This is a genomic window from Amphritea balenae (assembly GCF_003858655.1).
Taxonomy (GTDB): Bacteria; Pseudomonadota; Gammaproteobacteria; order Pseudomonadales; family Balneatricaceae; genus Amphritea; species Amphritea balenae.
This window is the reverse complement of the sequence record NZ_RQXV01000014.1, coordinates 1-57671: the sequence shown is the minus strand read 5'-3', so window position 1 is coordinate 57671 and position 57671 is coordinate 1. Positions and strand designations below refer to the sequence as shown.

At 47.0% G+C, this 57671-nt stretch carries 47 protein-coding genes and 4 tRNA genes (1 of these 51 running past the window's edge); 35 read left to right on the top strand and 16 right to left on the bottom strand.

Features of this window, described 5'->3' with window-relative positions; translation table 11 throughout:
* Both EHS89_RS19170 and thpD read left to right on the top strand, forming a co-directional pair.
* A protein-coding gene (locus EHS89_RS19170) for an ectoine synthase (RefSeq protein ID WP_124927785.1) crosses the window boundary here: on the top strand, nt 1-255 show its 3' portion. 150 nt of this gene lie to the left of the window's left edge; the window shows 255 of its 405 coding nt (coding positions 151-405); the start codon falls outside the window, past its left edge; it ends in the stop codon at nt 253-255.
* Between the two features lie 24 nt (nt 256-279).
* Nucleotides 280-1191, top strand: a complete 912-nt coding sequence (thpD, locus tag EHS89_RS19165; RefSeq protein ID WP_124927784.1) for an ectoine hydroxylase — start codon at nt 280-282, stop codon at nt 1189-1191.
* 304 nt (nt 1192-1495) lie between these two features.
* Here the strand turns inward: thpD and EHS89_RS19160 are convergent, their stop codons facing one another.
* The 3 genes from EHS89_RS19160 to EHS89_RS19150 form a co-directional block, all read right to left on the bottom strand.
* On the bottom strand, nt 1496-2404 hold the full coding sequence (locus tag EHS89_RS19160) for a hypothetical protein (protein WP_124927783.1): 909 nt from the start codon (nt 2402-2404) through the stop codon (nt 1496-1498).
* Between the two features lie 294 nt (nt 2405-2698).
* Nucleotides 2699-3532, bottom strand: a complete 834-nt coding sequence (locus tag EHS89_RS19155) for a universal stress protein (protein ID WP_124927782.1) — start codon at nt 3530-3532, stop codon at nt 2699-2701.
* 293 nt (nt 3533-3825) lie between these two features.
* Nucleotides 3826-5325 (bottom strand): aldehyde dehydrogenase family protein, encoded by a 1500-nt coding sequence (locus tag EHS89_RS19150; RefSeq protein WP_124927781.1) that lies wholly within the window; start codon nt 5323-5325, stop codon nt 3826-3828.
* 503 nt (nt 5326-5828) lie between these two features.
* Here EHS89_RS19150 and peaA point away from each other — a divergent pair.
* The 7 genes from peaA (at nt 5829) to EHS89_RS19115 (ending at nt 16122) form a co-directional block, all read left to right on the top strand.
* Nucleotides 5829-7430 carry a quinohemoprotein amine dehydrogenase subunit alpha gene (gene peaA / locus EHS89_RS19145; RefSeq protein ID WP_124927780.1) on the top strand — a complete coding sequence of 534 codons (1602 nt, stop codon included), beginning with the start codon at nt 5829-5831 and terminating at the stop codon, nt 7428-7430.
* Between the two features lie 80 nt (nt 7431-7510).
* Nucleotides 7511-8944, top strand: a complete 1434-nt coding sequence (peaB, locus tag EHS89_RS19140; RefSeq protein WP_124927779.1) for a quinohemoprotein amine dehydrogenase maturation protein — start codon at nt 7511-7513, stop codon at nt 8942-8944.
* A 1-nt stretch (nt 8945) separates the two neighbouring features.
* Nucleotides 8946-9272 carry a quinohemoprotein amine dehydrogenase subunit gamma gene (gene qhpC / locus EHS89_RS19135; protein WP_124927778.1) on the top strand — a complete coding sequence of 109 codons (327 nt, stop codon included), beginning with the start codon at nt 8946-8948 and terminating at the stop codon, nt 9270-9272.
* Nucleotides 9273-9409: 137 nt separating this feature from the next.
* The gene (peaD, locus tag EHS89_RS19130) at nt 9410-10552 is read left to right on the top strand and encodes a quinohemoprotein amine dehydrogenase subunit beta (protein WP_124927777.1); all 1143 of its coding nucleotides are present in this window, start codon (nt 9410-9412) and stop codon (nt 10550-10552) included.
* 176 nt (nt 10553-10728) lie between these two features.
* On the top strand, nt 10729-12051 hold the full coding sequence (locus EHS89_RS19125) for an alginate export family protein (RefSeq protein ID WP_124927776.1): 1323 nt from the start codon (nt 10729-10731) through the stop codon (nt 12049-12051).
* Between the two features lie 531 nt (nt 12052-12582).
* Complete coding sequence (locus tag EHS89_RS19120) at nt 12583-14547, top strand: sigma-54-dependent Fis family transcriptional regulator (RefSeq protein WP_124927775.1); 1965 nt, start codon at nt 12583-12585, stop codon at nt 14545-14547.
* A 138-nt stretch (nt 14548-14685) separates the two neighbouring features.
* Complete coding sequence (locus EHS89_RS19115) at nt 14686-16122, top strand: aldehyde dehydrogenase family protein (protein WP_124927774.1); 1437 nt, start codon at nt 14686-14688, stop codon at nt 16120-16122.
* 88 nt (nt 16123-16210) lie between these two features.
* Here the strand turns inward: EHS89_RS19115 and EHS89_RS19110 are convergent, their stop codons facing one another.
* From EHS89_RS19110 to EHS89_RS19095, 4 genes are all read right to left on the bottom strand, one after another.
* On the bottom strand, nt 16211-17590 hold the full coding sequence (locus EHS89_RS19110; RefSeq protein ID WP_124927773.1) for a class II fumarate hydratase: 1380 nt from the start codon (nt 17588-17590) through the stop codon (nt 16211-16213).
* Between the two features lie 91 nt (nt 17591-17681).
* Nucleotides 17682-18755: an FUSC family protein gene (locus EHS89_RS19105; protein ID WP_229753617.1), complete on the bottom strand. Its 1074-nt coding sequence runs from the start codon at nt 18753-18755 to the stop codon at nt 17682-17684.
* A gap of 261 nt (nt 18756-19016) precedes the next feature.
* On the bottom strand, nt 19017-21152 hold the full coding sequence (locus EHS89_RS19100) for an FAD-dependent oxidoreductase (protein WP_124927772.1): 2136 nt from the start codon (nt 21150-21152) through the stop codon (nt 19017-19019).
* 121 nt (nt 21153-21273) lie between these two features.
* Complete coding sequence (locus tag EHS89_RS19095) at nt 21274-22704, bottom strand: aminotransferase-like domain-containing protein (protein WP_124927771.1); 1431 nt, start codon at nt 22702-22704, stop codon at nt 21274-21276.
* Nucleotides 22705-22859: 155 nt separating this feature from the next.
* Between EHS89_RS19095 and EHS89_RS19090 the strand changes: the two genes are divergently transcribed.
* Nucleotides 22860-23786, top strand: coding sequence for a DMT family transporter (locus EHS89_RS19090; protein ID WP_124927770.1), 927 nt, complete (start codon nt 22860-22862; stop codon nt 23784-23786).
* 117 nt (nt 23787-23903) lie between these two features.
* Here EHS89_RS19090 and folD read toward each other — a convergent pair whose 3' ends face one another.
* Nucleotides 23904-24755, bottom strand: a complete 852-nt coding sequence (gene folD / locus EHS89_RS19085) for a bifunctional methylenetetrahydrofolate dehydrogenase/methenyltetrahydrofolate cyclohydrolase FolD (RefSeq protein WP_124927769.1) — start codon at nt 24753-24755, stop codon at nt 23904-23906.
* Between the two features lie 954 nt (nt 24756-25709).
* On the opposite strand from folD, the gene EHS89_RS19080 reads away from it, so the two are divergent.
* The 9 genes from EHS89_RS19080 to EHS89_RS19040 all read left to right on the top strand — a co-directional run bounded on the left by EHS89_RS19080 (nt 25710) and on the right by EHS89_RS19040 (nt 33774).
* Nucleotides 25710-25785: transfer RNA gene (locus EHS89_RS19080), tRNA-Arg, on the top strand.
* Between the two features lie 33 nt (nt 25786-25818).
* Nucleotides 25819-25894 (top strand) — tRNA-His (locus tag EHS89_RS19075).
* 113 nt (nt 25895-26007) lie between these two features.
* Nucleotides 26008-26092: transfer RNA gene (locus EHS89_RS19070), tRNA-Leu, on the top strand.
* 33 nt (nt 26093-26125) lie between these two features.
* A tRNA-His gene (locus tag EHS89_RS19065) sits at nt 26126-26201 on the top strand.
* A 245-nt stretch (nt 26202-26446) separates the two neighbouring features.
* A complete protein-coding gene (gene tig / locus EHS89_RS19060) occupies nt 26447-27781 on the top strand; it encodes a trigger factor (protein WP_124927768.1) in 1335 nt (444 codons plus the stop codon).
* A 116-nt stretch (nt 27782-27897) separates the two neighbouring features.
* Entirely contained in the window at nt 27898-28518 is a 621-nt protein-coding gene (clpP, locus tag EHS89_RS19055; RefSeq protein WP_124927767.1) for an ATP-dependent Clp endopeptidase proteolytic subunit ClpP, read from the top strand.
* Between the two features lie 127 nt (nt 28519-28645).
* Nucleotides 28646-29941, top strand: coding sequence for an ATP-dependent Clp protease ATP-binding subunit ClpX (gene clpX, locus EHS89_RS19050; RefSeq protein WP_124927766.1), 1296 nt, complete (start codon nt 28646-28648; stop codon nt 29939-29941).
* Nucleotides 29942-30107: 166 nt separating this feature from the next.
* Nucleotides 30108-30830, top strand: a complete 723-nt coding sequence (locus EHS89_RS19045; RefSeq protein WP_124927765.1) for a YebC/PmpR family DNA-binding transcriptional regulator — start codon at nt 30108-30110, stop codon at nt 30828-30830.
* A gap of 229 nt (nt 30831-31059) precedes the next feature.
* Complete coding sequence (locus tag EHS89_RS19040; protein WP_124927764.1) at nt 31060-33774, top strand: S8 family peptidase; 2715 nt, start codon at nt 31060-31062, stop codon at nt 33772-33774.
* Between the two features lie 255 nt (nt 33775-34029).
* On the opposite strand, the gene EHS89_RS19035 is transcribed toward EHS89_RS19040, so the two are convergent.
* Complete coding sequence (locus EHS89_RS19035) at nt 34030-34641, bottom strand: LysE family translocator (RefSeq protein WP_124927763.1); 612 nt, start codon at nt 34639-34641, stop codon at nt 34030-34032.
* A gap of 255 nt (nt 34642-34896) precedes the next feature.
* On the opposite strand from EHS89_RS19035, the gene EHS89_RS19030 reads away from it, so the two are divergent.
* From EHS89_RS19030 to EHS89_RS19010, 5 genes are all read left to right on the top strand, one after another.
* Nucleotides 34897-35646, top strand: coding sequence for a phosphate/phosphite/phosphonate ABC transporter substrate-binding protein (locus EHS89_RS19030; protein ID WP_124927762.1), 750 nt, complete (start codon nt 34897-34899; stop codon nt 35644-35646).
* A gap of 175 nt (nt 35647-35821) precedes the next feature.
* The gene (locus EHS89_RS19025) at nt 35822-36430 is read left to right on the top strand and encodes a cytochrome c oxidase subunit 3 family protein (protein WP_211340373.1); all 609 of its coding nucleotides are present in this window, start codon (nt 35822-35824) and stop codon (nt 36428-36430) included.
* Nucleotides 36431-36456: 26 nt separating this feature from the next.
* Nucleotides 36457-36741, top strand: coding sequence for a cytochrome C oxidase subunit IV family protein (locus EHS89_RS19020; RefSeq protein WP_124927761.1), 285 nt, complete (start codon nt 36457-36459; stop codon nt 36739-36741).
* Between the two features lie 80 nt (nt 36742-36821).
* Nucleotides 36822-37262 carry an SRPBCC family protein gene (locus tag EHS89_RS19015; RefSeq protein WP_124927760.1) on the top strand — a complete coding sequence of 147 codons (441 nt, stop codon included), beginning with the start codon at nt 36822-36824 and terminating at the stop codon, nt 37260-37262.
* Nucleotides 37263-37288: 26 nt separating this feature from the next.
* Nucleotides 37289-37480: a CPXCG motif-containing cysteine-rich protein gene (locus EHS89_RS19010; RefSeq protein WP_124927759.1), complete on the top strand. Its 192-nt coding sequence runs from the start codon at nt 37289-37291 to the stop codon at nt 37478-37480.
* 51 nt (nt 37481-37531) lie between these two features.
* On the opposite strand, the gene EHS89_RS19005 is transcribed toward EHS89_RS19010, so the two are convergent.
* Entirely contained in the window at nt 37532-38635 is a 1104-nt protein-coding gene (locus EHS89_RS19005) for a phosphoribosylaminoimidazolesuccinocarboxamide synthase (protein WP_124927758.1), read from the bottom strand.
* A 287-nt stretch (nt 38636-38922) separates the two neighbouring features.
* Between EHS89_RS19005 and EHS89_RS19000 the strand changes: the two genes are divergently transcribed.
* Nucleotides 38923-39675 (top strand): SDR family oxidoreductase, encoded by a 753-nt coding sequence (locus EHS89_RS19000; RefSeq protein WP_124927757.1) that lies wholly within the window; start codon nt 38923-38925, stop codon nt 39673-39675.
* Nucleotides 39676-39830: 155 nt separating this feature from the next.
* Nucleotides 39831-41246: an MFS transporter gene (locus EHS89_RS18995; RefSeq protein WP_124927756.1), complete on the top strand. Its 1416-nt coding sequence runs from the start codon at nt 39831-39833 to the stop codon at nt 41244-41246.
* A gap of 17 nt (nt 41247-41263) precedes the next feature.
* On the opposite strand, the gene ppsR is transcribed toward EHS89_RS18995, so the two are convergent.
* Nucleotides 41264-42085, bottom strand: a complete 822-nt coding sequence (ppsR, locus tag EHS89_RS18990; RefSeq protein WP_124927755.1) for a posphoenolpyruvate synthetase regulatory kinase/phosphorylase PpsR — start codon at nt 42083-42085, stop codon at nt 41264-41266.
* A gap of 189 nt (nt 42086-42274) precedes the next feature.
* On the opposite strand from ppsR, the gene ppsA reads away from it, so the two are divergent.
* Both ppsA and EHS89_RS18980 read left to right on the top strand, forming a co-directional pair.
* Complete coding sequence (gene ppsA / locus EHS89_RS18985) at nt 42275-44656, top strand: phosphoenolpyruvate synthase (RefSeq protein WP_124927754.1); 2382 nt, start codon at nt 42275-42277, stop codon at nt 44654-44656.
* Between the two features lie 68 nt (nt 44657-44724).
* Nucleotides 44725-45414: a pseudouridine synthase gene (locus EHS89_RS18980; protein ID WP_124927753.1), complete on the top strand. Its 690-nt coding sequence runs from the start codon at nt 44725-44727 to the stop codon at nt 45412-45414.
* Nucleotides 45415-45512: 98 nt separating this feature from the next.
* On the opposite strand, the gene rrtA is transcribed toward EHS89_RS18980, so the two are convergent.
* The 3 genes from rrtA to EHS89_RS18965 all read right to left on the bottom strand — a co-directional run bounded on the left by rrtA (nt 45513) and on the right by EHS89_RS18965 (nt 49186).
* Complete coding sequence (gene rrtA, locus EHS89_RS18975; protein WP_124927752.1) at nt 45513-46175, bottom strand: rhombosortase; 663 nt, start codon at nt 46173-46175, stop codon at nt 45513-45515.
* A 7-nt stretch (nt 46176-46182) separates the two neighbouring features.
* Nucleotides 46183-48306 carry a VIT and vWA domain-containing protein gene (locus tag EHS89_RS18970; RefSeq protein ID WP_124927751.1) on the bottom strand — a complete coding sequence of 708 codons (2124 nt, stop codon included), beginning with the start codon at nt 48304-48306 and terminating at the stop codon, nt 46183-46185.
* A gap of 145 nt (nt 48307-48451) precedes the next feature.
* Nucleotides 48452-49186, bottom strand: a complete 735-nt coding sequence (locus tag EHS89_RS18965) for a helix-turn-helix domain-containing protein (protein ID WP_124927750.1) — start codon at nt 49184-49186, stop codon at nt 48452-48454.
* Nucleotides 49187-49371: 185 nt separating this feature from the next.
* Here EHS89_RS18965 and EHS89_RS18960 point away from each other — a divergent pair, with 185 nt between their 5' ends.
* Nucleotides 49372-49689, top strand: a complete 318-nt coding sequence (locus EHS89_RS18960) for a potassium channel family protein (RefSeq protein WP_124927749.1) — start codon at nt 49372-49374, stop codon at nt 49687-49689.
* A 21-nt stretch (nt 49690-49710) separates the two neighbouring features.
* On the top strand, nt 49711-50229 hold the full coding sequence (locus tag EHS89_RS18955) for a GNAT family N-acetyltransferase (RefSeq protein ID WP_124927748.1): 519 nt from the start codon (nt 49711-49713) through the stop codon (nt 50227-50229).
* A 104-nt stretch (nt 50230-50333) separates the two neighbouring features.
* On the opposite strand, the gene EHS89_RS18950 is transcribed toward EHS89_RS18955, so the two are convergent.
* Nucleotides 50334-51218 (bottom strand): DMT family transporter, encoded by an 885-nt coding sequence (locus tag EHS89_RS18950; protein ID WP_229753615.1) that lies wholly within the window; start codon nt 51216-51218, stop codon nt 50334-50336.
* A 105-nt stretch (nt 51219-51323) separates the two neighbouring features.
* Between EHS89_RS18950 and EHS89_RS18945 the strand changes: the two genes are divergently transcribed.
* From EHS89_RS18945 to EHS89_RS18930, 4 genes are all read left to right on the top strand, one after another.
* Nucleotides 51324-51803: a DUF1499 domain-containing protein gene (locus tag EHS89_RS18945; protein ID WP_124927747.1), complete on the top strand. Its 480-nt coding sequence runs from the start codon at nt 51324-51326 to the stop codon at nt 51801-51803.
* Nucleotides 51800-52312 (top strand): M48 metallopeptidase family protein, encoded by a 513-nt coding sequence (locus EHS89_RS18940; protein WP_124927746.1) that lies wholly within the window; start codon nt 51800-51802, stop codon nt 52310-52312. Before EHS89_RS18945 ends, EHS89_RS18940 begins: the two co-directional genes overlap by 4 nt.
* 7 nt (nt 52313-52319) lie before the next feature.
* Entirely contained in the window at nt 52320-52706 is a 387-nt protein-coding gene (locus EHS89_RS18935; RefSeq protein WP_124927745.1) for a DCC1-like thiol-disulfide oxidoreductase family protein, read from the top strand.
* A gap of 170 nt (nt 52707-52876) precedes the next feature.
* A complete protein-coding gene (locus EHS89_RS18930) occupies nt 52877-53296 on the top strand; it encodes a hotdog fold thioesterase (RefSeq protein WP_124927744.1) in 420 nt (139 codons plus the stop codon).
* 31 nt (nt 53297-53327) lie between these two features.
* Here the strand turns inward: EHS89_RS18930 and EHS89_RS18925 are convergent, their stop codons facing one another.
* On the bottom strand, nt 53328-54566 hold the full coding sequence (locus EHS89_RS18925; protein WP_124927743.1) for a cation:proton antiporter: 1239 nt from the start codon (nt 54564-54566) through the stop codon (nt 53328-53330).
* 485 nt (nt 54567-55051) lie between these two features.
* Here EHS89_RS18925 and EHS89_RS18920 point away from each other — a divergent pair.
* Nucleotides 55052-57671, top strand: a 2620-nt coding sequence (locus tag EHS89_RS18920; RefSeq protein WP_244937400.1) for an MFS transporter, incomplete at its 3' end; no start/stop codon positions are given.

Sequence of the window (57671 nt, the reverse complement as noted above, 5' to 3'; positions counted from 1 at the left end):
CAGATGCATTATCAGAACCATCTGGAATCCGTTTACTGCGTATCGGGTGAAGGCGAGGTTGAAACCTTGTCTGATGGTAAGAAATACCCGATTAAGCCGGGTACGCTTTATATTCTTGATAAGCACGATAAACATATTTTACGCGCGTTCGAAGAGATGCAGATGGCTTGTGTGTTCAACCCGCCGCTAAACGGAAAAGAGGTCCATAACACCGAAGGTGCTTATGAACTGGAAGCTGAAGCAGTATCGGCCTGATAATAAATTTAAGAGGATACTTTTATGCCAAGCCAAGAGCAGCCGACAGATCTCTATCCCTCCCGTCAAGGTCAGGAACGATGGGTTGAGCGTCAGGATCCGACTGTCTATGCACCCAAGGATAAGGTAGCGCCTGTTTCTGAGCAGCAGATCCGGGAATATGCAGAAAACGGTTTTATGGTGTTGGAGGGGCTATTTTCAGACACTGAAGTACAAGCGTTTCAACAGGAGCTTAAACGACTGCTCAGTGATGATGCTGTAAAAGAGTCTGGAGAAACAATCACTGAGCCTGAAAGTGGCGATGTACGGTCTATTTTTCGGGTGCATAAAAACAGTCCGGCATTCAGTACGCTGGCTGCTGATAAGCGGCTAGCGGATTTGGCTCGTTATATTCTTAATGATGACGTATATATTCATCAGTCTCGCCTGAACTATAAGCCTGGTTTTCGAGGTAAGGAATTTTACTGGCATTCAGACTTTGAAACCTGGCATGTAGAAGATGGTATGCCTCGAATGCGGGCGCTAAGTATGTCGATTACACTGACCGAAAACTTTGAACATAACGGCCCGTTGATGCTTATTCCGGGATCTCATCGTCAATATGCCGCTTGTGCAGGAGAGACGCCAGACAATCACTTTCAGGCTTCGCTCAAGAAGCAGGAATATGGTGTGCCCTCAGATACTCAGTTAGAAGATATGGTGAAGAGCGGGGGGATTGTGACGGCAAAGTGTAAACCTGGCAGCGTAATCATATTTGATTGTAATATCATGCATGGCTCTAACGGCAATATTACTCCTGAGCCTCGTTCAAATGTGTTTTTTGTCTATAACGCGGTCAGCAATCAAGTGGTTGCTCCGTTTTGTGAACAGCCCCCGAGACCGGAATATATCTGTAGTCGTGAGCAGATCAAACCTCTGGCGCCCATTATCGGATAAAACCGGCAGAACAATCCCGGAAAATCATGAGCTGCTACATAGCAGCTCTTTTTATCTGAACAAATAAAACCTGAGTAATTGAGCCGCTTAGCAATTCAACAAGTTACCTCAGGTTTCATAAACAATTAATTTAAGAGCCTTCAGGAGGGCGATAGCCGGTTCAATTTAGGTGTGCTTTGTGTGCTCTGAGGAATAACATTGAGGAGTCGTAGATTTGATATTCTACGGCTCTTTTTTAGTGTCTGCTTGGTAGCCATGAGGAGACATTATTCCCCGTTAGAAGGTACACTGGAGTTGCGTAGGGTCAGGTTAATGGCAGCCAGCTATAAAGAAAATCGAGTAGATCATGAAGCCAACCACTATGCTCTGTCACTCTATCAATATTTAGGAAACCAAATAATACCAATAGAGGAATAGGTAGAGTTGCAATCGCAGTCATCATCAGAAAATAAGGCCAGGTAATTAATCGTTTACTCATTCCCGAAAGTAAAGATAGCCCCCCACCACCGCCAATAACGCTATTGCCAGGAAAGTTCAAACACACTGCAAGAGTTACATAACGGTTTCGAAGGAGAACTTCTCCTAAGCGACATAACCATGTTTGCCCTCTTACCAGCTGTTCTAAGAGATCATCGACGTCTTCGGCCTTATGCTGCAACCCAAATTTTTGTAGCCACTTTTGTAGCAGCGAAGGAGGTAACAACCTTCCTGCACCATAGGCGAGATTAAGTCCGATCAGAGTGCCTCCATAGGCTACTAATACCCCTGTTACACCAAATATGGCCATGATTAATAATCCAATTTCTACTCCAGCAACAAAGGGCATGGCCAAAAACAGTGCATACATGCAGGCTAAAAGGATAAATCCAACCATCCCCATCATATCCTGTAGTTGATTAAGAACAGCTTCTGCATTACTTTCGCCTAGATGGGACACACCGTGCCCTATAACTATCAATGCCGACCAAACCACAATAGTTAAACCACCCTTCCAACCTGGTCGTTCAGCCTTCGGCAGGCTCCAAATTATGAAGTAAATCAAGACGCTTAATCCTCCAACTGCGGCCAAAATTGTAAGGATAGGATGAGCAAGGAGCTTCAATACGAATTGAGAATTAGCGTGTAATACGTGATGGGCCACAGCCATAATTAGAAGCCAGGCAAAAAGAATCAGACATAAACGCACACACACCATAAATCTCGTTTGGATCACTGCGTTATCTCCTGCACTTGTTTTCAAAGCGACTGTACATCGGCTTCTGAATAGCGTCAGCCAATTGTGTATAGACTAGGATAAATTTGGCGAAAACATCTCATTTTATTTAACTATCTGTTTAGCCCGTAGGCTGAAGGAAGGGGCGCAACTCAACGTATTCACATGAAAATACTGGCATCAGGTGTTGTGTTACTCATTGCCCCCACAGTTGTTAGCTGACCAGAAAAAAGCAAGATCAAGCCTTGGGCCAGATGTGTAATCTGGCTTCAATAAACGCCTATCACTCTTTTGTTAATGATAAATTGGCATCTGTTCAGCCAGGCCAGGTTTAAGAACCAGTACATCGGTCTCGAGACGATCAAGAAGTTGCTCTGCGGTATTGCCTAACAAAGCTCCTTTTAGGCCACTGCGGCCCCTTGAACTGATAATGACCAGTGCTGCATCCTGCTCTCCTGCAATCTGCGCTATCCAGCACTCAGCAGGCCCTTGTCCTATGTGTAGTTGATGCGTTGTTATTTGCAGCTGATTCATTAATTCAACGGTTGCTCTACGGGCCCGTTGATCGATCAGTTTCTGCACTTGCAGCTCAGGTACCATTTGCATTCTGGCCGGGGTCGCAACCACCGTTTGCAATTTAGCGCTTTCTTGATGCGCGATAAATGATGCTAGTCTGAGTACACTCTGGTCATGATGTATTTGATGCTCTTTGCTACTCAGCGGATTAATGGCAGCAACAATACTTTCACCGTGCCAGGCATGCCTGCGTTTAATTAATAGTACCGGGCAAGGGGTATGCCTGAGTAATTTCCAGTCGGTAGGGGTGAGCATTGACTCGCCGTTGTGCCGGTCATCGCAACCTTTGATCAATAGAGTGAAATGGTCATCATCCCAGAGTTGTTGGACAGTCTTGAGTAACTCCGTTGATTGTACCTGTCGATATATCTGATCGGCATTGTCATAAGCTTTTATCTTTTCTTTTAGTTCAGGCTGTGATGATGGTTTTCCAAACCAGAGCAGCTCAAGTTCACAGTCAGTTTTATTCGCGAGTAGTCTGGCCCGGTTATAGGCTTCTGTGCAGTAATTTCCACCATCCAATACCAGCAGAATTCGTTTGTTGAATATCATTTTAGCCTCCTTGCTTTACGTAAACAGCCGCTAAATATAAGCGAAATTACGATACTTAAAAGTTGAAACGGGGCGGTTAAGTAAGACTAGTTCAGATTGTTGATATGAATAGTTTAGATTTAGATTGATATTCAATGAGTGGTTACAAGTATAGTTACCTTGCAATGTTGAGCATTATGATTACTAGTGTGTAAATTTGTCAGATTGTCCGTCAAATCAGGCAGCAAGGGCTTGATAACACAATAAAAAAAGGAGGCCGAAGCCTCCTTTTTATTGGCGTACAGACAAGTTTTTTAGATGCTCATCAGTACCGATTTAACTTCGGTGTAGTGCTCGATCACATCGCTACCCATTTCGCGGCCGAGCCCCGATTGCTTATAACCGCCAAATGGCAGAGCAGGATCAAGTGCGGTATGGCAGTTTACCCAGACTGAGCCGGATTTAATGCGTGGAATCATACGATGCACCTGCGACAGGTTGTTGGACCAGATGCTAGCGCCCAGACCATACTGACTGTCATTGGCGATACGAACGGCTTCTTCAATATCATCAAACGGCATCGCCACTAATACCGGGCCGAAGATCTCTTCCTGCACTACACTTGAATTCTGATTAACATCTACCATCACAGTTGGTTTAACAAAGAAGCCTGGGCCGTCAACTGCACCACCGCCCGTTGTGATAGTAGCGCCACTGTTGCGCCCCTGTTCGATGTAGTTACACACCCGTTGTTGTTGTTTCGCACTTACCAGCGGCCCCATCTGAGCTAATGGATCCAAACCTGCGCCCAGCGTCATGCCTGAAGCGATATCGGAGATATCAGCAACTACGTTATCGAAGTGCTTCTTATGTACATAGAGGCGGGAACCGGCACAGCAAACCTGTCCCTGATTGAAGAAGATAGCATTGGCGGCACCGGCTGCTGCGTTCTGCAGATCGGCATCTTCAAGTACAATAGTGGGTGACTTACCGCCCAGTTCGAGGGTAACCCGGGTCATCGTATCCATGGCCGCTTTACCGATCAGTTTACCTACTTCCGTTGATCCGGTGAATGTCAGTTTGTCGACATCCGGGTGGTGCGACAACGCCGCACCCGCTTCAATACCGGTACCGGTCACGACGTTCAGCACGCCCGGTGGATAGCCTGCTTCCAGTGCCAGTTCACCCAGCATCAGAGCGGTCAGTGGGGTTTCATCGGCGGGTTTCAGTACTACGGTGCAACCGGTAGCCAGCGCTGGACCCAGCTTCCAGCAGGCCAGTAGCAGTGGGAAATTCCATGCGACAATGGCGCCGACTACACCCACTGCTTCACGACGGGTATAGCCGTGGAACTGGGCATCTGGCATGAAGGGTACTGATACATCAACACTACGGCCTTCAATCTTAGTTGCGAAGCCTGCCATGTAGCGTAGAAAATCCACCGCCAGGCGAATATCGACATGTTCTGCGATAACAACGCTTTTACCGTTATCAAGGGATTCAATCTCAGCCAGAAGTCCGGCATTTTTTTCAATCAGATCAGCAAAATTCCATAACAGCTTTTGACGATCAACCGGCTTAATACGGCTCCAGTCTGAATCGTCAAAGGTTTGCCGCGCCATTGCTACTGCTTTATCTATATCGGCTTTAGTACCGCTGGGAACCGTTGCCAGTTGTTCTCCATCAGCAGGGTTTATAACAGGTAAAGTGCGGCCATCTTCAGCAGCAAGCCACTGATCGCCAATCAGAAACTTATGTTGACGTTGAATAAAGTCCAGTGCCGCTGTAGAGGGTGACTGTTGTGATTCGCTCATATTTAAACCTTCTTATTGTTGTTAGCAGATATTTGTTTCGAGATAACTGTTTAAAAACAAGTCAGCCAGGCACTCTGTCGATTGCGATGGTCTGACACTTTGTTGCTTAAATGTGGCAAGCGTCATGCCAGAGTGAATAAACTGATTTAAAGTACTGATTTATAAAGGCTATTGAGGGTTTTGTTAGAATAAACAGGATTCTGCGGACTGTTTTACAATGAGACAGAGTGTAAAAAAATAAGTCAGTGCAAGGCTGTGTTGATCATGAGCCTGCAATGCGGCGGCTCCCGGTTGGTCAGTGTTACATTTCTGAACAACCTGTCGCGGAATGGAACAGTTCTATCGAGCCGTTCATCTGTAAGTAAATCCCCTTATTTTATCTATCTAATTGAAAAATATAGTTTTTATGTTTTTGGCATATGCTGTGCAATATATCTGGGCAGGACAGAACTATGGGTAGCTTTTCGTTACCCCACAATAAACATAAAAGGAGTCTGGCCTTGATGAAGAAATTAAAACTCCCCCAAATAGCGGGTGGATTATTGCTCACAGGTTTGATGTTGCCCCAGGGGACTGTGCAAGCCGCAGCCGATGCTGAATCAATAATCCGCGAAAAATGTCTTGCCTGTCATACCGAAGAGAATGCTGATACATCGACGTTCAGTCGTATGAGCCACCAGCGTAAAACCCCTGAAGGATGGTTAATGACCATCGCTCGAATGCAGGTAATGCACGGTCTTCAGGTAAGTGATGAAGAACGCCGTACTTTGGTCAAGTACTTTGCTGATAAGCAGGGGCTGGCGCCGGAAGAAACAGCGGGTTCCCGTTACGCGATGGAACGTCGCTTGAATACCATGGAAAATTTTGAGTCATCAGATTTCACTGAAATGTGCTCCCGTTGCCATTCCGGTGCCAGGGTGGCGCTACAACGTCGTCCGGCATCAGAGTGGGAAAATCTGGTTCATTTCCATATGGGGCAGTGGCCAACGTTGGAATATCAGGCGCTTGCCCGTGATCGGGACTGGATGGATCTGGCATTTAAAAAGATGGTGCCGGAACTGGCGAATAACCTGCCTTTGCAATCGGCCAGCTGGGATAAGTGGCAGAACATGGATAAGCAACTGATGAGCGGCAGCTGGAGTTTTAGTGCGCAGATGCCGGGTAAAGGTGATATCCGTGGTGTGATGACTGTGGCCGGCGGTAAAGGTGATCAGTATAAGGTCAAAGTTGATGGTGAATATGCCGATGGCTCCGCATTGAAAGGTGGTGGCTCAGCCATTGTATATACCGGTTATGAATGGCGTGCCAATCTGAATATCGACGGTGTAAAGATGCGTCAGGTATTCGCAGCGTCGGCAGATGGTACTGAGTTGAATGGTCGAATGTTTGAAACGATTCATGATGAATCGGGCATGGATTTTAAGGCCGTTCGTGCGGGCAGTACCGAAAAATTGTTGTCTGTTCAGCCTGAATATATTCGTACCGGCAGCACAGAGGTGCTGACTCTAGTGGGTACGGGCCTGGGTAAGAATATCTCCTTAGGTGAAGGCGTTAAGGTCGTTAGTGAGCTTTACCGCGATGAAAACAAAGTGGTTGTTCAGGCAACTGCGGTTAATTCAGCAACACCCGGTGAACGTAAGGTTAAAGCGGGTAAGGCCAATGGTGCCACGATCAATGTGTTTGATCAGATCGGTAGCATTAAAGTTATCCCTGAATTCTCGGTAGCACGGGTGGGTGGTAACGGTGGCTCAACACCAAAATTTAATGGTCACTTCCAGGCTGAAGCCTGGGCCAATGGCTCAGACGGTCAGGCGGGTACTGAAGATGACATGCGCATCGGTTTTGTGCCGGCCAAATGGCATGTAGAGCCTTTTGATGCACAAGCTGAAGCAGATCGTGATACACACTTTGCCGGAACAATGAATGCGAAAACCGGTGTCTTTACTGCTGGAGCTGCCGGACCAAACCCAGAGCGTCGTATGTCGACCAATAATGCCGGTAATCTGAAAGTGGTGGCCGATGTTATAGAACAGGGTGAATCACTGACTGCTGAAGCTCAGATGATTGTGACCGTTCAGCGCTGGAATAATCCACCTCTGCCATAAGGTTTACCTGACTTATAAATCACAGATGCTGTGAGTAATGACAGCATGATGAAAATAATAAAAGTGAGGAGGGCCGTTCTATGGGCGCCCAATTAAATCTGGTAGAGAATAACCTGCACCTGGTCGACGTAAGCTCCCGGCAGATGTTGTTCCATATTCCGTCTAGTAGTCTGTTTGAACTTGATGGCCTGACAGCTGAACTGATAGGGCTGCTGCGTAGCAGCCCGATGCAGACCGCTGAACAGATTATCAGTGAGTTACAGCAGCAGTTCTCGGTAGAGCAGATCAGTGAAACACTGGCTGAGCTGATCGCCCTGGAGCTGATTACCGATGGATCGCCATTAACACCAGAGATCGCGCTTAAAAAGATCACTGAATTTCCACTCAATACACTGGTTTTAAATGTAAATACCGGGTGTAACCTGAGTTGCAGTTATTGCTATAAGGAAGATCTGGATAAGCCGTCTGCGGGCAAAAAGATGGCATTTGAAACGGCTAAACAGTCGATTGAAATGCTACTGATAGAGTCGCCGGATGAGTCACGCTATAACATTGTGTTCTTCGGTGGCGAGCCGTTGTCCAATCTGGCACTGATTAAAGAGGTAGTTGCTTATTCGGAGCAGCGTTTTGCTGAACTGAATAAGCCGGTTGATTTCACTATGACCACCAACGCTACGTTGTTGACCGAAGAAATTGCTGACTGGCTTAGCGAGCATCGTTTCGGACTTTCAATCAGCATGGATGGACCAAAAACAATTCATGACAAAAACCGGATTACTGTCGGTGGGCAGGGGACTTACGATGTTGTTAGCCGTAAGGCTAAGATGTTGTTATCCCGGTATCCGTCTCGTCCTGTAGGTGCCCGGGTAACCTTGACCAAAGGGGTTACCGATATCCGACAGATCTGGGATCACCTGTTCAATGAGCTGGGGTTTGCTGAAGTAGGTTTTGCCCCGGTGACATCCGGTGATATCAGCTATTACAACCTGAGTAATGAGGAACTGGTTGACGTTTTTGCCAATATGAAGGCATTAGGTCGCGAGTACCTTGAGGCGGCGTTGGAACACCGCAATATCGGTTTTTCCAATATGCATCAGCTGATTACTGATTTGCATGAAGGCAACAAGAAGGCACTACCCTGTGGTGCTGGTGTTGCCATGCTGGCGGTAGACCACGAAGGTGGTCTGAACTTGTGTCACCGATTTACCGGTTCCGATCTGGATACTTTTGGCGATGTGCAATCTGGTCTGGATAAGCCTCGTTTGGGAGAGTTCCTGGAACAACGGCTTGATCGTACCGACACCGGTTGCTCAGATTGCCGTATTCGTAATCTCTGCTCAGGCGGCTGTTACCACGAAAGTTACGCCCGTTATGAAGACCCGACTCATCCCGTTTATCACTACTGCGATCTGATGCGCGACTGGGTGGACTTCGGTATCGAAGTTTACAGCCGCATCATGGCCGAAAATCCGGCCTATATCGACAGTTACATATCTCCCCGGAGGGCTCACTGATATGAAACATCTCAAGCCTGTTAATAACAAAGCACAAACCCTGAGCAAGGCTGTTGCCGATGATCAGGTAGAAGAAGTCGTCGCAATGCAATCACTGGCCGGCTGTACCGCAACCACCGATCCCGGTTGGGAGATCGATGCCTTTGGTTCTGTGACCTCGTTGTGTCAGCCAATGGAATCTGATCTGTACGGTTGTGCCGATCCATGCTGGTGGCCTGCCCAGGTGCCGGACATGATGAATACCTATCCGGACTGGAATAAGAATGCGGCCCAGTCGGGTGATGACTGGAGGAATCTTGGCACAGTCTTCCCGACTGATAAAGATTAATCAGGAGGGGTGTTGATGATGATTAATCACATTTCAATCGGAAAAGCCTGGAGTAACAACCAGTTGATGACTGGCGACTCTCAAGCTACGGCACAGTCTTCCCGACTGATAAAGACTAACCCAACAGGATGCATACGATGAATAACAAAAAAAAATTGCGTCGCTCTATGTCCGCAGTGCTTGCTACAACTGCACTGGGGCTGGCTACTTTAACTGGCTCAACAGCGGTTGCAGCGCAGGGACCGGCGCTCAAAGCCGGTAGTGAATATATGGTGGTAGCTAACTACCCGAATCAGATGCATGTGTTAGATCTGGCAACGGATTCCGTTTATAAAACCTGTGATATGCCCGACCGCTTTGGTCCGGGAGCATTGCAGGTGGCACCGGATAAGAAAACTGCTTATATCCTCAATAATGGTTATGAAGATATCTACGGCGTCGACATGGATACCTGTGATGTAACCTTCCATGCAAAAATGGCGTTAAATCCTAAAGAACGGACTAAAACCATCTACGCCTTTGCGCTGAGCTATGACGGCAAAGAGCTGTATACGATACAGAATCCTACACTGATGGAGCGGGATCACTACCGGGTGCAACCGACTCGTTTGGCGGTGTACAGCACCGATGGTGGTCTGGATGCCAAGCCGATCCGGGTATTGCCATCGCCGCGTCTCGTTACTGCGATGCAGGTCGGTAAAGATGGTGGCCTGTATATGGCGGGTGCAGATATCTACAAGATGGATGTCCAGACCGGTGAATATGAAGTGGTGGTTCCAAGCCGTAACTGGGAGCGTGAGCGCTATGTTCAGCCTGATGTGTTGAATGTGTGGGCGGTACAAACACCTACCAAGGATTTCACCATTCTTTACACCACTGCACGTTTTCAGGAGGGCTCAGAAGATCTGAATACTGCTGACTGGCTGTACGGTTATTTCAATATAAACCTGGATACCGGCGCGACTGAAACTAAGGATTTCGGGCCTATTACCGAAATTTACTTCACCGGTACCCGTTCGCCAAAGGATCCTAATATTATGTATGGGGTGCTGAACCGCCTGGCGAAGTACGATATTGAAAAACAAGAGTTGATACAGGCGGCTGAACTGGATCACTCCTATTACTGTGTCACGGTCAACCAGACCGGCAGTAAGGTCTATCTGGCCGGTACCCATAACCATGTAGCGGTATTCGATGCCGATAGCCTTGAACGTCTGAATACTATTGAGTTACCCGGTGGTGATATGTCCACTACAACCGCTCAGGTATTCGTCCGTTAAGGTCTGCTGAACAGTCTGAACCGGCGACTCTCACAAGCAGATTAGCCGGCACATTTTTTACCAAATCACTCTGCACATTACCCCCGTCAGGGCGGCTTTTAATTTAAGCCGTCTGGGGGATCTTTTTGTCAGAAAAAAGTGAAATTCAAACAAAAGAACAGCAATGGAATCTGAGAATGAACAAAAATAACAGTACATTCCTGAAAGTTAACACCCTGGCTGCATCGGTGATGCTGGCTGGTGCGATCCAGGCGGCACCTATCTACGAGCAGGAGGGTAAAACCCTTGAGTTCAACGTTGAGGCGATGGCCGGCGTATTTTCCACCGATGAAAACTACACCGGTGTAGCGGGCGGAAATGATTGGCAGGAGGCCTATATTAAAGGCGATTTGGTGGGCCGGAATGCTCTGGATAGTGGTGCTGTCTATGGTGGGCTGGGCTTAATCGCTCTGGGTACCCGTGGTGATGGTGATGCTGCAGGCCTGACCGCTGGCGATGAAAGTGAGTTGAAAATAGAGAATGCTTTTGTTGGTTGGCAGAGTGCTGATGGTCTGTTTGATCTCTCTCTGGGTCGACAGCAATTTATGCTGGGTGATGGTTTTCTTATAGCCGGTGATGCGATCAGTCTGGGTGATATTCCGGGCGCCGATGTTGATCGTGGTGGTGCTTATTATCTGGCAGGCCAGAAAAGTTTTGATAAGACTGCTGTTTTAAAAGTTGACCCGCAAGGTGCGCTGCGCGGTGATCTGTTCTGGTTGCAGTCAGATAATCCCTATCACCAGAACACCGAACTGGCAGGTATCAATATAGAGCTGGTGGATGATCTGAAAGGCACCTTAGGTTTAAGTTATATGACAGTGCTGGATGTTGATGCGGGAACCGGTCTGGGCGCTTGGGATCAGCGTGACGGTATGGATATTGTCAGCCTGCGTGGGCAAGGGAGTATGGGGGTAGAAAACCTGTTCCTGTCGTTTGAATATGTTGATGAAAGTGGCGGCGATACGGCGATAACAAACGATGCCAGTGCCTGGTATGTGGAAGCGGGCTGGACCTTCGCGGACATGCCCTGGTCGCCTAATGTGAATTATCGTCATGCGGTATTCTCCGGTGATGATTCATCAACGGCAAAGAACGAAGCATTTGATCCGTTGTTTTTCGGCTTTACCCGTGGCTTCGGTACCTGGTTCCAGGGTGAGGTTGCCTCAAACTATGCAGGACCGGCCAATAGTGGCAACGACGTGGACCGTATCGAACTTACGTTGCAACCTCGTGAAGATCTGACAGTAGGTTTACAGTACTGGGAGTTTGGTAAGCAGAACGATGCGGCCGACCATTCCGGTAGTGAGATCGATCTGTATGCCCTCTGGTCCATCAACGATAACTTTATATTCAGTCCGATGGTGGGTTACTACAAGCCAGATGGTGCTGATGTTATCACCGCTCAGGGCAATGACGACAGTAACCTGTATCTACAGGGTGTATTGATGTATTTCTTCTGAATTGTGCGTCCAGTGAAGTCGCAGTGCTGTGTTAATCGCTTTCGACATATGAACCATATGCCTGTAGCGCTTGCCTTGCTCTGCAACTTCACTGAAAGCCCAAAGTGCAGCTTAGGGCGAAGTGCTGTGTTAATCGCTTTCGACATATGAACCATATGCCTGTAGCGCTTGCCTTGCTCTCAGCTTCACTGAAAGCACCAAAAGTGCGGTTTTAGGTCGTAGTGATGTGTTAACCGCTTTCAAAATTGTGTCTTTGCTCGGAATTTCATTGACGTTCAATCGGCTGACCGTTTGTAAGAAAAGGTCAGCTACCTTCAACCTCGGTAGTCGGGTTGTTCACGGCAACTTGTCTATCTCCTTTCCAGGGTACAGTTATCTGTACTCTGGTTTTTTTGTTTTAAAACTGTCGGTTATCCAGCCTTTGAGAGGATTGTTATAGCTGGATAGATTGACTGAAAATTGATCAGTGTTACAGTAGGTGAATATACTTATTTTTAGTGCCGCTAATACAAAAACAAGAGGCCTGGCGTAATGAATAAGCAGAGCAGTTCCTGTTTAATTACCGAATCAGAGCAATCCGTCAAAAATGCCCGAAAGCACCTGGTGCAGGAAGGCGAAGTCCCTAGTGGTGTCCTACGTAGTGAAATTGAAGATTCCTGGTTACGCAGTGTTGAGGCGGGCCTGAATTGTGAGTCACCGCTTGATCTGGAAAACCTGTCCCGGGACAGTATTGCGGATCTGAAAGCTAAAAACCGTCCCCTGATCGAGGCCTCACATCCGGAGGTCAAACAACTGGTAGAGTATTTCTCCTCAGTCGGCGGGTTAGTTATGTTGGCCGACGCTGATGCGACGATTCTGGGTGTCAAAGGTGAGCAGCGTTATCTGGACTCGCAGATGAAATATGCGTTGCAACCGGGGGCAAACTGGAAAGAGGATCTGAGAGGCACTAATGCGGTAGGTACCGCTGTGGTCGATCGTACGCCGGTTATGATTACCGGAAATGAACATTTCTTAGATAGTGCCGGATACCTTTCCTGTTGTTCTGCACCTATTACCGACGCCGCCGGTGATGTGCTGGGGGTACTTGATCTGACCTCGCCAACCGATAACAGGGAACTGCCTCCGAATATGAGTCTGGTACAGCAGGCGGTTCGTTCGATAGAAAACCGGATGTTCAGCGGTCAGTTCCAGCAACAGATAGTGCTTAGTGTGCATAGCCGTCCAGAATACCTGCGATCGTCCTGGCAAGGGCTACTGGCCCTGGAACTGGATGGTTATATTCAGGCCGCGAATGAACAGGTTTGTCAGCTACTCAACCGTAAGCGTAAGCAGTTAGTTGGCAGAAACCTGGAAGAGTTGTTCGGAGTCCGGCCTGAAGCTCTTTTGACCGATCTGCATCGTAAAGGTCGGGGACAGTTACGTACCCGCAGTGGCGATTTTGTTTGTGAACTGCTGCACTTTCCAAACAGTTTTCCCGCTTCAATTGCAAAAGCCCCAGCCAAGACTTCCCGTACGGCCAGCAAATTACCGGAAATAGAGGCCCCGGATCTGGTTGAACTGGCCGGACTGGATGCCAGACTGCAGAAAGGCGTGCGCATGGGGAGTCGTGCGCTGGCCCATGAACTGCCCGTGTTGATTCAGGGGGAGACCGGCACCGGTAAAGAGGTGATGGCAAAATCGCTGCATCTTGATAGTCGTCGCAGTAGCGGGCCTTTCATAGCGGTTAACTGTGCTTCTATCCCTGAGGGGCTTATCGAATCAGAGCTGTTTGGTTATCGCGAGGGCGCATTCACCGGCTCCCGTAAGGGCGGCATGGTCGGTCGTTTAGAACAGGCTCAGTCCGGTACTCTGTTTCTCGATGAGATCGGTGATATGCCGTTAGCTCTTCAGGCAAGATTGTTAAGAGTACTTCAGGAACGCACTATCGCACCACTGGGGGGCGCGGATGAGATCGCTCTGGATATAGCGGTTATTTGTGCCTCGCATCGTGATTTAAAGGCGTTAGTAGCAGAGGGCAGTTTTCGGGAAGATCTCTATTATCGGCTCAATGGTGTGTGCCTGCGAATCCCAGCGTTCCGGGATCGTACAGATAAACAGGACTTTATTAGTCACTTTCTGCATCAGTTAACCCCGGATGGTCGACAAATAAAGATCGCCGATGAACTGATGCTGCAGCTAGAAGGTTATCACTGGCCCGGCAATATACGTCAGCTTGAAACAACCTTACGTGTGGCGATCGCCTTTATGGAGCCCGATGAACTGGTTATCGACAGCAGCCATATTAGTGATGATTTCCTTGAAGAGTTGAGTAGTTCGAAGCTTCCGGTTTCCGGTGCTATACAGTTGAATGCTGCTAACGGCACCCTGAAAGATGCTGAGTTAATGACAATTCAGCAGGTGCTGGAACAGCATGAAGGTAATATTTCGGCAACGGCCAATGAGTTAGGAATTAGCCGTGCAACCTTGTACAGAAAACTAAAGCAGTTAGATGAGTAACGTTAAACTATTGTCATACAGTGTTGGTTGTAGATACTGTTATTAAGTTATATCTCTAGTTATTACATGAAGTTAGGCTGTATTGTGCTTGAAGTGGCAGCGGGTCTGCCTTCAGTCTTTGAATAAGGAAATATGTAAATGTCTGATAAGCGCCAGTTTTATATTAATGGTCAGTGGGTAGATCCTGTTAAAGCGAATGATTTTGAGGTGATTAACCCCTCAACCGAGAAGGCTTGTTCGGTTATATCATTAGGCGGCGAAGCTGATGCTAATGCGGCTATAGAGGCTGCGAGTAGCGCGTTTGACAGTTGGAGTCAGACCACTAAGGATCAGCGTCTTGATCTGATAAATAAGTTATTGGCTATTTATCAGGAGCGGGCCTCTGAAATGGCCGAGGCGATCTCAAGTGAAATGGGTGCGCCAATGGCTCTGGCCAGTACGGCTCAATGTGGTGCCGGAGCGGCTCATATTAAGAATCTGGCGCGAGCGCTTAAAGCTTATGAATTCGAGAAGCCCTTAGGTGGTCATGCGCCAGATAACCGTATTCTGCATGAACCGATTGGTGTTTGTGCGCTGATCACGCCCTGGAACTGGCCAATGAATCAGGTGGTTCTTAAAGTTGTTGGGGCACTGGCTGCCGGCTGCACTATGGTGCTTAAACCCTCTGAAATTGCGCCTCTCTCTTCTATGTTGTTTGCCGAGATGATTGATCAGGCTGGTTTCCCCGCAGGTGTATTCAATCTGGTGAATGGGGATGGTGTGGGGGTTGGTTCTCAGCTAACCGCGCATCCGCTGGTCGATATGGTGTCATTCACAGGATCGACCCGGGCGGGTATCGCTATCTCTAAAAATGCAGCGGATACAGTAAAACGGGTTAGCCTTGAATTAGGTGGTAAAGGTGCCAACATCGTTTTTGCCGATGCTGATGAAAAGGCGGTAACCCGCGGCGTACGACACTGTTTTAACAACAGTGGCCAGTCCTGTAATGCGCCGACCAGAATGCTGGTGGAACGCTCTATCTATGATCAGGCGGTACAGACCGCGGCGGATGTGGCCGCTAAAACCCAGGTCGATCTGGCTTCTGTTGAAGGGCGGCATATTGGTCCTGTGGTATCACAACTACAGTTCGATAAGATCCAGGGGTTAATTCAACAAGGTATCGATGAAGGTGCCCGGCTTGTCGCAGGTGGTACAGGTAAGCCTGATGGACTGGAAACAGGCTACTTTGTTAAACCTACAGTATTTGCCGATGTTAATAATCAGATGGCAATTGCCAGAGAGGAAGTGTTTGGCCCGGTATTGACGATTATTCCGTTTGATACCGAAGCTGAAGCGATCGCTATTGCTAATGATACGCCTTACGGCCTGACTAACTATGTTCAAACCCAGGATTCAGAAAAAGCAAACCGGGTGGCCCGCCGCTTACGCTCTGGTATGGTGCAGGTTAACGGTAGCCATATGGGCGGCGGAGCGCCGTTCGGAGGCTATAAGCAGTCGGGTAATGGCCGTGAAGGCGGAGTCTGGGGCTTGGAAGATTTTCTAGAAGTAAAAGCAGTTACCGGCTGGATCGAATAGGCTGACAGAAGAAAGGGGTGATAATCGCCACCGGAGGTTATCATCCTTGTTAGGCTGAATGTTTAGATATTCAAATGCGTTAAGTGCTTCACAAACCTCCCTGTGTTAGTTTTGCCGGATCCAGTAGCTTTGTCAGTTCCTCAATTGACAAGTCGGTATTCTCTGCAGCAACCTCAATGATAGCCCGTTTCTCCTGATACGCCTGTCGGGCAATTTCAGATGCCTTCTTGTATCCGATGATGGGGTTTAGCGCGGTCACTAAAATTGGGTTGCGTGCAAGATCCTGAGAAAGCCTGACTTCATTGACTTTGAAGCTGGTGATCGCTTTGTCGGCTAGCAAATGGCTGATATTGGCCAACAATTGAATACTTTTCAGCAGGTTGTTCGCTATCAGGGGTAGCATGACGTTTAATTCAAAATTACCTGACTGACCGGCAATGGTCACCGCACTGTCGTAACCGATCACCTGAGCGGCAACCATCGCTGCAGCTTCGGGTATAACCGGGTTAACTTTACCGGGCATAATGGATGAGCCGGGTTGTAGCGGCTCCAGTTCGATTTCCCCCAGACCGGTCAGGGGACCTGAGTTCATCCAGCGCAGGTCGTTGGCGATTTTCATGATTGATACCGCGGTTACTTTTAGCTGTCCAGATAAGGCAACGGCATTATCCTGAGCGCTTATCTGGCTGAAAAAGTTGTTCGCCGGGGTGAAGGTCATTCCGGTAATCTGACTAATAGAGCGGCTGAATTGTCGAGCGAAATCAGGGTGAGTGTTTATGCCTGTACCGACCGCCGTACCGCCTTGTGCGAGGGTTTGCAGAGTTGGCTGTAATTGTTGTAATCGGACAATGTTAAGTTCTATCTGCTCAGCCCAGCCATCCAGGCTTTGGCTCATACGCACCGGCATGGCATCCATCAGGTGAGTACGGCCTGTTTTTACGTAGCGATCAACAGACTTTGCTTTTTTCCGGATACTCATAGCTAAGTGAGATAGCGCAGGCAGTAACTCTTCAGTGAGCATAACGGCAGCGCTGATATGTATTACCGATGGAATGATGTCATTACTGCTCTGGCCACGATTGATATGGTCATTAGCATTGACCGGATGGTGATATAGATTGCTTGCCAGTGTTGCCAATACCTCATTGGCATTCATATTAGTACTGGTACCGGAACCCGTCTGATACAGGTCTACAGGAAAGTGCTGCATTAACGTTCCATCAACAAGCAGTGTCTCTACAGCTTTACAGATCGCCAGGGCCATTTTTTCAGGTATCTGTCCCAGTTGGCCATTAGCTGTTGCTGCAGCTGCTTTAGCTTGAAGCAGGGCGCGTATGAACGCTTGTGGCATCTGCTGGCCGCTGACCGGAAAATTATTGATGGCTCTCTGGGTTTGGCATGCATACAGGGCGTTAATAGGTACTTCTAATTCGCCTAAACTATCTCGCTCAATACGGCTGTGTTTCATGATCATTTCCTGCATCAGTTCTCAATTAGCGTTTAGAAGGTTGTCGAACCTCTGTATTCAGGCTAGTTGTAGTGTGCGGAACATGAAAACATCAGGGGTTATTTACCAGGCGGCTCACTAGTTGAGAGAATCTTGGGTGATGCAGTATCCAGCCTCCCAGATAGCCGATTAAGCACCCGAGAATAATGTCAAAGAAGCGTGAGATAAGCAGTTGAGTTGGGTCAGAAGAGGCGATAGTAGTCTCTGCAAAGATAACTGTTATGGGGGTAATGAATATCACCGCCAGACCGTAATTCCGGGTTATCAATGTTTCTATTATAAATATCAGCAGTAATATCAGAGCCGCGAGCGCCCAGGGGCCCGGGGAGAATGAGTAAATAACCCAGGCAATGCCCATGCCGATAACAGTGCCGGCAATGCGGTGAACGTTACGTTGCCAGATGGCGCGGAATGTTGCTCCCTGCATGATGGCTGCAGTTGAGATAGGAACCCAGTAGGGGTTATCCATCTCCAATAGCAGCGCCAGGAAATATCCGCCGCTGACAAACAAACTGATCACCGCAGACTCTATCGAGATGGCAAGAACCTGAGGGGCTTCATGGAGGGCTGATTTAACTTTAGTTTGTTTGTTGAACAGGCTTTGTATAAAGCTATACCCCAGAGCCAGCAGGCAGGCCCACATAGATCCAAATAACAAAATACCGGTACGTTCCGCTGTTAAAGTCAGATCAAATGGAAGTGTTCTTGCAAGACATGCAGCAACAATGAAGAAGAAACTGGCCGGAGGTGGCACAGAATAAAAACGGCAAACGGCGGTTGCCAGAAACACGGTCAGTGTTAATGTGGCGGCAGACAGGTATGGGTCAAAGCTGCTCAATACACCTAGTGCAAAGCTAAGCGCAAAACCAAACGAGCAGGTGGCGAGCGTCATCATACGGTGAGCAATTTCTGTCTGCTGCATATAGAGAATAACCATGCCTCCCATACAGCCAAGCATGCTTGCAGCGAACTGATCGAACCAGGCACCCATAAATGCAGGCAGCCCAACAGCCAACGCTGAGATAATTAAATAGCCAAGTGGACGTTTATGATCGCTCAGGCTCAGCAAGGGTTTGATTCGAATCCAGAGTTTTGAATTCGATGGCGATTGAGTATCAGGCGGCAAAGCAGGGTCCCTTAATATGATTAGTTGGATACTCCATCCGGAGAAGACAGTTGTTGATATTAATGACAGATTCAATCATTAGTGTCGGGCTTGATGATCTGACTGTTGAGCTTAGCTCAGTTAGACAGATGAAGTCATGATACCGATTAAGACTGAGCAAATGTGTTGTGGCTTGAACAGCCAAAATGAAAACTGCCCCTAAAGGGGCAGTGGCAGGGTTTAGGCTTACTGAGTTAGCTATACCTGTTTATCGTTTAAAGGTTAGCCGCGCTTCCAGGCATGGAATTTTTCCAGCCATTGCAGAACTTTTTGAGGCGCGTGTTTCTTTTTCCATTCACCAGCAACGAATCGGTTAGCTTCATTTAGTGTTGGATAAGCATGAGTGGTACCCAGAATTTTATTCAGTCCCAGCTTATGTTTCATTGCCAGAGCAAACTCCGGTAGCATCTCAGCGGCATGTTCACCGACCAGAGTAACGCCGATAATTTTATCGCTGCCGGGTTTTAACAGTACTTTTACAAAGCCGTATGCGGCTTCATCTGTTATAGCCCGATCCAGTTCTTCCAGATTATAACGTACCGCTTCATACTGAATGCCCTTATCAATTGCCTGCTTTTCATTCAGGCCGATACGGGCCACTTCTGGGCTGGTATAAGTAGTGAAGGGAATGAAAGAGTAATCGACTTTGAACTTCTTAAACATGCCGAATAATCCATTTACTGAGGCATACCAGGCCTGATGAGCGGCTGCGTGAGTAAATTGATAGGGGCCGATAACATCGCCACAGGCAAGAATATTCGGAATCCGGGTGCGCAGATAATCATCGACCTCAATGGTGCCACCTGGGGCTGCGGTAATGCCCAGCTCTTCCAGGCCAAAGCCGGTAACATTGGCTGTACGGCCGGTTGCAACTAATAACTTATCAAAGCCGATCCGTTTTTCCTGATTATTATGGCGACAAACCAGCTCATAACCATTCTCTGTGACTTCAAAACGCACCGGAGTGTGGCCGGCACAGATATTGACACCGTCCTCAAGTAATCGTTGTTCAACAACCGCTGCTGCATCCTGATCTTCGCGGGTAAGTACCTGAGAGCCACGGAACATGATACTTACATCGGTACCCAGGCGGGCAAAGCACTGACCCAGTTCGCAACCTATTGCGCCTGCACCTAACACAAGTAGCCGATCAGGCCGTTGGCGAAGTTCCCAGATTGTATCTGAGGTGAGTGGCTCTACTTTATCCAGTCCAGGAATATCAGGGAAAGCAGGTCGTGCTCCCGTTGCGATAACGATGTTCTGGGTTTTGATCACCGAGCCGTTAACTTCGACTTCCCAGGGGGAGAGAATACGGGCTTCACCGGTTACACAGTCAACGCCCAGTGATTCGTAACGTTCAATTGAATCGTGGGGCTCAATGGTTTTAATGACTCGCTGAACCCGTTCCATCACTTCGGCAAAATCATACTCGACTTCAGCGTTACGGATGCCTAATTGTCCGGCATCGCGAACATCAGCCAGAAAGTGAGTTGTTCGTATCAGTGCCTTTGAGGGAACACAGCCTGTATTCAGGCAGTCGCCGCCCATCTTATGGCGCTCTATTAGTGTTACTTTAGCTTTAGTCGCAGCGGCAATATAAGAGGTAACCAGGCCACCGGCACCAGCACCGATAACAACCATATTGGTGTCGAACTGAGTTGGCTTGGTGAAACCGCTATAAACTTTACGGCGTTGAATAACACTGACGATCGCTTTAGCTATCCAGGGGAAAATACCCAGCAGACAGAATGACAGAATCAGTCCGGGGGAGAGAATATCGCCGGGTTGTTCGATGGCTGCGAGCTGAGTACCGGCATTTACGAAAATCACGGTACCCGGCAGCATGCCCAATTGGCTAACCCAGTAGAAGGTTTTAGCCTTCATTCGGGTCAGGCCCAGTACTGCATTAATGACAAAGAAAGGGAACAGAGGAACCAGACGCAGCGTGAACAGATAGGAGATACCATCTTTTTCTATGCCGCGGTTAATGGGTTCAATGTAACTTGAAAATTTATTAGTCAGCGGCTCTCTAAACAGATAACGAGCCATTAGAAAGGCCAGTGTTGCACCGATACTGCTGGCAAAGGACACCATAATAAGACCGCTAAACAGGCCAAACACAGCACCACCGGCCAGTGTCATCACCGCAGCCCCGGGTAGTGAAAGTGCAGTCACTGCTATATAGATCAGCATAAAGGCGGCAACAGCAAGTAGTTGATTGTCAGCGACCCAACCCTGCAGGGCGTCCTGCTGGCCTTTTATATAGTCCAGACTGAGATAACTACCCAGGTCGAACATAAAGAATGCGCCGATTAAGGCGGCAATTACTAAAAGCAGGCCAATCTTTTTGATATTCATAAAGTACAGGGCTCAGATAGAAAACGATTGGGGGATAGTGGCATAGAAAACTGAAATTATCCTGAAATTGCTACCCATATAGAGTCAAAATTTCATTTATTAAACAATTAATTACACGGCGTCATTGCAGTAGACCCGAAAGCGTACGAATAGCCCGGCCATAGTTTTCATTATCAGCACAAGCGTAGTTCAGCCTGATACAGCGATGATAATTATCGCTGGCTGAAAACAGTATTCCTGGTGCAATGCTGATCTGTTGTTCCAGCGCGCGATGATAGATCTCTAAACTGTTACAGCAACCTTCCGGTAGCTCTAACCAGAGTAAAAAACCACCCTGAGGGAAGGTCATTCGGGTGGCCTCAGGCATATAACGTTGGGTCCAGCTAATCATCTGATCGCGGCGTTTGCGGTAGCTGTCTCTGATAATACGCAGGTGCCGATAGTAACCGGATCCTTGCAAAATTTTTGCGGTAGCTCGTTGGGGGATAGTCGGTGATGCCATAGTGCTGACGTATTTAAGATAACGTACCCGGTCATGATAGCGACCGGCCGATAACCAGCCGATTCTTATAGCAGGATCAATTGTTTTTGAAATAGAGCTACACCAAAGTACCCGGCCATCTTTGTCGAAGGCCTTTACAGGAAGGGGTCTGCCCTGGGTGTAGGCAAGATCACCAAACACATCGTCTTCTATTAATGGCAGGTCGTATTGTTGTAATAGTTGAACCAGTGCTTCTTTATGGCTGTCAGGCATCAGGTAACCCAGCGGATTGCCAATATTAGCACTGAGAAAAATAGCTTTAATCGGCCACTGTTGTAGCGCCATTTTTAAGGCTTCCAGACTGATGCCCTGTTCAGGCGTGGCGGGAATCTCAATTACTTTTAATCCCAGTGCTTCCATAAGTTGCAGTGTGCCGTAAAACACCGGGGACTCAACAGCTACAATGTCGCCTGGCTTTGTTACCGCTTGCAGGCTTAAATTCAACGCTTCCTGACAGCCATTAGTAATGACAATAGATTCAGGATTTATATCAAGGCTAAGGGGGCCGTAATGCCGGGCAAGTTGCCGTATCAGTTCAGTGTCTCCCGGAGGTACGCTGTAGCCCAGTGGAGATGCATGGGGAGTCTGAGCGCTGGCATGTTGGCGGGTCTGTCGGCCAAACTCTTTCCATAGCTGTCGGCTGAGACTGAATTCATTACTGGGGTAGGCGGGTCCCATCGGAGTGCCCGTCGGATTGTCGGTTGCTGTAACGACTTGTAAGGCCAGATCGCCCATAGTGACATTTACCGGATTGCTGACCGGTTTCATGACAGACGGGTGACGCATTAAATCTGGCTTTGGCTGAAGCACATAATAACCTGACTGAGGTCGTGCTTCGATCAGTTCCATCTGTTCCAGTAAGCTGTAACAGTTCAATACCGTTCCAGGGCTAACTTTTTGTTCTGAACTCAACCGTCGCACAGAGGGTAATTTATCTCCGGGACTGAGATTGCCCTGATTTATCTGTTGCTGCAGATTGTTTGCCAGTTTCTGATAGATTGGCTGAGTCATGATCGAAACCTTGTTCTGGTACAGTTCACGGAGAAAAAACGATAACAGATGGTAAATATTGTAACTGTTATATATCAATTGTAAAAAACTGAAACTGTTATAGCTAGCGTTCTCAATTTAAACTGTTTCAATCATTTGCTAATTGGAATAGGGACATGACTCAGAGTGTTTTGCATCGTTACATTATCCCGGCGCTGTTTATCTTGCTCTGGAGTAGTGCATTTATCTCATCTAAATACAGTGTTGATCACGCTCCGCCGCTTGCGATTCTGGCAGTGCGTATGTCTATTGTGGTGGTGCTATTGGGTGGCTGGTTATGGTGGCGCCATGGTACTGGATTGTTCAGATCTGCGACGGCTATACATTGGTGTTCGCAGGCAGTCGTGGGTTTGTTAATTCATTGCTGTTACCTGGGGGGCGTTTTTATAGCGATAGAGAAGGGGATGGATGTTGGTATAGCCGCATTGATTGTAGGTTTGCAGCCTATTCTGACGGCCTGGTTAGCCGCCTGGCTATTTAAGGAACAGCTGACACTGTTTTCAGTTACCGGTTTATTGCTTGGTATGGTGGGCTTATATGTTGTGATTGAAAGCCGATTTGGTCTGGCCGGGGTGTCTGAAATGAGCTCAGCTTCGATAATCGCCATAGTCATGTCTCTGGTAGCTATATCAATAGCAACCTTGTTACAAAAAAGAGTAGGCCAAACTGGACTGATGCTGTTTAACACCTGGCTGCAATATCTGTTTGCTGCGACGGGTTTTCTGATAGTCAGTTTATCGACTGAGCAATGGGTTTTTAACTGGAATGCTGAATTGGTGCTGTCGTTAAGCTGGATGGTGCTGGCTATATCACTGGGTGCTATTCCTTTATTGATGCTGATGATTCGCGCAGGAGAGGCGACGCGGGTGTCCAGTATCTTTTATCTGGTCACGCCGGTGACGGCCTTGCTGGCATATCTGTTCTTTGGTGAGCAACTTTCTTTGAATGCCTGGCTGGGAATGGCCTTGGTTGTCATTGGTGTAGCACTGGTGGTGACGCCTAAGCAGTATTTTTACCGGTTAAGTATCAAGCGGGCGGGTTAATGCTGAACTGTATTAAAGTCTTCCGTAGTTAAAAACAGCATTAAAAAAGGCCTTTAACGGACTCCTGTGTGTGGAGGGTTAAAGGCCTTTTCACTGTTGCGGGTGTTGTTAGCCTGATCAGCTGTTATTGTTGGCCGCTTCCAGTGTGTTTTCCATCAGGGTTGCCACGGTCATAGGACCTACGCCACCGGGCACCGGTGTTATCCATCCGGCACGTTCAGAAGCGATGTCATAATCAACATCACCCACTAAACGACCATCTTCCAGTCGGTTAATGCCGACATCGATAACTATTGCACCGGGCTTAATCCATTCACCTTTAACCAGCCCTGGCTTACCAACACCGACGACAACGATATCTGCACGTTGAACGTGGCCTGCAAGGTCTTTAGTAAAACGGTGAGTGGTAGTGGTTGTGCAACCTGCTAAAAGAAGCTCCAGTGTCATTGGACGACCAACAATGTTGGACGCGCCGACGATAACCGCATCTTTACCGCGAATCGCTTCACCGGTAGATTCCAGCAGCGTCATAACACCTTTAGGGGTGCATGGACGAAGGGCAGGCAGGCGTTGTGCCAGACGACCCAGGTTAAACGGGTGAAAACCATCAACATCCTTATCAGGACGGATGCGTTCAAGAATCTCATTCGCATCCAGATGTTCTGGCAGCGGAAGCTGTACCAGAATACCATCGATTTTTGCATCAGCGTTCAGTTCATCAACCAGATCCAGTAACTGTTGCTGAGGGGTTTCAGCCGGAAGATCATAGGATACTGATTCAATACCTACCTCTTTGCAGGCATTTTTCTTATTTCTAACGTAAACCTGGGAGGCTGCATCGAAGCCTACCAGTACTACAGCCAGACATGGTGCACGTTTTCCCGCATCTAAGCGGTTCTGTACACCGGCTGCAACCTGTTCGCGAACATTTCGGGCAATCTGTTTGCCGTCTATTATCTGAGCGCTCATCTTTCGATTGTATTCCTCAGTCATTTTTTTGTGGCGCGAATTGTCTCATGGTTGTCGTTTTCGGCCAAGGGGAAGCCTTTATATTTAGTCTGGATTTTCATTGCGGATACAGTGGAGCATAAATATGGCCGCTATAAAGGGAAATATTAGGACAAGGGAGGGCGTTGAAGTATGTCTGGGGGAGTTGTTATTCAGATGTCTAATAAACTATCTGTATAGCCTTTGGCTTTTTTTTGTAGAAGTATCTCCTGAAACTGTCATTGTCTAAGCGAGCTTAAGATGTATGAAGGTTGCTCACTAATTGTAACTTCTATTCAGATAACACTTTTACGTTTGCTGATGAGTTCATTGGTACCATTGGGGTACTGGCCTTTGTCGATATAACTTGTGATAAGGAAGCTACGAAAATAAGTGCCAGGCTTTTCTATGCGAGAGAGGCAGGTCAGCGGAATGTTGAGTTCTGTCTAAGTAGATTGATAAATCAGAGTGGCGACTTAATAAACTGACCCCGGGGTATTCAGGACAGGTTCGAAGGCTTACTAAGCTAAGGAAGGTGCGAACAAGTCCCTTACGCCTCTGGCATTCAGAGAGATTGAAGATCAAGGCAACAATTACAGACATACTGGTTGTACGTCGAAAATTGTTAACAGCGAGATTCAGTCTCTCTGAAAGCCCCGAAGGGTGGGATCTAAAACGGCCTCCTGCTTTGTTAGACAGTTTGAAAAGGTCCAGACATTTCACTGCACTGTCTTTCGCGCATTAGACCGTTCTAGAGCCCACAGAGAAAACAATGGACTTATTCGCACCTTCCTAGCCTAAGTAGTTTATTTTCTTAAAAATTAAAAAAGGGTGTTGACTGAATCTGAAGCGATATATATTATGCGCTCCACCTTGAGAGAGGGGCAGGAAACTTCTGAAGTGTTCAGCCATTCAATCTAGGTCGGGCAGTATCAGGCGCCCGTAGCTCAATGGATAGAGCACTCGCCTTCTAAGCGAGCGGTTGCAGGTTCGACCCCTGCCGGGCGCGCCAGCAACTGGTCTGATGCAAGTTTGTATTGTAATGGTGGGCGTAGCTCAGTTGGTAGAGCCCCGGATTGTGATTCCGGTGGTCGTGGGTTCAAGCCCCATCGTCCACCCCAATACAAAAAGTGTTTAGCGGACACTAAAAAATGTAATAAATACTGGACCTTAATTCAGGACTCATTTACAATCCCGCTCGGTTCGTAATACCGTAAAAATTACAAAGTGTTATGCGAGTGTGGCGGAATTGGTAGACGCGCTGGTTTTAGGTACCAGTATCTTACGGTGTGGGAGTTCGAGTCTCCCCACTCGCACCATTAACACTTCTTCTTTCTTCGGAAAGCGCTGTGGTGGGCGTAGCTCAGTTGGTAGAGCTCCGGATTGTGATTCCGGCGGTCGTGGGTTCAAACCCCATCGTCCACCCCAATTTATCCCCTTGTTTTACTCCTGTTTGTTCTCATTTTTGCTTTCTTTTTTAATCTATTTGTCCAGTATGGCTTAAGTCTTCTGTATCCGTTGATATTCAACGCTTTTCACTTGACTAATAGGCACGGTTCCCGGACAATTTCCGCCTTTAGAAATTCTGGTATCGGTTGTTAAGACCCGCAGGGTAGGACAGTCGATCAATAATTCAGATTTGTAACGATACAAATAAATTTGTGAGGAATTCCATGCAAGTATCCGTAGAAACCACTACAGGTCTTGAGCGTCAAATGACAGTTGTTGTACCAGCTGAGCGTGTTGACAGTGATGTAGCTAAGCGTGTTCAACAAACTGCCCGCACTGCACGTCTGGACGGTTTCCGTCCTGGTAAAGTGCCTGTTAAAGTGGTTAAGAAGCGCTACGGTCAGGGTATCCGTCAGGAAGTTGTAGGTGAAGTAATTCAGCAGAGCTTCTACGAAGCAGTGCAGCAGGAAAACCTGACGCCAGCTGGTGGCCCGAACGTTGAATTCAACAACGATAAAGAAGGTGAAGATTTCTCTTACACTGCAACTTTTGAAGTGTATCCGGAAATCGCACTGGCTGATTTCTCCAGCGTTGAGATCGAAAAGAGCTCCGCTGAAGTAAAAGATGCTGATCTTGATCAGATGATTGAAACTCTGCAGAAGCAGCAGGCTTCGTTTGAAGATGCAGATAAAGCTGCTGCTGAAGGCGATCAGCTGAACATTGATTTTGAAGGTTTCATCGACGGTGAAGCATTCGACGGCGGTACTGCGACAGGTATGGATCTGGTATTAGGTTCTAACACCATGATTCCAGGTTTTGAAACTGCTTTAGATGGTGCAAAAGCGGGTGACGAGAAAGAGATCAACGTTACTTTCCCTGAGGAATACCACGCTGAAAACCTGAAAGGTAAAGATGCAAAGTTCAACGTTAAAGTGAACAAAGTATCTCAGCAGATTCTGCCAGAACTGAATGAAGAGTTTTTCTCTAAGTTCGGTATTGAAGAAGATAATGTTGATAGCTTCAAAGTTGAAGTGCGTAAAAACATGGAGCGTGAGCTTACTCAGGCGCTGAAAGCTAAGCTGAAAGAAGCAACTTTCGGTCAGCTGGTTGAGGTTAACGCGATTGAAGTACCAGCAGCTCTGATCGATGGTGAAATTGATCAGCTGCGCAAGCAGGCAATTCAGCAGTTCGGTGGTCCGGATGCGAACATCGATCCAAACATGCTGCCTAAAGAGATGTTTGAAGCTCAGGCTGTGAAGCGTGTTCAGGTTGGTCTGCTGGTTGCAGAAGTGGTTAAGGCTAACGAACTGAAAGTAGACGAAGATCGCGTTCGTACCACAGTTGAAGATCTGGCCTCTACTTACCAGGAGCCAAAGCAGGTAATTGACTGGTACTACAGCAACCAGGAAATGCTGAGCCAGATCCAGAATCTTGTTCTGGAAGATCAGGTACTGGATCTGCTGCTGGATTCTGCTAAGGTAAGCGAAGTTGAAGTAAGCTACGAAGACGCAATCAAGCCTGCAGCTCCTGCTGCCGAAGAAGCTGAAGAAGAGGCTTAATAGCCCCTTTTAATCTTGCGTTTATAGAGAACGGCTGTCGGCTTTGGTCGGCCGCCGTTTTTGTTTGTCAGGACCTGTATTGTTAAAGCGTTTCTAAGGACTTAGGAGAGAATTCAATGTCGGATTTTTATAATGGCCCTACTGTAATTACAAGTAATGGTCTGGTACCCATGGTTGTTGAACAGACAGCCCGTGGTGAGCGTTCATACGACATCTACTCCCGATTGCTCAAAGAGCGGGTGATCTTTATGGTAGGCCAGGTCGAAGACCACATGGCTAACCTGGTTGTTGCGCAGTTGCTGTTTCTGGAGTCAGAGAATCCGGATAAAGATATTCACCTGTATATCAACTCACCGGGTGGATCTGTTACTGCCGGTCTTTCTATTTATGACACCATGCAGTTTATAAAGCCAGATGTCAGCACTATGTGTATTGGCCAGGCTGCCAGCATGGGTGCGCTGTTATTGTCTGGTGGTGCTGCAGGTAAGCGTTACTGTCTGCCTCATTCGCGGATGATGATCCATCAGCCGTTAGGTGGCTACCAGGGTCAGGCGACTGATATTGAGATTCATACTCAGGAAATTCTCACTATCCGTGAAAAATTAAACCGTATTCTGGCGAATCATTGTGGCCAGGATATGGACACTATCGCACAAGATACTGACCGGGATAATTTTATGTCTCCTGAGCAGGCGGTAGAGTATGGCCTGATCGATCAGGTTATGGCGAGCCGTTAAGGTTGTCGCCTATCTGCGCTTGAAGTTTCAATTAAAGCGCGGCACATTATCCGCTATACTTTTATTTCAGCGGTAAAGAAAAATAAGGTCTTTGCTTGATAGAGCAAAGACAGACAGAGGTAGTTGAATGTCCGATGATATCAACGGCAAAGAGGGTGGCGAAGACAGCAAGCTGCTGTATTGCTCTTTCTGTGGTAAAAGCCAGGACGAAGTTAAAAAGCTGATAGCGGGTCCGTCTGTCTTTATCTGTGATGAGTGTGTTGATCTGTGTAACGACATCATCAAAGAAGAGATTCAGGAAGCCGAAGAAACCCAGGAAGAGGGTGATCAGCTACCGACTCCGGCCGAAATTAAGCATAACCTTGATGAGTACGTTATTGGTCAGGAACGGGCCAAGAAAGTGCTGTCTGTTGCGGTTTATAACCATTACAAACGTCTGCGTTTTCAGCAGGCTGCTGGCAATGAAGGCGTTGAGCTGGGTAAAAGTAATATCCTGCTGATCGGCCCTACCGGTAGTGGTAAAACGCTATTGGCTCAGACGCTGGCGCGGATGCTGAATGTACCTTTCACTATCGCCGATGCAACTACGCTGACTGAAGCGGGTTATGTAGGTGAAGATGTAGAGAACATTATTCAGAAGCTGTTGCAGAAATGCGATTATGATGTCGAAAAGGCTCAGCTGGGTATTGTCTACATCGATGAGATCGATAAGATTTCACGTAAGTCTGATAACCCATCTATCACCCGCGATGTATCCGGTGAAGGTGTTCAGCAGGCGTTGCTAAAACTGATTGAAGGTACAGTTGCTTCGGTACCGCCACAAGGTGGTCGTAAGCATCCTCAGCAGGAGTTCCTGCAGGTTGATACCTCCAACATTCTGTTTATCTGTGGTGGTGCGTTTGCCGGTCTGGATCAGGTGATCAAGAACCGTAGCGAAAAGAGCTCAATCGGCTTCAGTGCTGCTGTAAGCAGTAAGGAAGACGCTAAAACCGTGACTGATACGCTGTCCGAGCTGGAAGCTGAAGATCTGGTAAAATATGGTCTTATTCCTGAGTTTGTGGGTCGTCTGCCGATGATCGCAACACTGGGTGAGTTGGATGAAGAAGCGTTGATCCAGATTCTGACCGAGCCTAAGAACTCACTGACCAAACAGTACAGTGCATTGTTTGAAATGGAAGGTGCTGAGCTGGACTTCCGTGATGATGCATTGAATGCAATTGCTGCTAAAGCTCTGGCCCGTAAAACCGGTGCCCGTGGTCTGCGTTCTATTCTGGAAGAAAACCTCTTGGATATCATGTACAGCCTGCCTTCAACGGAAGGGGTGAGTAAGGTGGTTATCGATGAAGGTGTGATCGAAGGTGAGTCTGATCCAATTCTGATGTATGAGAATCTGGAAGCGCCTAAAGCGGCTGCTGAAGACTAACTCCTGATACTTTAAAAACGCGCACATAGCGCGTTTTTTTGTATCAGTATCATTGAATTCCAGCTTAAATGCTAAAAAATTAACTAAAGGGTCAGTCGTGCTAGTGCTATAGGCGTTGTGCTATTAGAATTATTCACTGATTCAATTGTCTGAAAGAGATTTTCAAATGGGAAGAGGTTTTGAGGTACGTAAGGCTTCCATGGCTAAAACACAGGGAGCTAAATCCAAACTGTATGCTAAGTATGGTAAAGAGATCTATGTTGTAGCTAAAAATGGTAGCCCTGATCCTGATGCTAACCTGTCACTGCGTCGTTTGATCGATAAAGCAAAAAAAGATCAGGTTCCTGCGCATGTTATCGATAAAGCGATCGATAAGGCTGCAGGCGGCGGCGGTGAAGATTTTGTTCCTGTGCGTTATGAAGGTTTCGGTCCGGGTGGATGTATGGTGATTGTTGACTGCCTGACAGACAACAACAATCGTACTTTCGGTGATGTGCGGGTAGCCTTCAATAAAGGTAAAGCCAAGCTGGGTGGTCAGGGTGCGGTTGCGCATATGTTTGATCATCGTGCAATATTCGTATTTGAACACAGCGATGAAGATGAAATTCTCGAAGCCTTGATGGAAGCGGATGTTGATGTTGCTGATATTGAGAATGAGGATGGCAAGATCACTGTTTATGCCCCTCATACAGAGTTCTTCAAGGCGAAGACCGCGCTGCATGAAGCTTATCCTGACATGACTATCGAGGTTGAAGAGATAGCGTTTGTACCACAGACAATGGTAGAGCTGAGTGGTGAAGATGTTGAGCAGTTTGAGAAGTTTATCGAAATGATGAACGACGTAGAAGACGTTCAGGATATTTACCACAACGCTGAAATTGCCGATTGATGGTATAGTCAGTTTAAATCTTAAAAAGCCCGGCTATTAGCCGGGCTTTTTTGTTTATCATTAAAAAGCTTGTAATAGAAAACAGATTTATGCGATACCGGTCTGTTTTTTGTTATTTATCAGTGTGTTTTTGACTTTATGGCTTTATTATAAAGCCTAAATAGACCCATGGATTGGGGCTGAACTTATTTGCTAACCAAGCCAGAAAGCAAAGCAAGGATGCTTATATATGTTGATAAAAAGATCAGCACTGACTTTTGTTGTCAGTTGCTCGCTGTTAACTTCCTCACCTTTTCCTTTATTGCAGGCTGCGAGTGCCGCCTCTCTCCCCTCCGAAGTGACCACTGTTGATGATTATATTGTCGCTCTTGAAGAGGCTGCTCAATTAGAAAGCTATGAGTCTCGTCTTACCCAGCAAGAGTTAGAATCGATATTGCAGGCAGCGCAAGGTGACGGGCAGACATTGGTGCCTGTTGTGCAGGAGGTATTGTCATATCACCCGGACAAGGGGTTAAGTGTTTATATCGATACAGTCGGTCTAGTAACGCCCGGTCAGAGTCGTATTATTGCCCGGCAGGTTATCTCTTCGGCGGTAGCTCAAGGGGCAAGTATCCAGGAAATTCGTACAGCTGCAGCGTTTAATGATTCAGAGTATCTGACAACGCCACCAACTAAAGCGCGTGCACTGTTGTGGCTTGGTGGAGGTCTGGCGGTAGCTGCTGCACTGGGAGGCGGTGGTGGATCAGATAAAAAAACTAAAGACACACTCAATCCGTATGAAGAGGAATTGCCGGCCCGTTTCGAATCAGATGATGAATATACCTTTACGGGAGGCTACGGTATTTCTAAAGGGCAGGTTGCACATCAAAGAGGCTTTACTGGAAAAGATGTTGTTATCGCTGTAGTAGATACAGGTATTTATAAAAATCATGAGCAGTTTGCAAATGATCAGTTTTTGTCCAGTTATGATGCATATCATTCACTTGAAGGGGGGACGGTCGCTAATGATAGCGGCGCACACGGCACTCATGTTGCAGGTATTATTGCTGCGCAAAAAGATGATTATAGAGGAATTGGTTATGCGCCTGATTCGAAGTTGGTCAATATTAAAGTTACCGATGAAGACGGTATTTTTCCGGATTTTTCAGTAGCTGACGTTTTCCCCGATACCGCTCTGGCTCGTGGCTATAACTATGCTGTTACTAGCGGCAGTCAGATAATAAACAATAGCTGGGGAGCTGCCACAGCGACGACAGGTAATGTGACTGCTGTCGAGTTTAAAAGCACTTTACCTCAATTTGATGTGGCCCTTAAAGAGGCCGATAGTGCCAATATAATCAGTGTTTGGTCAACCGGTAATAGTGGTGAGGATTATGCTCAACCAAGCTTGTATGCAGCGTTACCAGAATTCTTTCCTGAACTGGAAGACACCTGGTTGGCTGTCACCAGTCTTGACCCTGAAGGGAGTTTATCTTCATATGCCCAGCCTTGCGGTAGATCAGAGCAATGGTGTATAGCCGCACCAGGTGATTATATTATTTCGGGTCTTCCGGATGCTACAAATTCAGGGGAACGTGATACATATGGTGCCTACCTGGGTACATCGATGGCAGCGCCTGCGGTATCGGGTTCGCTAGCGTTGCTGTTTGAAGCTTTTCCTACTATGAGTCCGCAGCAGTTACGTCAGAAATTATTAGATACGGCCGATAAGTCGGGTATCTACGCTGATCAGAATAAGTATGGTAATGGTGCGCTGGATCTTGATGCTGCTACTCAGCCGGTAGGTAATACATCGCTGGTGTTGCCGGGTGAGAATATTGAGCTGAGTAGCTCTGTGTTTACACCGGGGGCTGTGTTGGGCGCTAACAACTCTTTTTCAAAGATCGATGTGATGGTGGCTGATCAATATAATGCGGGTTATCGGATCAATCTTGGTAGTTTAGTTAACTCCCCGTCTACTGATTACGACTTTGACAGAGCAGTGGAGCGGCAACGAATTTCTAAAAGCTTTGAACGTTTGGCTCTTCATAATGGGTTGGCGTTAGAAGTTGTTCGTTCTGATACCTTAATTGAGGACAACATATATCAGCTGATGGTACAGGTAACGGATAACGAACAAATTTTTTCAGCTGGGTTTAGTCACTCGCCTGAATATTTTCCAGGTTTTGTTAGCGCAACGGATATTGCCTATGAGCCAATCAAGGAGGTGCTGAGTAATCCTTATGTACAGATGGGGTCTGATAACATAGGTTCAGGTAAAAATACTGTAGCAGGTTTCTCATTATCTCAAAGTATTAATGAGACGTCAGATATCGTTGTCGGAGCCATGAACTCAGATGATTTCAATGCCACAGTCATTTCATTTGAGTCCAGGCCTCTACCTGCATTTAGTTGGCGCGCTCAGGTTGGCCAGTTAATGGAGTCACAGCGCTTTTTAGGCAGTGAGGGGCAGGGGGCATTTGCTAACCGAAAAGTAGCAAAAACAACGTTGATTGGGTTGCAGGCGGATGTAAGGTTATCTCCTGAAACAGTTCTTTTTTCATCTTTTTACACCGGATTGACCGGCGTTGGTAGTATAAATAGTCCTTTATTTACACAAACTCAAAATTGGCTTTCAAGTAGTTATGCTCTCGGCGGGCTTACCAATAATTTGTTTACCAAAGGTGATGTGTTTGGAATGCTCCTGCAGCAGCCTTTGGCGCTGACAAAGGCGCCGGTGACATTGACCTTATCTGATGGCTACCGGGGAAATCAGTTTGCTCTATCTGAGACGGAGATCGATCTGGCCCCGCAAGAGCGTCAAACTGATTATCGGGTATTTTATGATGCCAGCATCACAGGTTTAGATAGTGCCAGGTTCTCGCTAACTCACATTGAGAATCTGAATCATGTAGCGGGTCATGATGATAATGTTTTTTTGGTGACCATCGATAAGTTGTTTTAAGGCTGTTGGCTATAGTCATTAAAGTGATTGTTATGATGCTAAATGCTTTGAATGATATTCCAGGGGTACTGATTAGTGTACTAACTAGTACCTTTGGAGCTTGAAATGAGGATGGTACTGTTTTAATGACTAGTTTGTTGATGAGAGATTTGCTGTTTATTTCACATTGGTATGTAACTATCTAGGGCGTAATTAGTTAGATAACAACTGCTTAGAGAGTAACGGCCTGGAGATTAGTGTCTGGAGGGTAGTTATCTAGAGAGTAACTACCCGGGCTGCAAGGGCAATAAGAATACCGCCTGTTATCCGGTTAACCAGTGCACTTTTGTTTTGTAATGTTTTCAGTATAGGGCCGTGGGATAGCAGTAGTGCAACTATGCTGTACCAGATACCATCGACCAGTGCCGCGGTGGCAGTCATAATCAACTGATCAGTCATCGTAGCATCGGGGCTGACGAACTGGGAAAACAGTGCGATAAAAAACACAGCTAGTTTGGGATTAAGCAGCGAAATCATGGCGCCTTCAGTGCCCGCTGTCCAGAGGGATACGTTTTCACTTTTATCGATAGTGAGCGTGCCAGCCCGGCCGGCTCTAATTGCTTTGACGCCTATCCAGGCAAGATAGCCTGCTCCCAGCCAGGTGATCAGCTTAAAAGCCAGTTCTGACTCGGCCACCAGAATTGCCAGACCTGAAATAGTAGCAAATGCCCATAGACCTACGCCTGCCGCATGAAACCAGCTGGCAGCCAGCCCGTGACTTCGACTGTTGCCAACCGTTTGTTTAAGAACCACGGCCAGGCTGGGGCCGGGTGACATAGCGCCCAGGCAGCAGATTGCTAAAAGTGAAAACCAGGCAGCTAGTGTCATTGATAATTTCCTTAAAGAACATGTTATTGCCGGACAGAGCAAAAGATAATGATAAATAAAGAGGGTTGCTGAACACAAGGGTTCTGACAGTCTTTGAGACAGGTGTTTTTTTGAGCAACCTGAAACTGCTTTAGACTAATCAATAGTAATCTGGTTAAAAGTAGTTTGGTTAATAGCAGTTTGATCGATATCAATTTGGTCTGATGCTATCTGTCTTAACATGTATCTTATATGTATTAATAACGAAGCACTGTTATGATCCGGAAATATAATACTTGCTTAATAGCATCGATTACGACGTTGCTACTGATAACATCGCCTGTTTATGCCGAGCCACTATCCCTGCATATAGATGTAGCGGAAGGGGGGCGACTAAGTGACAAAAATATAACAGCACTGGAATCATTTCTTGAACCTGAAGGCTGTGATATCAGAGTTGTCAGAGGTCAGTCAGGCACTGATCTTAAGTTTATTGTGGCGCCAGCAGACAAAGAGCTTGTTTCGGCCTATGAGTCTTTGGCACAGCCAAGAACATGGCAGGGCCAGGCTTTAACAAGTTCACTATTGGTAAAGAAAAGTACTGCAATCTCATCGCTGGAGGCTCTTCAAGGTCAGCGTATCGCTTTTGTAAGTGATGATGCCTATCTCGGGCGTAAGCTAGCCGAGGCCGCATTAAATAAATCAGGCGTTAAAGTTGCCAGTGATGATATCTATATTACCGGTGGCTATCAGGGCTCAATGACAATGTTGCTGCATGGCGATGTATTTGCAGCTGCAATAGCAGGGCCGTTGGCTAAACGCTGGGTAAAAGCCAATGATCTGAGCATCATTTATACCAGTGCGGATCAGGCCATAGGCGGACTATGGATTAAAAAAAACTTACCCTCTGAAGTAAAACGTCAATGCCGTAGTGCATTCTCTAAAGTGCAGCGTGAATCCCGGCGGGATGCAAAGATGCGTCTGTTTCCTCTCTGGCTCGAAGGCTTTTTAACCCCCGATAGCTGATTTTATTGATCAACTTATGCAGCTGTGCCTATTCAGTTTTTTTTAGTTGTGCCTGTGTAAATGTTGGGCTTCTGGTTAATCTTTATTCATTGCCTGACAAGTAGGTAAGTAGAATTTTTAACGCGGTTACATAAGCAGCATTGATCCCTGTGGTCAGTATTGCCAAGAGGTTTACGTGAGCATAGCCACAACTTTTTTTAATACCACTGTGGGCGAATACCCACCGAAAGCTGACCGCATTCCTGGAAATGGAGCGGTATGGGTAGGTATTTTTGCCGAAATGACAGAATTTGCCCTGATGTTTATGGTGTATTTTCTGGCACGGGTTCACTATCAGGAAATCTTTGCTGAAGGCCCGCTAAGGCTGAATACCATGGCCGGTATGCTCAATACACTGGCAATGCTGACCAGCAGTTATTTTGTTGCCCGGGCGATGAATGCTATCCGTGCGGATCAGTTAGTTCAATGTGGCCGGTTTCTGTGGGGTGCAGTCGGCTGTGGCGTGGTTTACCTGATAATTAAGTATTGGGAGTATCGCTGGAACATTGAGCAAGGGATTGAAGTCGAAACCAATCTGTTTTTTGGCGTTTACTATTACATGACCTTTAACCACTTTCTGCATGTAGGTTGGGGGAGTGGCGCCATTATATGGGGCATATGGCGACTAAAAACCGGTGCCTATAGCGCGAAAGATCATGAAGGTCTCGAAGCGATAGCCAGCTATTGGCATATGATCGATCTGACCTGGATTGTCATGTTTCCTCTGCTTTATGTTTTCCGCTAGAAGCAATAACGTTATCGGAGCTTATTATGTTTGCTAAACCCTCGGTTCATCAGGTCTGGGTAATGCTAATGGTGATAACCATCGGCAGTGCGTTGTTAGCCGAAAGCGGCGAAACTAATGTTCTGATTACACTGTTGATCGCGTTAAGTGTCATGCTAAAGGGGCGTTTAGTGGTGGAGCGTTTAATGGAGCTACGTAATGCTAACCCTTATATACGGTTTGCGATGAACTTCTATTTTTATATGGTGCCCGCGCTTATTGTGATGGTTTATCTGATACCTGATCAGCTGGCACAGCTGACTACCTTGTAAAAAATTCAGTCAAGCAAACGCCTTTTTAATCTGTTTTACAGCTATTCTCATACTACAGATCGATGAAAGAGGTGTAGTCTGTGGCTGAAATTAATCATAAGGTCGGTATTAGCGCATCGCCTGCAGCTGTTTATGCATACCTGACAACTGACGAAGGTCTGGCTCACTGGTGGACCTGGGATGTGTCAGGAGCGGGTGCTGTTGGTTCTGTGATCGCTTTTCGTTTTCAGGGTAAAGGACCTGATTTCAAGGTAGTGGAACTGCAACCCAGTAATCTTGTGCGCTGGCAGCATACTGGTAATGTGCCGAGTGAGTGGGTTGGAACAGAGATTTCCTTCGTATTAGATGAAACTGAGAGTCAGACGTTTGTTCGCTTTAAACATTCCGGTTGGCAGGAGGCTTCAGATTTTCTGGCCCATTGCAGTACTAAGTGGGCGGTTTTCCTGTTAAGTCTTAAAGGTTCTCTGGAAACAGGCAGGGGTCATCCGTTTCCGGATGATCTGCATATTGATCACTCGTAATGCAGTACCTTTCAGAGGTTTATTCTATGCAGCCTATTGAACAAAAGTCAGCTGCTTGCCCTTATTGTGGCGAGATGATTGAGTTGGTGCTAGATCTGAGTGTGGGTGAACAAGAGTATATCGAGGATTGTCAGGTCTGCTGCAGGCCCGTCAGTGTTGCGCTGACTATTGATGAATCAGGCGTACAAGTCACTTTAAACCACGAAAATGAGGCATAAAAAAACGCTGCTTATTTAACAGCGTTTTTGTATGGGCTTGGTCAAACTTACTTAGTCGATCAGGCCGTAATCGTTACGCAGAATATCGACGATCTCTGCTTTAGGATTTTCAGACAGTACCAGCTTTTCGCCGATAATCTTTTCTGCAATTCCTACATAGGTATCGGAAACTTTCTGGATCAGTGATGCTGGCAGCTCGTTATCACGGGCCAGACCGTAGCGTTCTTCCATACGGTCTTTGTTTACCAGAATGTCAGAATCAGGGAAGTGACTCAGTAGTTCCTGGCGGAATACTTCTTTAGAGTTTTCGATAACTTTGCCTTCACGGTATGAAGCGCCATCCCAGATACGTGATGAATCAGGTGTGCCTACTTCATCCATATAGATGAGTTTCTCTGCACCTTCAGCGTCGGTTACGTAGCCGAATTCAAACTTAGTATCGACAAATACCTGATCAATCTTTTCCAGTTCGTCGCTAATTACGTCGAAGCCTTCTTTAAGCAGCTTTTCGTACAGGTCGATATCTGACTTAGAACGGAACTGGAACGCTTCGTGGTTATTAACGATATCATCACGGGTGATGTTTACGTCATCCACTTCTGGTACGCCAGGAATACCGGTCAGAATACCTTTGGTTGAAGGAGTGATCAGCAACTCTGGTAATTTCTGGTCTTTTTGGAGACCGTCCGCAATTTCAATACCGCAAAATTCACGTTCGCCCTTAGCGTATGAACGCCACATAGATCCGGTAATGTACTGACGGCAGATCGCTTCGATCATAACCGGTTTAGCTTTCTGAACAACCCATACCAGCGGGTGCGGGATATCCAGAATATGGCTGTCAGCCAGGCCATTTTCACGGAACAGTTTGAACCAGTGGTTAGAGATAGCGTTCAGTGCAGCGCCTTTGCCTGGCACTCCCTGCATTCCGCCTTCACCGGTCCAGATGCACTCGAACGCAGAGATGCGATCGCTAATGACCATAACTGCAAGTTCAGCATCTTCATGGACATTGTAGCCTTTCTCTTTGATCAGACGGCGACTATCCGACTGGGTCAGCCAATAGACTGAACGTACTTTGCCACTGTGTACCGGCAGGTCGGTACGGATCGGAAGATCGTTATTTACTGCCAAAACCTTATCTGCAAGACTCATTTGCAAACTGTCCTGTAATTCGTGAAAAGAAGGAGATTAATACACCAGAACTTTCAATGCTTGTCGGAACACGACAGGGATGAAAAAGCCTTTTTTATGCGGGTTTCTGGAAACGGGATATTACACAGATTTGTATTTTCCTGCCAGCTTTTAGCGGTTTTGCATCAGTATTGAGCGCACAGATAAACAGATCGTGGTGTCAAAACTGCTAAGCTGATATCTGAATTAACCTTTTATACTGTTGGATCAGGGCTTGGTTATTTTATAAAAGATAGAGGAGTGAAGCAGTGCTGCAGGAGAAAGTCGCCATAGTGACAGGGTCAGGTCGGGGTATTGGGGCTGCAACTGCTCGCTTATTAGTCGGGCAGGGCTATGCTGTTTGCATTAACTACCGCAGTAACCGCAAAGCGGCTGAATCCCTTAGGGATGAACTGGAGCAAAGGGGGGGCAGAGTTATCGCTGTTGAGGCCGATGTGTCTTATGAAAATCAGGTTGTTGAGCTGTTTAACCGAGTTGATCATGACCTTGGCAGGGTCTCAGCCCTGGTCAACAATGCGGGTATTTTATTACCACAAATGCGGCTTGATCAGATGGATGCGGTACGTATTAACCACCTGTTTTCGAGTAATGTAACCGGTTATTTTCTCTGTTGTCGTGAAGCTGTTAAGCGGATGTCTTCCCTGTATGGTGGTGCTGGTGGCGCCATTGTTAATGTATCTTCGGTTGCATCGCGCACCGGTTCCCCCGGAGAGTACATTGACTATGCAGCGACTAAGGGCGCGATTGACTCACTTACCCGGGGGTTATCTGTCGAAGTTGCTAACGAAGGGGTTCGCGTTAATGCTGTACGACCTGGCTTTATCGATACTCAGATGCATGCGGATGGCGGTGAGCCGAATCGGATTGAGCGATTGAGGAAGGCAATTCCAATGCAGCGTGGTGGTCGTGTTGAAGAGATTGCTGAGGCGATTGTGTGGCTGCTTTCCGATGCGGCATCTTACACTACCGGTAGTTTTATTGATCTTGCCGGTGGTAAGTAAATACATTTAATTGATGTTCTAACTCTTTGTATTTAAATATAACAATAAGCCTGTTCGTCGGTTATAGAATCTTACTAATCAGCTAATAATAAATAGTAATTAAATTTAACAGACGGCTATCGCTATACTGGATGCCTTCCTTCTGAGGTATCGCCGTGTCATCTGACCTATCAACATTTTATAGCGAAAACCCGTCTGCCCGCTGGCTGGCACTGGCCAGTATCTGTATCGCAGTTTTCCTGATTCCGCAGTCGATGTCTTCAGTCAATATAGCGCTTCCTGCTATCGCCGAAGCATTGCAGGCCGATGCGGTGTTAGTCAGCTGGATTCCTGCGGCTAACTTGTGGGGCAGTATTGTGTTAATGCTTCCTGCAGGACGAATTGCAGACATTGTCGGACGTAAATTAATTTACCTGATTGGAGTACTGGGCTTTGCCCTGGCGTCGCTGTTAGTGTTGCTGGTTGATACGGTTGAAATGCTGATAGGGGTAAGGGTATTACAGGGGCTGTTCAGTGGCTTGGTGTTTGCCACGGCGATGGCAATTGTTGCTGCAGTATTCAGTAATAATAATCGGGGCACTGCATTAGGCCTTACGGCCACCTCGGTCTATCTGGGTTTAACTTGTGGTCCGTTAGTCGGAGGCTGGCTTACAGAGCATATAAGTTGGCAGAGTGTTTTCTGGGTGCCGGTACCGCTGGCGTTAGTTTCTTTGAGCCTGGTTATGATCTTTGTCAAAAACGATCGCATCTCAAACCGTGACTCTGTTCAGAAACCACAGTCGCTAGACTGGTTGGGCTCATTGTTGTTTATGGTCTGTGTCAGCTTGTTACTGTTTGGCCTGGCGGGACTGCCTGCCTTGGTAAATCTGGCGATGCTTATTGCCGGGGTTGCACTGTTATTGTTGTTTATCTATCAGCAAAATAGGAGTGAAAAACCGCTGATTCGGTTTAAAGTATTGGCTGAAAACCGGGTGATGAATCGTTCTTTGATTGCCAGTTTCCTGATGTATTCCGGTAATTATCCTGTGCTTTTTCTCCTGAGTCTCTATTTGCAGTACCTGCAGGGCATGTCGCCTAGCGAATCGGGCCAGTTAGTATTGATTCAGGCGCTAATGATGGCGATATTGGCGCCTGTTGCAGGCCGTTTATCGGATCGCTTTCAACCGCGACTGATCGCCACGGCTGGGTGTTTATTATTCAGTAGCGGCTTTGGTTTGTTGGTCTTCCTGTCGGAAGCAACCAGTTATACTTACCTGGTGGTTGCTATGGTATTACTGGGTATAGGCTTTGGTTGTTTCTCTTCACCGAATAATAATGCCGCCTTAGGTTCAGTGCCTCAGGACAGGTTGAGTATTGCATCAGCGTTACTCAACCTGTCGCGTACCAGCGGTAATATGTTCAGTATGGCGATTATTATGCTGTTGGTTAATCTGTTTCTGGGCAGTGAACAGATACAACCGGATCAGTATCCTCAGTTAATGAGGCTGGTTCAGACCGGCTTTGTTATCGCCTTTGGTTATACATTATTAGCTGCATGGTTTTCATATAGCCGGGGTAATGTAGAGCGTTGAACTCATTAATATTAGGGTTATAGGTTAAGCCTACGTTCAAGCCCCATTTCGGCCATGATGCGGGTCGCGATCTCCTCAATTGAGAAATGTGTGGTGTTGATGCAGGGTAGCTGTTCCTGACGGTACATACGCTCAACAATACGTACTTCATCCTCGCACTGATCTAGCGAAGCATAGCGACTATTTGCCCGTCGTTCATGACGAATTGAAGCTAACTGGAAGGGATCAATCGTCAATCCATATAGTTTGTCTTTATATGGCCGTAAGGTTTCCGGCAGCTCAGCACTGTTCAGGTCACAGTCGGTAAGGGGGTAGTTTGCAGCTCGTACCCCAAACTGGAGTGCCATGTAGAGACAGGAGGGGGTTTTACCACAGCGTGAAACACCGGTGAGGATAATATCTGCCCGGTCATATTGCACTGTACGGGCGCCATCATCATTATCGATAGCAAAATTTACCGACTCAATACGATCCATATAGCGGTTTACTTCGTTGATAGCATGGGATTTACCGACGCTATATGAAGAGTGGCTGCCAAGCTCTAGTTCTAACGGCTTTAAAAAGGCGGAAAATACATCAATTTTGTAGGCAACGCAGGTTGAGATAACTTCTCGTATCGCTTCATCGACAACCGTATCAAAGAGAATAGGGCGCTGTCCGTCCTGTTCTGCAATGAGGTTAATTTTGTCGACTACTTCAACCGCTTTTTCAATGTTATCAATATAGGGCAGTGTTACTTTTTCAAAGCGTATTGAACCGAACTGGGCTAACAGGCTATTACCTAATGCCTCTGCGGTGATACCTGTACCATCAGATATGAAAAAAGCTGTACGTTTCATGATGTTATCTGTTCCTGACGTCATTAAACTGTATTCAATATTGATTATTATCAGGTTAACGCTGGGTGCTGTATAGCGGTTAGGGCTAGAAAACCGGATATTGATCAACAAACTGTTTCAGAGCGCAGAATTTAATATCGGTTTACAGTATTATTCCCAGATATATAAAAAAGACAGGAGTGCAGAGCTTTGCCGGAATATATCGTTCGTCTTGATCAGGTTGGTATGGATGATATTGAGCAGGTGGGGGGGAAGAACGCCTCACTTGGAGAGATGATAACTGAGTTGTCTGGGGCCGGGGTAAGGGTTCCTGGTGGCTTTGCTACAACTGCAACTGCATTTCGTGATTTTCTTGGTCATAATCAGCTGGATCAACGCATCAATGAAGCGCTGGCAAGTCTTGATTCTGATGATGTAAACGCCCTGGCAGATACAGGCGCCAGAATTCGTCAGTGGATCCTTGAAACACCGTTTCCTGAGTCGTTAAATCAGGCTATTGATCAGGCTTATCAGGATATGGACGGTCATGCTGACATGGCTGTCGCCATTCGTTCATCTGCCACCGCTGAAGACCTGCCGGATGCATCCTTTGCGGGTCAACAGGAAACCTTCCTGAATATCCGCGGGTTAGATAATATTAAAATCGCGATTCATGAAGTGTTTGCTTCGCTCTACAATAATCGTGCTATCTCCTATCGGGTTCATCATGGTTTTGAGCATCACGAGGTCGCGTTATCTGCGGGTATACAGCGAATGGTGCGCAGTGAAACCGGCGCCAGTGGTGTTATGTTTACCCTTGATACTGAATCTGGTTTTCAGCATGTAGTCTTTATAACTTCAGCCTACGGGCTAGGTGAAACCGTTGTTCAAGGCGCTGTAAATCCCGACGAATTTTACGTTTATAAGCCTACTTTGCGTCAGGGAGCTCCGGCAATTCTGCGTCGGAATATGGGTACTAAAGCGATCAAGATGGTATATGGCGCTCAAGGTACAACCGCTGCAGCCGTTGAAACCGTCAAGGTTCCTGTTGCAGAGCGCAGCAAGTTCTCCATTAATGATGAGGATGTGCAGAGCCTGGCCCGTATCGCGATGACTATCGAAAAACACTACGGCCGGCCAATGGATATTGAATGGGCGAAAGATGGCGATGATGGTGAGCTTTATATTGTTCAGGCCCGTCCTGAAACAGTTAAAAGTCGTGCTAACAATGCTGTTATTGAACGTTATCTGTTAAAAGAGACCGGTAAAGTGCTGGTGGAAGGACGTTCAATTGGCCACCGTATCGGCAGTGGGCCGGTACGTATTGTTGAAAGTATCAATGATATGGATAAGGTTCAGCCCGGTGATGTGTTGGTAACGGATATGACCGACCCTGACTGGGAGCCGGTTATGAAGCGCTCTTCAGCAATCATTACTAACCGCGGTGGACGTACCTGCCATGCTGCCATCATTGCCCGGGAGTTAGGTATTCCGGCCATTGTTGGATGTGGCGATGCTACTGAAAGGCTGGACGCTGGTCAGGAGGTTACGGTCTCCTGTGCTGAAGGCGATACAGGGCGTGCCTATGAGGGCCGTCTGGACTTTGAGCACCAAACCAACAAAGTCGAATCTATGCCGCCGTTGCCATTTGATATTATGATGAATGTCGGTAATCCGGATCGTGCATTTGATTTTCAGGCTTTACCGAATGCCGGGGTTGGACTGGCCCGGCTTGAGTTCATTATTAACCGCATGATCGGTATTCATCCGAAGGCGTTGATTCACTTTGATCAGCAAGAGGAAGGCCTGCAACGGGTTATCGAACGGCGCATCTCCGGCTACGAGAATCCTATTGAGTTTTACATCGCAAAGCTGGTGGAAGGCATATCAACACTGGCGGCTGCGTTCTATCCAAAGAAAGTGATAGTGCGGATGTCTGACTTTAAATCTAATGAGTATGGACATCTGATCGGCGGTGAAGCGTTTGAGGCCAGTGAAGAGAATCCAATGCTGGGTTTCCGTGGTGCTAGTCGCTATATTGCAGAGTCATTCCGTGAGTGTTTCGAGCTTGAATGTCGGGCACTGAAATATGTCCGGGATGAGATGAAACTGACTAACGTAGAAGTGATGATCCCGTTTGTGCGCACCGTAGGCGAGGCAAAGCAGGTGGTAGATCTGCTGGCTGAGAACGGTCTTCGCAGGGGTGAGAACGGTTTGAAAGTGATAATGATGTGTGAGATCCCATCAAACGCACTGTTAGCTGATCAGTTCCTCGAGTATTTTGATGGTTTCTCTATTGGCTCTAATGACCTGACCCAGCTGACACTTGGTCTGGACCGGGATTCCGGTGTCATTGCGCATCTCTTTGATGAGCGCAACGAAGCGGTACGTAAGCTGCTGGCAATGGCGATAGAAGCTTGTCGTAAACAGGGTAAATATATTGGTATCTGTGGCCAGGGGCCTTCAGATCATCCTGATCTGGCTAAATGGCTTATGGAGCAGGGGATCAGCTCAGTTTCTCTTAATCCTGACTCTGTACTTGATACCTGGTTCTTCCTTGCTAATGGTGAAGATGAGCCGGTTAGTGAGTAATATTTATACCGTTATCTATACTATCGCTTCTAAAATCCGGTCAGGCCGTGCAGTTGTGAGTAAACAGCGTGCGGCTTGATCGGTTTGTTCAGATTAATACAGCTTACAGCCGACAACAGGTTCGGTTGTTGCTGGCTCAGGGGCAGGTCAGGGTTGCCGGTAAGGTAGTTCGTGATGCTGAGGTCAGGGTTGACAGCTTTGTTCGTATAGAGCTACAAGAGCAACTATTACAGGACACAAATGCCGTTTATCTGATGCTTAATAAGCCTGCTGGTATTGTCAGTGCGACAGAGCACCCTGAACACCAAACGGTTATCGATCTGTTACCAGAGCACCTCAGGGCTGGCGTGCATTATGCCGGCCGATTAGACCTTAAAACGACCGGTTTGATGCTTCTGACCAATGATGGGCTCTGGTCTCGCCGAGTCACCCAACCTGAAACAGAAACGGCTAAGGTCTACCTGGTGACCACCAAAGACAAGATTTCATCTGAGGTGGCAGAGGTGTTTCACAGGGGAATCTATTTTAAGTATGAAGATATCACTACCCGTCCCGCTGAACTGGAACTGATAAGTGATTACCAGTGTCGCTTAACCCTTCATGAGGGGCGCTATCATCAGGTAAAGCGGATGTTTGGTTACTTTGATAACGAAGTTACGGCACTACACCGGGAATCCATTGGTGCTATACAACTAGATCCCGACTTAGAGCCCGGTGAGTATCGCACTCTTTCAACTGACGAAATTGTACTGTTTTAAGCTTTAGCGCCTTATTAGATTTTATATAGCCTATAGTTAATTTTTTACTTGAATAGCTTGATTTAAGTTATTGTTATTAAATAGGTTTGCCTTAGTGTCTAAGATTTATCTATCGTTACTATTTGCTTTGTAAATTTGCCACCTGACAAAAGTCTGGGGAAGCTTATCAGTATAGCCAGACAGACTAATGCGCCTACAGTTCCTGCCAGATGAGCAGCGGGATAAGCGGGCCAGGGACTCTGACTAAACAGTGTTACCTGACTAAACTGCTCCCAGATAAGTTTTATCAGACAGATAGCCAAAGGCAGCCAGCCGGTGGCTGAGGGTTGCTTTAGTGCAAAGATTACCAGGCTGAATATCAGGGGAGAGAATAGAATTCCCGATAAGCCAGCATAACGGGTAATCATGGCCCAGTCTGACAATAGAAGAGCGTCGACGGTCACAATAGCTGCTGCCAAAGATATGAAAAGTAGCTTGCGTGAGTGGCGCTCCAGATAGCCTGCAGCAAGACTAAAAGCCAGCAGATCCCAACCCAGGTGACTTAGCGATGTATGGCTAAAATGTCCGCTTACAAGTCGCCAGAACTGGCCCTCTGAAATCAGCTCCCGGTCAAAGTAGCTTAGCTGAAACAGCTCTGGAGATTGACTCAGGAGGGTGCTGATCATGATCATTAATAAGGTACAAACAGGTACGGAAGTTGTGTTGCTCCCCGTCGCAGAGACGGGGAGTTGTCGTAAATGATTGTATAGAGATTTAAACATACCGGTCTCAGTGTTTATTACGGTTGCGGTTATTACTGAACTGGATCAGTAACATGATGCCGATCAGCAGTAATACCCAGTGACCGATAGCGCCTGAGCCGCCTGAACCAGTACCTAAAGATGCTCTGTTTTTAGATGGGTTGAACATAGGTTGCTGGTTATCAGTGCTTTTAGCTATAACAGGTTGCTGGGCTCGCTCTATACGGGCTTTTCGTTCTTTATCAGTGCGTTGCTGGTTGTCCCTGTTGATACCCAGTTTTGTAAAGGTTTCATCTCTAACGACCAGCATCGATGTATAGTCTGTGACCAGATCATATTGCAATGCCAGATCGGTTATAGCCTGTTTGGTATCAGCATCTTCACCCAGGTAATCCATTGTTGCCTGCAGATTTTCGATACTGGCGTAAGCCCATAAGCGTTCCAGTTCAGGGTGAAGCAGGTTTTGTTTTGGTAGTATTATCTCTGTACTGTAGCGGCGGGGTTGATCGCCGGCCATCGCACTGAGGGTCACTTTGACAGGCCCCGGCTTACGATAATGACCTAATACAGTGAGTTGTTCGCCACGGTACACTGAGTTGATCTGCTCTGGTGTGAGATCTGTAATACGACTGCCATCGAATTCCAGTTTAATATCCCGCAGTGCCTGATGAGTCATTTTGCTGGTTGCCAGCATCAATTGACCCACGATATCGTCAGCATTTGAAACACTGATCGCAAAGCCGTTCGAGATGTTAGCCATACCATCGAGTAGTGGGCGGTTAGCACTGTTGCCCATGACAAAGGTAAATAGCCTTATATCTGCTTTGTCCATCAACTTAAGAAAGCGTTTCTTCTCAGTAACACCAACATTAGCAACGCCGTCGGTAACCAGTATCATGGCAGTACTGCGATCAGCATCTAGACCTTTAAGTCCACGGGCAATACCAGAGTAGAGGTCTGTGCCGCTGCCTGGTTGATACTGTTCTAATTGCTGAAGAAGCGGTGTGATCTGTTCCGGTGTGGCACTTATAAATCCCTGAGTAAAGTCCGTGGTTCTGCTGTTGAACAGTACTATCTTAAAACGATCTTGTGGTTGAAGCTTGTTAAGCCCCTGACGTACGCCTTCAACCAGAGTGCTGTATTTACCTTTCATTGAGCCTGATACATCCAGTACGAATACCCAGTCTCGCCCCCCCTTAGTTTCGCCTAAATCATCTCCAGGCGTCAGGGTCATCATAAAGGTGCCGGTTTTATCGTTACTTTCTTTATAGCTGACCAGATCTAAGCTGCCTGGTAGATTCTGACTATGGCGCCAGTAAACTAAGATATCTTCATCGAGGTTAGCCGCGGGTAAGCCGACAGTATTGTTCTGGACGCTGGCGGACTGTTGCTGATCTGATAGCTGTTGTTGCTCTGCGGAGTCTTCAGCAATACCTGAAACAGCAGATGTTGAATTATTAGACATACTGATCTGCCAGTTATGTGAATCAAGCTGTTTAATGGTTGCCTGAGTATGTTTTGGTAAGCGAACAGAATCTATCGGGTAGCCTGATCGGACCGTCATATTAAAGCTAAACTTCTCGTCTACTACTTCGTTACGGTTCCAGAATGCATTCTTATGTTCATCTACACCGCCATCCTCTAAAGGATAGAGGTATCGACCGATGCCAGAATCGATATGGGTTGGCTGTATATAGACCAGTTTTACCCGTACATCACTGTTGGGCTGAACAGATGCTACGTTGATATCAAAGGTTTTGTAGCTGTCTTTTTCAACCAGCGCAGTTTCATGACCCGCTTGCTTTTCCTGTTCATATATCTCCCGGGCCTGTTGTTTTTTCACTACCTCTCCGGTGACAGGTTTGCCATCAATCCAATAGGTAAATTCACCTACAGCGGCATGCTCAGGCACGGGGAAGCTGTAGATTGCGTCAAGTGACTGGTTCGCTGGGTTATGGAAAATTTGCTCAACACTGGTAACGGCATAGCTGTCTTCCATTGTTACCTGAACATGATGTTCTTTAATGCTAAGTTCCGGAAAGCCTGAATTAACCGGTGACATCAGACCGGCAGCGCTGGCTTCTGGTACCACGGCTCCGAGAGTTAATGCGGTACTCAGTGCTATCGCACAGGGAAGGTTTTTAATGTTCATAATATGCCTCTGAATGATCGTTGGATCGGTGTCAGAGGCATAATGAAAGAGTGAGGGGAGAACACGAAGCAAAACGAACCAAGTATCATATTTTGATACCTGGCGTAGAAATATATGTAGAAAAATTGATAGTTGGTTTGAAAATTTATACTTTTTTATAGTTTTTAAACAAACTGTATTGCCACTGACGAATGGCTATCACCATGGTGTTGCCATGCTTCTTATCCATTGGCAGGGGAGTATCGTCCTGAATAAGGCTGTTAAATTCCTCAGCCAGTCGTTCCATTTTCTTCTGCATTGATAAATTGGTTTCTGCAGTCATTACTCCATTCAGAACGATCAGCTTTTCATGCTGCTTATCGAATCGAGAGCTGAAAAAGTCCTGTTCCACTTTCTGCTGGAAAAACTGTTGTATAGGGCCGTTGGGTAGCCAAGAAAAATTGGGATCTACCAACAATTTAACCCGGTTATTTGGCTGTAGCTCAATGATTTTAAGCCGATCAAGTTTTGCCAGCTTCTGGATGCAGGTATGCTCGCTAACCTGATAGTGAGTGAGGATATCACTAAAGCTGAAACCATTGATCACGCTAACGGTAATGAGCAGAAGCTCGAGATCAGAGGCTATCTCCTGTTCTTGTTCGCGGGTTAGCTGAGTTAAGCGCTGTTGGTCTCTGGCCAGGAGACGAAACAGCTCTGTGAGCTCAAGACCGGCGAGTTGAGCAACAACTTCTAATCGTTGTAGGGTGAAGTTCTGTTCTGAGAAGAGCCGCTTGACTGATGCTTCACTCAGTCCCAACGCCTGAGCGACATCGCAATAGGTTTTGCCCTGGGCTTTGAGCTGTTTTTTAAGGGTGTGAACCAGAGCCGCTGTTTGCGCCATAGGGATATTCCATCAGGTTTAGGGTATTAGTATTTAACACAATGCTGCTTTATTAATACAGAATTAGTTTGTTAAGTATTAAATATTGTATTTATACCGTTATCAATAACCATTAGAAAACTAAAAAAGCTGGACTTTACCATTGCACAAAGCGTTGATAGGGTAACCATTTAAGGGGGCATAAAATGGACTTTACGCTGAGCTTTATTTCGCACTTTTTTGATTTAATCGTGTTGGCAGCACCCCTGCTAAGTTTTTTACTCTTCTGGATTCTTGCTCTGGGCATATTAGCGGGGCGCAAAGAGGGGTGGCGATATTCCGATTCGTTATACTGGAGCCTGGTGACAGGAACAACACTAGGCTATGGAGACCTGATACCTACCTCGGCTTTAAGTCGCCTATTGGCGGTAATTATTACCCTCAGTGGCATGATATTTACCGGTATTCTGGTATCGCTTGCGCTGCATGCAGCCAGTGGCAGTATTGATGCAAGCATTCTTTAACCCCTAATAAGATTCATAATTATGAAATATAAAATACCGGAATCCCTGTCTACTCAACGGCTTGAAATGAAAAAAGTCACTATAGAGCACTGGCCCGATCTGCATCAGTACTATTCTGATGTCGAAGGCACCCGTTACACCACAGGTCGGGCGCTGACTGAAGGCGAGAGCTGGCGTCTGGTTGCTACTCTTATTGGTCATTGGGAAATTCATGGTTACGGACCCTATACACTGTTAGAAAAAGAAACAGCAAAGGTCTTAGGTGTTGTCGGTTTATGGTATCCGGGCGACTGGCCTGAGCCCGAAATTAAATGGGCCTTGCTTAGTCGCTATACCGGTCAGGGCTATGCTAGTGAAGCGGTCAGAGAAGTTCAGGCTATGGCGCACCAGTATCTGCCTGAATTGAAACTCATAAGTCTTATTTTTGAGAAAAACCTGCCATCCAGACAACTTGCTGTTGCGGTAGGTGCTACCTTTGAACGGACGATGATGTTCAGGGACAAGCCGGCAATGGTCTACAGACACCCATCGCTATGCTGACTTTATTCTGGCGGGGTTAAATAGCTAAAGTATCGCCTCTGGCATCATCTAATCTCTAATAAGCTGCTTTTTACAAAAGCTCTAACCAATAAGACTCATCTGAATTATCGTCTGATCCTGGTTAGCGTGATGCCACAAAGTATCGCCAGTAGTGCGATCAGGCTTTGTAATGATGCTGGCTCATTTAGCAGGATAGTGCCGGCAAAAAATGCCACCACCGGTATCAAGAAATTACAGTTTGATAGAAAGCTGGGGCCGGCACGATTAACAACAATAAAGTAGATGATTGATGCTACGCCGGTTGGCATCAGGCCAAGCCATATAACAGCAATAAGTGCTTTGGCTTCAGCCAGTTCAGTTAGCTGTTGAGTTATTTCACTGTATTCAAATATGCCTAGTGGCAGCAGTATGATGAATGAGCAGAGCATCATACCAGTACCTGCTACAGCAGGATGAAACGGTGGAAGTAAACGAATCAATACAGTATTAAAGGCATAGCTAGAGGCTGCAGCAAGAATGGCCAGTGCGCCATAGAAGTCTACGCTGCCAGCTGCTGCCGGGTTTAACAAAATAAATACGCCGGTGAAGGCAGTGATAAATCCCATTATCTTAAAACGATTTAACCGCTCACCTTCGATCAGGTAATGAGCTAGCAGCATAGTGACCAGTGGCATTATTGACATAAGCACGCCGGTGCTTGCCGATGGAACTGTTTGCTGACCCCAGGATATCAGCATAAAAGGCAGCGCACTGCCAAACAATCCCAACAGTAATAAACTAGCCCATGACTTAAGGTTGTTGGGTAGTTTTTTGCCTTTAGCAACGCAAAATAGCATCAGTACTATGACTGCACAGGCAATTCTTAGCAGTGTGATGGCGACAGGGCCAAGGCCTCCCTGAATAGCGACAGCGATCGCCATAAATGAAGTGCCCCAGACTAAAACCAGAAATCCCAGCAGTAACCAATTTATAAGTTGAGGATTAAGCACTAATAGAGCCTTTGGGATATTAAACAGCGGTGGCCGGTAGTCTATACTAGCAGGGCAGAGAGTAGTAAAAATTATTTATATCCAACCGGTACGCCAGGTCCTCCCATGAAAGTTTTCTATGTTTTAATTGCCCTGCTTGTTGTTGCGATAAGCTACTTTATTCTGCTGGGATTTATTTCACGCAGCGCTCAGCCTCCGGGACTGGTAGGTGGGCAGTTAGCACCTTGCGGCACTAAGCCAAATTCGGTCTGCAGTGAAAATGACCCTGATACAGCTCATTATGTTGCACCTGTTAACAGCGAACTCAACAGTCTTCAGTCAATAGTGCCTTTGATAGAGCAGCTAGGTGGTGGAAAGATAACTGTTAAGGAGCGCTATCTCTCTGCGGAATTTCGATCTGCTTTGTTTGGCTTTGTCGATGATCTGGAGTTACGTTTAGATGTCGAGAACAAGCTGATTCATTTGCGGTCGGCATCCCGGGTAGGTTATTCCGATATGGGGGTCAATCGTAAGCGGATAGTTCAGTTGCGGGCTTTGCTGGAAGCAACCGTTCAGCAAAGAGCCACGCTGGAGGTTGAGACATGAAACAGTCAAAGCGAGTTAATTATCTGGCGGGTTATAGTCCTGAATTACTGGCACAGGTAGAGCAACTGATTGATAACGGTAAGCTTCCTGATTATTTGCTATCACGTTATGGTTCAGCGCATCAGATAGGCAATTCTAAAGCGCTTTATCAGTATACCTTGGCGTTGAAGAACAAATTTTTGCGTAAATCACCGCCGCTGAGCAAAGTTGAATATGATGATCGAATCGATGTTATTCATAACGCACTGGGTCTACATACGCATATCTCCAGGGTGCAGGGGGGCAAGTTAAAAGCTAAAAAAGAGATTCGTGTTGCTACCGTGTTTAAACAGGCGCCGGAAGCTTTTTTACGAATGATTGTTGTGCATGAACTGGCTCATATCAGAGAAAAAGAGCATAACAAAGCTTTTTATAATCTCTGCCAGCATATGGAGCCGGATTACCATCAGCTTGAACTCGACCTGCGCTTGTACCTTACCTGTCTTGACCGTTTTGGTCCGATTTACTGAGCCTGTCATGCCGCTGCCTGACGATAAAATTATCGTATTTTATGATGGCGCTTGTCCCTCATGCGTCAACGATCGAAAATATTATGAGTCATTGCAGCGTTCGGATGATGCTGAGGTGGTATGGTTTGACATCACTGCTCAGGAAGAGGTTTTGCAGACGTTAGGCATTGATCCGCAGCTGGCTCTGACCGAACTGCATGTCAGAGATAAGCAGGGAATAGTTCACCGAGAGTTGGATGCCTATCGAATTTTGATGGCCAGAACGACACGTCTCAAGCTATTGGGCTGGTTACTGGGTTTACCACTTATCAGGCCGCTAGCCTCTTTCTTTTATCACAGAATGGTTACGCGGCGTCTTAAACGTGAAGGTCGGTTGCCTGACACTGACAATTGACCATTTCCTTTGTGCCTATGTGGCTTTGCTTGCTCTGACCTTGTGATTGCCTGAGCTGCCCGTTATTGTCATAAAAATGACCTTATCTGTTCTTTTTCTTCCTCTGATTGCTCATTACATTAGCTCTTTAAATTGTCTGTTTAATCAACAGTTTCCTAAAGGAGATATCCATGTCGATATGGAAAACAGAGATGTCAGTCGCACAGCTACAGGCATTTATGAAAAACACCCTGGTTGAACATCTGGGAATTGAGATTTCAGAGATAGGCTCAGACTATATCCGGGCAACGATGCCTGTTGATCCGCGCACCCATCAACCTATGGGGATCCTTCATGGCGGAGCGTCAGTGGTGCTGGCTGAATCACTGGGTAGTATGGCCGCACAATTGGCCGCTGAACCCGGTCATCCCTGTGTCGGGCTTGAAATTAATGCGAATCACCTGGCGAGTATCCGTACCGGTAGTGTTACAGGTACGGCCAGACCTGTCCATATCGGTCGCTCGACGCAGGTCTGGGATATTCGTATCGAAGATGATAATGGCAAAGCCATCTGTGTCTCCCGTTTAACCATGTCTGTGTTATCGAATTAAGCCGGCAATAGCACGGAGGAGGCACTGATTGTTAAACAACAGATTTTTGTTTAACGGGTTCTTTTTCCGTCAGATGTTTGCCAAACATTCGGTAATAAAGCTTGATCCAAAATGGGGATAGCAACGTGGTATAGACAATGACCATAACCAGTGCGGTATAGGTGCCATCATCAAACACGCCTGCGGCTTTGCCGAGCCCTGCAAAGATGAGGCCTACTTCGCCGCGGGGCACCATCGCCATGCCGATAACAATTCGACGGGGAAGGGGTTCATCAATCAGTAAAGCACCGGTGAATTTAGTGCAGATAGCCAGCGCTACCAAAGTAAGGGAGAATCCCCAAAAAAACAGAGAACCCCAGTCTACCGCACTCAGGTCGAGAGACAGTCCTACCGCTACGAAGAATATAGGGGTAAAGAGCTGCACTATGGGTTTCATCTGCTGTTCAATACGCTCAGAGAACTCGTGGTCAGTTTGAATAGCTAAACCAAAGGGCAGGAAGAAACGCCGCGACAGTGCGATACCGGCAGCAAAGCCACCCAGCAGCTCAGGAGCGCCAAACCAATAGGCAAGCCAGGCAAAAAACAGCACCAGAGCTACGATTGTGGTAGGGATAAGGCCCGGATTTTCGATTCGCTGGTCAAGCCGCTTAATCACCTGAGACATTAACTTTGCCAGGATAGGCGCCAGCATAAAGAAGATACCGACATATAGCAGCACTTTGCCGGTATTAACCCAGTTGACTTCCCCTTTAACGGAAAACTCAAATAACAGTGCCAGCAGAATAACGCCCAAAACATCATCAAGCACAGCCGCACCAAGCGTGATCTGACCTTCGCGACTATTTTGCTTGCCAACGTCAGAAAGCGTGCGCACCGTGATTCCTATACTGGTCGCAGTTAGCGTACCACCGATGAACAGGGAGACGAGGTAATCAAGTTCAAACAGGTAATGGGCAGCACAAAAGCCGATAATTAGCGGCGCAAAAAATCCGCCCAAGGCGACCACTATCGCTTTTCCGCCGGCATCCATTAGTTTATTGAAGTCTGTCTCAAGACCAACTTCAAACAATAGTAGTATGACGCCAATTTCGGCCAGAATAATAATAAATTCATTGCTATCGACCCAACCTAAGAGACTGGGGCCTATGATTATCCCGGCTAATAGTTCACCGATAACACTCGGGGCGCCGAATACCGTTGCTATCTCACCAAACAAACGAGCTGCAACCAGAATGGCTAACAGTTGAATCAGATAATCATGGACTTCCATTGTATCCTCACAGACCGATGCAGGTGTCGGATATAAAGACTATTCAGGTTATAGCCTAACTGAGCAGTAATCCTGATTATTTGTGCTGGAACAAGGTTTTAGCCGATTGTTATCCGTCGGCAAATTAAACACAGCAGGTTTACTAATCAGTAGCCAATGCGATGAATAATTCAGTTATCTTTTTACCTTGTTATTCCTGATAGAGGTCTGCCGGTTATCACTCAGTGGCGTGAAAATGTAAATTCATGACGAAATACGGTAAGTCATAGATATATTAGGAAATATCACTGCTCAAATAGTGTGCAGGGCAATTAGTTGGTGCTAGACTGCGTTTTAATTAGCCGGCATTTTATGTCGGCTTTTTGCGTTTTTTTATATTTTTTAGCTGTATTGCTTCAGCAAGTGAGATCGAATTGCGTTCAACATTACTGTCTTTATTATCGCTATTAATCAGCAGCATGATTCTCTTTTTGGGAGTCGGCCTGATGAACGTTTTGGTGCCTGTTCGTATGGGGCTGGAGGGTATGGCTACCGATACTATTGGTATGGTGTTGTCACTGTATTTCGTGGGTATGCTGATCGGCGCTTTTTACAGTAAACAGTTAGTACAGCGGGTAGGCCATATCCGGACATTTGCTGGCAGTGTCGCTATTGAAGCTATCTGCATTCTGGCCTTTGCTCTGGATGCTGATCCATGGCTTTGGGGAGGGCTAAGAATTCTGCTTGGCTTTAGTCAGGCTTGCCTGCTAACGGCCATGGAAAGTTGGTTAAGTGACAGTGCATCGGAAGATACCCGGGGTAAAATACTGGCTGTCTATCATGGTTGTGTTCTGGTCGGTTTGTTTGGTGGTCAGTTCCTGATAGGTGTCGCAGATCCAGCTGAAGATAAGCTGTTTATTATTGTTGGTATTCTGTTTTCCCTGGCTGCGCTGCCGGTGCTGTTTAGTCGGGCTCAGGCCCCTTCTATTGAGGCCGTAGTCCCTATGTCTATAGTGGCACTTTTTCGTATCTCTCCGCTCGGCGTTGCCAGCTGTTTGGTGGCGGGGATAGTCTATTCGGCTTTGTTCAATCTACTGCCTGTATTTGCCGCTGAATATCAGATCGTCGGTTTTCAACTGTCAGTATTCATGGGTTGTGCAATTTTTGGTGCTTTTATACTGCAGTTCCCGGTGGGCTACCTGTCAGACCGGTTTGATCGACGTACGGTTTTGTTTGTCCTGCTAATCATATCTTCGGTGGCGGGTCTGGCGGTTATACCGTTGGCTAAAGCGGGAATGATTGTCGGCATTTTTGTACTCACAGGTTTGACGGCAGGAATAATTGCCTGTTTCTATCCACTGAGTATTGCTGAAGCATTCGATAAGCTCAAAAGGAGTGAAATGGTTTCCGCCATGGGCAGTATGTTACTTGCCTTTGGTATCGGCGGCGCGGTCGGGCCGTACACTGGATCTCTGATAATGGAGCTTTTTGGTGGTGCTACCTTGTTTTACTTCCTGGCAGTCAGCCAAATGTTGCTAGCGCTGTTTACTTTGTACCGTATGACCGTCAGAAAAGCCCTGCCAATTGCAGAGCAGGAAGGCTTTGTCATGCAAGGTGCTGCTATTTCAACGGCACTGGATCTTGATCCACGTACTGAATATATAGAGCCGGAAGCCCCTCTAAGCCAAGAAGCAGAAGCGGCAATTACTATTGCTGAATCAGATCCAGCGGCAGCGGTTAAGATGGCCAGGGCGATGGTTATTAATAATCCGGAAAAAGGTGCAGAAGTTGCCGCAGCGGTTGCTACTGTACCGGGTATCGATGTCATGCGTCTGTATGAGGTGTTGAAAGAGGCAGCACCTTATCAGATTCTCGAAACCACTCAGGCCATTGTAAAAGCCAAGCCTGATCTTGCGGGTGAACTGGTATCTCAACTGGCCGAGTGGTATCCACAGCAGGTGGTTGCAGTTGCAATAGAGATCGGCCGGGTTCTACCTGAACTACGCATAGAGATGGCGCGGATAGCCGCCGATTCAGCACCGGAATCAGCAACTCAGGTTGCCGAATATTATTCTCGGGTGATCGCTGAAGAACGCGAAGCTGTACGTCCGGCTGACCGGGAAAGTGATACCAGTGAAGTAGATGCACTTAATATTGTTTCCGAACTATGGGAAGCCAGCCCTGAACAGGCGCTGGATGTTGCAGCAGCTATGGTTGATGCTGTGCCTGAAACCGCAGTCTCTGTTGCTGAAGAATATATAGCTAATGCTATGCACGAGCAGCAGGAAAGTGTGCATGAAAATAATTTTCCTGATGATGAAGTGGATTACCAAAGCACGGTTGACCTGGTTGCACGTATCTCTGAAATAGCACCTGAACAGGCGTTAGATGTGGCGGTTGCTGTTGTTGAAGCCATTCCTGATAGCGCAGCAGATGTTGCTGCTGAAGTTGCAGGCAATATCGGTGATGATGAAATAGGGACTGATGATTCTGATACTACTACAGATGATGTTGAAACTGTTGTTGGAGATGTTAGCGAAGCGGGTAGCGACAACGAGGCTGCGGTTGAGCTTGTTCAGCGTTTAAGCGAGGCAGCGCCCGATAACGTGCTTGATATCGCGGCGGCAGTCGTTGAGGCTGTACCTGATAGTGCTGCCGGTGTAGCTGCAGAAGTAGCAGGCAACATAACTGACAATGAAGATGGTAGCGAAAGCAGCGTCTGGGCAGGTGACAGTAGTGACAACGAAGCGGCGGTCGAACTGACGCAGCGGTTAAGTGAAGCGGCCCCGGATAATGTGCTGGATGTTGCTGCTGCCATCGCAGAAGCTCTGCCAGAAAGTGCCGGAGATGTTGCTGCGGAAGTAGCATCAAATATTACTGACAATGAGGATGGAACTGAGAGCAGCGTCTGGGCAGGTGACAGTAGTGACAACGAAGCGGCGGTCGAACTGACGCAGCGGTTAAGTGAAGCGGCCCCGGATAATGTGCTGGATGTTGCTGCTGCTATCGCAGAAGCTCTGCCAGAAAGTGCCGGAGATGTTGCTGCGGAAGTAGCATCAAATATTACTGACAATGAGGATGGAACTGAGAGCAGCGTCTGGGCAGGTGACAGTAGTGACAACGAAG

Bases quoted from the DNA above. Each gene is read 5' to 3' on its own strand.
- thpD (WP_124927784.1), top strand. From the start codon at position 280: ATGCCAAGCCAAGAGCAGCCGACAGATCTCTATCCCTCCCGTCAAGGT.
- EHS89_RS19155 (WP_124927782.1), bottom strand. From the start codon at position 3,532: ATGATATTCAACAAACGAATTCTGCTGGTATTGGATGGTGGAAATTAC.
- EHS89_RS19150 (WP_124927781.1), bottom strand. From the start codon at position 5,325: ATGAGCGAATCACAACAGTCACCCTCTACAGCGGCACTGGACTTTATT.
- peaA (WP_124927780.1), top strand. From the start codon at position 5,829: ATGAAGAAATTAAAACTCCCCCAAATAGCGGGTGGATTATTGCTCACA.
- peaB (WP_124927779.1), top strand. From the start codon at position 7,511: ATGGGCGCCCAATTAAATCTGGTAGAGAATAACCTGCACCTGGTCGAC.
- qhpC (WP_124927778.1), top strand. From the start codon at position 8,946: ATGAAACATCTCAAGCCTGTTAATAACAAAGCACAAACCCTGAGCAAG.
- peaD (WP_124927777.1), top strand. From the start codon at position 9,410: ATGAATAACAAAAAAAAATTGCGTCGCTCTATGTCCGCAGTGCTTGCT.
- EHS89_RS19125 (WP_124927776.1), top strand. From the start codon at position 10,729: ATGAACAAAAATAACAGTACATTCCTGAAAGTTAACACCCTGGCTGCA.
- EHS89_RS19120 (WP_124927775.1), top strand. From the start codon at position 12,583: ATGAATAAGCAGAGCAGTTCCTGTTTAATTACCGAATCAGAGCAATCC.
- EHS89_RS19115 (WP_124927774.1), top strand. From the start codon at position 14,686: ATGTCTGATAAGCGCCAGTTTTATATTAATGGTCAGTGGGTAGATCCT.
- EHS89_RS19110 (WP_124927773.1), bottom strand. From the start codon at position 17,590: ATGAAACACAGCCGTATTGAGCGAGATAGTTTAGGCGAATTAGAAGTA.
- EHS89_RS19100 (WP_124927772.1), bottom strand. From the start codon at position 21,152: ATGAATATCAAAAAGATTGGCCTGCTTTTAGTAATTGCCGCCTTAATC.
- EHS89_RS19095 (WP_124927771.1), bottom strand. From the start codon at position 22,704: ATGACTCAGCCAATCTATCAGAAACTGGCAAACAATCTGCAGCAACAG.
- EHS89_RS19090 (WP_124927770.1), top strand. From the start codon at position 22,860: ATGACTCAGAGTGTTTTGCATCGTTACATTATCCCGGCGCTGTTTATC.
- folD (WP_124927769.1), bottom strand. From the start codon at position 24,755: ATGAGCGCTCAGATAATAGACGGCAAACAGATTGCCCGAAATGTTCGC.
- tig (WP_124927768.1), top strand. From the start codon at position 26,447: ATGCAAGTATCCGTAGAAACCACTACAGGTCTTGAGCGTCAAATGACA.
- clpP (WP_124927767.1), top strand. From the start codon at position 27,898: ATGTCGGATTTTTATAATGGCCCTACTGTAATTACAAGTAATGGTCTG.
- clpX (WP_124927766.1), top strand. From the start codon at position 28,646: ATGTCCGATGATATCAACGGCAAAGAGGGTGGCGAAGACAGCAAGCTG.
- EHS89_RS19045 (WP_124927765.1), top strand. From the start codon at position 30,108: ATGGGAAGAGGTTTTGAGGTACGTAAGGCTTCCATGGCTAAAACACAG.
- EHS89_RS19040 (WP_124927764.1), top strand. From the start codon at position 31,060: ATGTTGATAAAAAGATCAGCACTGACTTTTGTTGTCAGTTGCTCGCTG.
- EHS89_RS19035 (WP_124927763.1), bottom strand. From the start codon at position 34,641: ATGACACTAGCTGCCTGGTTTTCACTTTTAGCAATCTGCTGCCTGGGC.
- EHS89_RS19030 (WP_124927762.1), top strand. From the start codon at position 34,897: ATGATCCGGAAATATAATACTTGCTTAATAGCATCGATTACGACGTTG.
- EHS89_RS19020 (WP_124927761.1), top strand. From the start codon at position 36,457: ATGTTTGCTAAACCCTCGGTTCATCAGGTCTGGGTAATGCTAATGGTG.
- EHS89_RS19010 (WP_124927759.1), top strand. From the start codon at position 37,289: ATGCAGCCTATTGAACAAAAGTCAGCTGCTTGCCCTTATTGTGGCGAG.
- EHS89_RS19005 (WP_124927758.1), bottom strand. From the start codon at position 38,635: ATGAGTCTTGCAGATAAGGTTTTGGCAGTAAATAACGATCTTCCGATC.
- ppsR (WP_124927755.1), bottom strand. From the start codon at position 42,085: ATGAAACGTACAGCTTTTTTCATATCTGATGGTACAGGTATCACCGCA.
- rrtA (WP_124927752.1), bottom strand. From the start codon at position 46,175: ATGTTTAAATCTCTATACAATCATTTACGACAACTCCCCGTCTCTGCG.
- EHS89_RS18970 (WP_124927751.1), bottom strand. From the start codon at position 48,306: ATGAACATTAAAAACCTTCCCTGTGCGATAGCACTGAGTACCGCATTA.
- EHS89_RS18965 (WP_124927750.1), bottom strand. From the start codon at position 49,186: ATGGCGCAAACAGCGGCTCTGGTTCACACCCTTAAAAAACAGCTCAAA.
- EHS89_RS18960 (WP_124927749.1), top strand. From the start codon at position 49,372: ATGGACTTTACGCTGAGCTTTATTTCGCACTTTTTTGATTTAATCGTG.
- EHS89_RS18955 (WP_124927748.1), top strand. From the start codon at position 49,711: ATGAAATATAAAATACCGGAATCCCTGTCTACTCAACGGCTTGAAATG.
- EHS89_RS18945 (WP_124927747.1), top strand. From the start codon at position 51,324: ATGAAAGTTTTCTATGTTTTAATTGCCCTGCTTGTTGTTGCGATAAGC.
- EHS89_RS18940 (WP_124927746.1), top strand. From the start codon at position 51,800: ATGAAACAGTCAAAGCGAGTTAATTATCTGGCGGGTTATAGTCCTGAA.
- EHS89_RS18935 (WP_124927745.1), top strand. From the start codon at position 52,320: ATGCCGCTGCCTGACGATAAAATTATCGTATTTTATGATGGCGCTTGT.
- EHS89_RS18930 (WP_124927744.1), top strand. From the start codon at position 52,877: ATGTCGATATGGAAAACAGAGATGTCAGTCGCACAGCTACAGGCATTT.
- EHS89_RS18925 (WP_124927743.1), bottom strand. From the start codon at position 54,566: ATGGAAGTCCATGATTATCTGATTCAACTGTTAGCCATTCTGGTTGCA.